This window comes from Clostridium sp., assembly GCF_021443865.1.
Lineage (GTDB): Bacteria > Bacillota > Clostridia > Clostridiales > Clostridiaceae > Clostridium.
Window position 1 is genome coordinate 1 of sequence record NZ_JABUTB010000014.1, and the last position, 51545, is coordinate 51545.

Genomic DNA, 51545 nt, shown 5'->3' on the forward strand with positions numbered 1-51545 from the left:
GATGCAGAAAATGGACAAGAGGCTTTAGAACTAGCAGAAAAAATTCATCCAGACGTATTAATGACAGATATAAAAATGCCCTTTATGGATGGATTAGAGCTTGGTAAAAGAGTAGTAGATATAATGCCTTCAACTAAAATCATTATTTTTTCAGGTTCAGATGATTTAGAATATGCACATCAAGCTATAAAAATAAATGTAGTTGAATATGTATTAAAACCTATTAACTCTTTAGAACTTATAGATGTATTAAAGAGATTAAAAGAAAAATTAGATAAAGAATATAATGATAAGAGAAATATGGAAGTCCTTGAAAAGCATTATTTAGAAAGTATACCAGTAATAAGAGAACAACTACTAGTAGGATCCTTAGAAGGAAGAGTTACTAAGGAGCAATGGAAGGAAAATGAAAAAAAGTTAGGACTAGATTTTATAAATAATTTTTTAAGCATAGCCTTAATAAATGTTGATGATTTAAATAAGAATGAAGATAATAGGTTAGCATTAATATCACTTAAAAATATAGTAGATGAAACTATGATAAATTATTGTGACTTTATAAGTTTTCCTTATTTAGATAAAATAGTTCTTTTACTAGCATTAAATGAAAAGGATAACATATTTAATATAATAAAGGGCTTAAATGAAGTATGTAAGATATTTGAATGTGTATTTGGAAAAAACATTTCTGTTGGAATAGGTAGAATATATGAAGATATTAATGAGATAAGATTTTCATATAGAACAGCACAAAGTGCCTTAGCTTACAGGCCAATACTTGGAAATGGTAAGTCAATTTATATTGATGATGTTGAACCAGATAATTCTATACAGCTTCAATTTGAAGACCAAGAAGAAGTGCGATTTTTAAATTCTATTAAGCTTTCAACTTTAGAAGAAATAGGAATGGAAGTAGATAATGTATTCAAAAAAATAGAAGAGTCACCTGTAGCTTTAGATAAATATAGGATTTACTTAATGGAAGTTTTGACTTCTATGGTTAAATTAATTCAAAGCCATAATATTGAAGCTAATAAGGTCTTTGGTGATGAATTTAATTTTTATAGCTACTTAGATGAATTTAATTCTATTAAAGAAATTAAAATATGGTTTTTAGAAAAAGCAATACTATTAAATAAAATAATTAAAAAAGAAAGAGTAAATTCTTCAAAAGTATTAGTGGAAAAAGCTAAAGAATATGTGAAGAATAATTATAATGATGAGGAATTATCGGTAGATAAGATTTGCTTAAATTTACATGTAAGTCCTACATATTTTTCGACTATATTTAAGAAAGAAACAGATATGAGCTTTGTAAGTTATCTTACTGATATAAGACTTGAAGAAGCTGTGAAATTATTAAATACTACAGATGATAAGACTTATATTATAGCCACAAAGGTTGGTTATCAAGAAGCAAATTACTTTAGCTACGTGTTTAAGAAAAAGTTTGGAATATCACCATCAAGGTATAGAAAGAATTGAGAAGAGTATTATGCTTAATTTTATTAAAGATAAACTAAATGAGTATTATAGAAGAGCTAGTATTAAATATATAATTTCAATTTCCTTTACTGTGGTTGCAGTAGCTGGAATGTTAGTAGTTGGAGGGGCATTATATGTAAGATTCTCTAATTCTACTGAAGAGGTTGTTTCTAAGAATAACCAAACAATTATTGATCAAGTTAATTTGAATTTAGATAGCTATTTAAGAAATATGATGAAAATTTCAGATACTATTTACTATAGAGCTATAAAAAAGATAGATATGTCAGTAGAAAATATAGAAAAAGAGATGGATTTAATATATGAGGCAAATAAAGATAACTTAATAAGCATAACATTATTTTCAGAATATGGTGAAGTTATAGATTCATATCCACTTCAGCAACTTAAAAGTAATATAGAGGCAAGAAATAATGATTGGTTTCAAAATGCAAAAAATAAAAAAGAAAATTTACATTTTTCAACCCCTCATGTTCAAAATTTATTTTATGATCCTAATTATAAATATAAATGGGTAGTATCATTAAGTAGAGCTGCTGAGATAACTAATAATGGTAAAACTAGTAGTGGAGTACTTTTAGTAGATATGAATTTCAGTGGAATAGAACAAATTTGCAAAAATGTAGAGGTCAGTAAAAATGGATATGTATATCTTATAGATAGAGATGGAGAAATAATATATCATCCAAGGCAACAATTAATTTATTCAAATTTAATAACTGAAAATAATAAAGAAGCAGCAAAATTTGAAGATGGAAATCACATAGAAAAATTTGAAGGAAGTAAAAGATTAGTTACTGTTAAAACAGTTGGATATACTGGGTGGAAATTAGTTGCTATATCCCCAATGTCTGATGTTACAGCAGGGTATTATGAGTTTAGAATCTTTGCAATCTTTATTATGATTTTTGCAATATTTATACTAATATCAATTAATATGTTTGTTTCATCAAGGATAGCAAATCCTATAAAAGATTTAGAGACAGCTGTTAAAGAGTTTGAAAATGGAGTGGCAAACTTAAATATCACAGAAAATGGTTCTTATGAAGTTCAACATTTAGCAAAAGCCATAAAATCAATGCTTAATCAAATGAATATACTTATGGAAAATATAATGATAGAACAAGAATCAAAAAGAAAAAGTGAATTAAATGCACTTCAAGCCCAAATAAACCCTCATTTTTTATATAACACTTTAGATTCTATAATTTGGATGATAGAAAATGAAAAATATGATGGCTCTATAGTGATGGTTAGTGCTTTAGCTAGATTTTTTAGAATTAGTTTAAGTAAGGGTAAGAATGTAATTACAGTAAAAGATGAATTAGAACATGCTAGAAATTATTTAACTATACAAAATATAAGATACAAAAATAAATTTAGTTATAGTATTGAATCTGATGAAAATACATTAAACTTAACTAGTATTAAATTAATAGTTCAGCCACTTATAGAAAATGCCATATATCATGGAATGGAATATATGAGTGGTGATGGTGATATATTAGTAAAATCCTATAAAAAAGAAAATGACTTGTATATAGATATTATTGATAATGGCTTAGGAATGCCTCAAGAAGTAGCGGACAAGCTGTTAATTGAAAAGGTAAATAACGGACAGAAAAAGGGATCAGGAATTGGACTTAGAAATGTACATGAAAGAATTAAGTTATACTTTGGAAATGAGTATGGATTAGAAGTTTATAGTGAACCAGATGAAGGAACTACAATTAGAATTCACATGCCAGCTATAGAATTTAATAGCGTTAAGGAGGAAAAGAAATGAAAATAAAGAAAAAAATGATTGTTTTGATTTTACTCATTGCAGTCTTAGCCTCCTCATTAGTGTTACTTAAAGAAGGTGGTAAAAAGGAAAATGTAGTGTATGATATCTCTGTAATAATAAGAGGAAAAAATAATGAGGAATGGAACATTATAAAAGCAGGAATGGAGCAAGCATCTTCAGAAATGAACGTTAATTTAAGATTTATATCTTTACTTGAAGAAAATAATGTTCAAGAACAAAGAGATTATATAGAGAATGCGATAGATTCAGGAGCAGATGCCATAATTATATCTCCTTCAGATTATACAGCATTATCAGATATTATAGAAAATAGTAATAAAAAGGTACCTATAGTATTGTTTGAATCCAAAATAGATACTAAACAAAATATACCTTATATTTCTTCTGATAATTATGAGCTAGGTAAAAAGTTAGCAGAAGAGGTAATAAGAAATGGAAATACTAGAAAAAATATTATAATTGCTAAAAGTAATTTAGAATTTAGCAGTTTAGTTGACAGGTATAATGGCTTTAAGGATGAAATTAATAAGAGTAAAAATACCTATGAAGTTATAGAGCTGCCTAAGGATGATTCAAAGTTATATAATGAAGTTAGAAATATAATGAATGAAGATAAAGGAAGGGTGCTAGTTGCTTTTGAGGCAAGTGAATTAGAAGCTATTGGACGGGCAAAAAAGTATATTATAAATAATACTGATGCAAAGTATGATACTGAAGTATATGGAATTGGAAGAACAAGCTTAATAATATCTTTAATAGAAGAAAAAATAATTAATTCTACTGTAATACAAAATGAATTTAATATTGGATATTTAAGTGTAAACACTGCTGTTAATAAGATTGAAAAGAAGAAGATAGATAATAAAATTAATATTGAGTCAACTGTGATAAATAGTGAAAATATGTACTCTAAACAAAATGAAAAAGTCTTATTTCCAATTGTTAGATAATACTTTCTTATAGCTTTAAGAAATTAGAAGTTTATTTAAAATCCATATCACAAGTTTATAATAAGTAATTATTAAGAGGAGGTTATTGTGATAAAAAGCAAGAAAATATTTCATATACTTAGTTTAATGCTTATTTCTACCTTAATAGTAGGATGTGGTGAAGGTGGAAAAGTTAAATCTACTGAAGAAATAAAGATTGGAGTAACAGTATATAGGCAAGATGACGTTTTTATATCTACAATCACAAATAACTTGGAGCAAATAATTAAGGAAAATGGAAATGAATATAACGCTAAAATCCTATTTGAATTTGTAGATGCAAAGGGGAATACATTAAACCAAGGGAATCAAGTCGATAGATTTATTAATCAAGACTATGATATAATATGTGTTAATTTAGTAGATAGAACAGCAGCAGCTACAATAATAGATAAAGCAAAGTCAGCAGATATTCCTTTGATATTCTTTAATAGAGAGCCTGTAGAAGAAGATATGGATAGGTGGAATAAAGTTTATTATGTAGGTGCACAGGCGGAACAATCAGCAAGACTACAAGCAGATATCGTTGCAGAAGAGTGGTTTGCAAATAAAGAAATTTATGATAAAAATAAAGATGGAATAATTCAATACGTTATGCTTGAAGGAGAGCCAGGACATCAGGATTCACTTATAAGAACGGAATATTGTATTAAGGCTCTAAATGAAAAAGGAATACAATCAGAAAAGTTAGCTGATGATAGTGCTAATTGGCAAAGTGATCAAGCAAATAGCAAAATGACTCAATGGATTAAGGAATTTGGAGATAGTATAGAAGTTATATTTAGTAATAATGATGTTATGGCACTTGGAGCTATTCATGCCATAAATTCTAATAGCGAATTACTTAGAAAACCTATAGTAGTTGGGATAGATGGAATTAAATCAGCTATGGAATCAATAAAAGGTGGAGATATGAGTGGTACTGTTATTAGCGATTCAATGGCACAAGCAGAAGCTATTTTAGAAATAGCAATTAATGTAGCACAAGGAAAATCCATAGAGAATGTAAAGGATATGGAAGATGGTAAGTATAAGAAATTACCACATACTAAGGTAACAATAAATAATGTTGATGAATACTTAAAGTAATACTTTAAAAGTTGTTTCTATATTTAATTATATTATTAGAAGATTTTCATCTTTCAATTAATAGTAAAATATCCATATTAAATATTTCATTTATATATTGACAAGAGAAAATATAATGCTATAATTAAATCATAGTATTCCGATATGAATAAAGACAATGAAGAGAAGAAGTAGTTAATACTAATTATTTTAGAGAGAGCTAGGTTGGTGGAATAGCTTATAATTATATTAATGAAGTGCATCTCAGAGTTTAATCCTTGAAATTAAGTAGGGGATTATGGGTTCTCCCATTATAGAGACTAGGTATTATATAGTACCTTAGATGAGATGGATATTTATATCTAATCAGAGTGGAACCGTGGAAGTTAGACTTCTGCCTCTGTATTACAGGGCAGGAGTTTTTTTTATTCTTTTGTGAATATTATCAATTTATATTGTAATTATAATAATCAATAAAAAATAGGAGGAAAATATGAATATAAATATTAGTTTTAATTTAATTTTAGCAGTAGTACTATCATTAGTAGCATTTTATGTTATTTATTTAGTAAAATCAAAGACTGGAAAGTTCTCTTATGCAACTTTAACAGCTTTAACAATAGGATTAATTTTAGGAGGAATTTTTAAAGAAAATCTTTCTTACCTTGAAGTGGTGGGTAAAGGATATATAGCAATAATTAAAATGATAGTTGTACCATTAGTTATGGTATCAATAATAACAAGTATAATTAGACTTAAAAATTTAGATACTTTAAAGTCAATAGGACTTAAGACAATAGGTATTTTATTAGGAACAACAGGAGTTGCTACAATAATAGGTTTAATTATAGGAAAAATATTTAATTTAGGAAATGGCTTAAGCTATGTTGGAATAGAAGGATTTACTCCAAGAGAAATACCGCCTTTCTCAAAGGTTATATTAGATTTCTTACCATCTAACCCTGTAGCATCAATTGTAAATAATCAAATAATACCAATAGTTATTTTTTCATTATTTATAGCAGTAGCATTAGTTATTGAAGATAATAAAAATCCAGAGAAAGTTAAAGCTTTTAAAGATTTTATATTATCAGCATATGAATTAGTATTAAGCATTACTAGAATAATATTAAAGTTTATACCATATGGAGTATTTGCATTAATAGCTACAGCAGCAGCAAAAAATGGAATGGACACTATTAAATCCTTATTCTTAGTTGTGCTAGCTGTTTATATAGCATGTATATTACAAATACTATTAGTTCATACACCTTTAGTAGCCTTTGTTGCAAGAAAGAATCCACTAAAGTTCTTTAAAGATATATCAGAAGCACAAGTAGTAGCATTTACAAGTCAAAGTAGTTATGGTACATTACCAGTTACTATTAAGACATTAGTAGAAAATGCTAAGGTTTCTGGAAATGTAGCAAGCTTTGTAGCTCCACTTGGATCAACAATGGGAATGAATGCTTGTGGTGGATTATATCCAGCTATAGTAGCTGTATTTGTAGCAAATGTATTCAAAGTAGATTTAACAATGTATCACTATATTTTAATAGTATTAACTACAATTATTTCTTCAATTGGTATAGCAGGAGTTCCAGGAGCGGCAACTATGTCAACAACTGTAGTATTATCAACTGCTGGATTACCTATAGAAGGTATGGCTATGGTAATGGCAGTAGATGCAATAATAGATATGATGAGAACATTAACTAATGTAACTGGAACAGCAGTTACAGCAGTAGTTGTAGATGAAACAGAAAAAAGAAAAAAAGCAAAATTAGAAGCTAAAACAATAGCATAATCACAAATTGAAATTTGCTTTATATAACTTACTCCTTCCATTTATGAGAAGGAGTTTTTTTATATAAGGAATTTTTATATATTCTAATAGTATTATTGGTGTACATCGAAATGATAATACATCTACTGTATGGATTAAAACAGAGGATTTAATTTATATTATTAAGGAATATGTGAATACAATTAGCATTATATAAAATTTATAGAAAAGAATGATAAGACTTTTACAACAAATATGATTTAATTTTAAATCTAGATAAGTTACATGAAATAAACTTAAGAAAAAGCATTTAATAGTTTATTATTTAGAATTAAAAAATAAGGAACCATATAAAAGCAAATGATGTTTTACTAAAATTAGATATTAGAAATAATAGAAGGTATATAAAGTTTCACAACAGTAAGGTTTAATACTTGTGATTAGCTTATATAGCTATTATTTATATACGTAGTTAATGAAATAAGATATAATTAAATAAATATTAAAGAAAATTAATTTAAAAGGAGGAAAATTTATGAGAAGAGATTCAATTAATGCATAGCAAAGGCTATTGTATTAAATTTGATAAAATAGGATAGCCTTTGCTTTAAACCTAGATTATAAATGAAAATTTAGGAGGAGCAGTATGTGCTATATAAAAGCTAAAGAGATATTACCAAAGGAAATAATTGAATTAGTTCAACAGTATATTGAGGGTGAGTATATATATATACCTATTAGAGAAGGAAATAGGGCAAATTGGGGACTAAAAAATAATACAAGAAAAGAATTAGAAATACGTAATATTAGTATTTATAATGAATTTATAACTGGTATTAGTAGAAAAGTTTTAGCAGAAAGATATTTTTTATCTAAAAAGAGTATAGATAGAATAATATTAAAAGAAAAATCAAAAATATGAAATTTTAGTGAGTCATAAAAAGTAATTATGGCTCATTTTTATTTAGTATAAAATTTTAAGGTTCAATTTGTAGATATAAATATTATAGTATATTACTAGAAAGGTTAATATTTTATGTATAGGAGGAGTTAGTGAGAATGTTAGAAAAGGTTACCGAACGAATTTATTATTTATTAAATGATGATATGAATGAGCGTCCTGCATTAGGGCTTGTTAAGGGAGACAAATCTTGTTTAGTTATTGATGCAGGTAATTCCATTAAACATGCTGAAGTATTTTTAAATGAGGTTAAGGATATGGATTTGCCACCAATAGATTATGTTGTTGCAACACATCATCATTGGGATCATATATTTGGATTATCAAGGTTTGATGCTATAAAGATAGCAAGTAATAAAACTTATGAATTAGCAAAAATGTATTGGGGAATAAAGACAGATAATGATTCATTAGAAGATGCTAGGAGGAAGAAGATATTTAATGAGTTAGGGGTAAAAATAGTAAAAGATGACTTACAAAATGCTGATACTTTAGAAGAAGTAAAATTTGATTTATTATTTGAGGGGGAATTAGAAATAAACCTTGGAGGAATAACATGTTTAGTAAAGGAAATTATTAATCCTCATAGAGATGATGGAACTATAGTATATGTACCACAAGAAAAAATACTGTTTTTAGGTGATTCAGTATATGGTTCTACAAAAGAAGGAAAAAGTTATTTTAATAGAAAAAAACTGGAATCAATGATGAAGGAAGTTAAAAGTTATGATGCTAATTATTATTTATGTTCACATGAGTTAATTTGTGATAAAGAAGAAATGGCATGGTATTTTGATAAACTAAACATGGGTTTAGAGATTACAAAAGGATTAAATGATAAGCAAGATATACTAGCGAGGTTTAAAGAAGTATATAATGTTGAACCATCACAAGATGATTTGTTTTTCTTAAGTAGTATTTATGAATAAGTTATTAATTTTTCATTTAAATAAAATATCTAAACTTGAAGTTTAGATGAATCAAACATTAATATTAAAGATAATAGTATTAGTACTACAAATGATATCAAGTGTTTTATCAGTAAGTTAAACAATAGCTTCTGATTCAACTAAATTTGGTATTCATGAAAGTATAATAAGAAAGTTTCTCTGGAATGATTAAAAGAATTAGTAGTACATCTTTGCTAGTTGGAATATTTCTTATTTTTTATACTTGGGTTAAATATACAAAAAATAAGAAATAAAAAAGTTATCCTAAAAAATAAGGAGCTGTCGCGACAGCCCCTTCTCATTTTCTAATTAAATTATTATTTTAATAAGTTTACTATTTCTTCAAGCTTCTTACCACCGAAGTATACTTTTTCGTCATTTACTATTAGTGCTGGTACACTCATTATTTTATGTTTACTCTTTAAGTCAGGGAAGTTTGATAAATCTAACATTTCAGTTTCTATGTTAGGGTTTTCTATTGCAATCCTTTGAGCAGCCATAACTACATCAGGGCATACATGGCAAGAAAGTGATACTCCAACTTTAATATTAATTTTCTTATCTATAGACTTAATATCATTTAAAAGATTAGCATTAATTTCTTGACCAGGCCCTGCTATATTATACATAGCTATAAGGAATGAATTTAATTCATGACCACCAGGAACACCATGGAATTTAACACCACTATATTCACCATCTTTATTTAAAATAGCTACTATAGGGAATTTATTTGCATGAACTTTATCTTCCATTTCAGGATTTTCGCCCTTCTTATAAATAAGTGCAGTAACTTTATCACCTAGATCAGCTATATCTAAAACTAAATCTCTTAATTCAATTGATTTACTATTAGTTTCATCTACTATTGAAACTAAAGATATGTTATTTTCAAATCTAGCTAAAACTCCTTGAATTTGTTTTCTTAGAGCATCGTTTAATAATGCACTCTTACCAGTATTTGAAATAGAAGAGGCTGGAGATTCTTTTGGCTTTTCAACTTTTTCTTCTTCTACATATTCATCAACAATTCCAAGTCTTTCTTTTTGTGCAGCTACATATTTTTCAGCATCTGTTGCAGCAATAGCACCATCAGCAACTGCAGTTACAACTTGTCTAAGCATTTTAGGTCTTAAGTCACCAGCTGCATAAACACCATCTACATTAGTTTTCATATTTTCATCAGTTAATATATATCCCCATCTATCCATATCTATTTTGTCTTTAAATATATCAGTTTGTGGTTGATAACCAACGAATACAAAGATACCAAATGTACCATCTTCTTTTGGAGGATAGTATTCAGAAGTTTCATTAGTAACATTATTAATTAATTTTACTGATCTTAAGACATCATCACCAACAGCTTCTACAACTTCAGTATTGAATCTAATTTCTATATTCTTATTAGCTTTAACCTTATCTCCAATAGATTTCGCACAAGTAAATTCAGGTTCTCTAGCTATTATTATTACTTTTTTAGCAAATCTAGTTAAGTATATAGCTTCTTCTGCAGCTGCGAAACCTGCACCAATTACTAGAACTTCTAAGTCTTTAAAGAATTCACCATCACAAGTTGAACAGTAGGCAACACCCCTGCCACCATATTCAATTTCTCCAGGGAATCCTAATTTTCTTGGTGAAGCACCTGTAGCTATAATAACGGATCTTCCTTGGATATCACCAACATTTGTTTTTATAGTTTTAATTTCACCATTAAAATCTACATCTATAACATCAGCAGTTTTAAATTTAACTCCAAAATTTTCTGCTTGTATTCTCATTTGAGATGTCATTTCTGCACCACTTGTTTTAACTATAGCAGGGTAGTTAACAACTTCTGCAGTAGTGGTAATTTGACCACCAATATTCTCTTTTTCAATGATTAGTGTTCTAAGCTTTGCTCTTCCTGCATATAAACCAGCAGATAAACCAGCAGGACCAGCGCCAATGATAATTAAATCATAAATATTATTGTTCATATAAGCCTCCTTATAAAATAAAATATATATATTAATGCTGTATTATTACCTAATAATTATTATTGATTAGTTTGTTAAAAAAATAGCGAGTTTCCTCGCTAATTTTTTATAGTGGAGGAGAAAGTCCCCTCTATGTTATATATTAAAGTTTTCCAACTAAATCTAAGCTTGGTACTAAAGTTTCAGCTCCTGGAGTCCAGTTAGCTGGGCAAACTTCATCTCCATGTTCTCTTACGAATTGAGCTGCTTGAACTTTTCTTAATAATTCTTCAGCATTTCTACCAATTCCGTTTTGGTGAACTTCATAAGCTTGGATTATGCCATCAGGGTCAACAATAAATGTTCCTCTTAAAGCCATACCTTCTTCTTCGATAAGTACTTCAAAGAATCTTGCTAACTTACCAGTTGGATCTGCTAACATTGGATAAGTAATCTTTCCAATTGTATCAGTTGTATCAGCCCATGCTTTATGAACGAAATGTGAATCTTCTGATACTGAATATATTTCAGTTCCTATTTCCTTAAAGCTATCATAATGATCAGCTAAATCTCCTAATTCAGTTGGACATACAAATGTGAAGTCTGCTGGATAGAAGAAGAATACTCCCCACTTTCCTAAAACATCTTCATTTGATACTTCTACAAACTTTCCATTGTGGTAAGCTTGAACCTTAAATTCTTCTAATTTTCTTCCTATTAATGACATAAATTTTTCCTCCCTGTTTCTTTCAATATTATCTATGTATTAATAATAATTATTAATTAATAATTTGTCAATAGTATTTTTAAAATCCTTGCAATTTTTATTAAAATTTTTTTAAAAACTAAGATAATTAAAGAAAAAAGTGGAAAATAGATACATTTAATAATTAAGTAAGAATTAAGAATATCAATACAGGTTGTATATTAGATATATTTGGTATAAAATATATTTAAAAAGTAGATTTTATAGGGAGGATTATATAGTGAATAAGGGTGGAATTAGATTATATTACAAAAATCAAGAAGAGCTAAGTTATGCATTGAGAAACTACATAGATGATTACTTTGAAGGGAACATAGAAGACGAAGCACTAGAAGAGAAAATCTATTTGGTTGTACAAGCTAACAAAAATAAGTTTTACAAAGACAATGAAATAGCTAAGAAGCCAAAACAAATACTTGGCAAAACAAGACTAAATGTATTAGAACAAATTTTAAATAAAAGACAAGAGTAGTAACTTAACATTAGTAATCTTAAGTACATATAAGTACTTTTTACAAAGGTTTTCAAAGTTTCTACTAAATAAAATAAGGAAGAGCTTTGCTCTTCCTTATTTTGGGCTAACACCTAAATTTCCTATAGAAAAACCGAAAAATTCTGGAATTAAGTTTTTAGAAGAATTATTAATTACGTTAAAATAGTATGAGTATTCATTAGGAGGATTACTTAAATATATTTTGAAGTAATCCTTAGAAATATCGAATTCTTCAAGTACTTTATAACATTCACTTAGAAAATAGTATAATTCTCGTATTAAGTTAAATTTAAGAGAAAAGCTTTCACCGATTAATATAGCTTTACTATATTTTTTCATAGAATAATAAGATTTAACTATTAAAAAGGTTATATAACTATTTATATAGATGTTGTCATTTGAATTAATAGCTTTTATATAGTAATTAGCAGCAGTATTATATTTTTTTAATAGATAATATTCATTACCAATGTAATAATAATAAAGAAAATCTATCTCTTCTTTATGGAAGGATAAATATATGTCTATATTTCTATTACATCTTTCAATTAAACTTTTTCTACTGTAATCAAATCCATAATTATATAAAAAGTATTCTAAATTAAGTATTTCATTATTATAGAAGTCTTCATAGATATAGTTCTTAAGTTTTTCATTGATTTTTCCAGAATAATAAAATCCAGAATTATTCTTTATAATTCTTAAAGTATGTTTTCCCTTGTATAGTTTATTATCAATAACATTTGTTAATCTTAAGCTAAATCCTAATTTTTTTGAATCCTTTAATTTTCTTTTAATTTCATAAATTTGAGAGCTATCTAATGCTTCATCGCAATCAATAAATAATATCCAATCTTTAGTTGCCATATCCAAAGCCTTATTTCTTGCAGTGCTAAAATTATTTTCAAAAGGAAACTCAATTACTTTAGCATTATATTTTTCAGCAATACTTATTGTTTTATCAACAGAACCTGTATCAACTAATATTACTTCATCTGCAATACCTTTTATGCTTTCTAGACATCTTAATAAGTTGTTTTCTTCATTTTTAGCTATAATACAAACACTTAAGGTATCCAAATTTAAAAATTCCTCCAATAATATTTTTACCTTATATGATATGATACTTAGAGCATCTATGCTAATAATAGAAAAATAGATATTATACTGAATTTCTACTTTAAGTTACTTATTACAAGAGGATTTTAAGAAAAATAATCACAATATGATAAGTGTAATAATTTTAGTTGAAATTTCTATGAAATATTTCTGTTTTTTTATGGTCTTCAAAATCTTTTAAAGAAGTTATATTTAATTTTTCTAAAACCTCATCCATTGTATTGCTATGAGTAGCAATTTTAATTGGGGAGCTATATGCTAAATTATCAACAAAGATTTTCCCTTCTTCTTTAGAAATAAGAGCCTTAGGACCACCAACACAACCACCAATACAGCCCATTCCTTCTATAAAGTTTGCTTTTATTTCTCCATTTAATGCTCTATTTAAGATATCTTTACACTCTTTAACACCTTCAGCTTTTTCAGATTTAAATAATTTTGATTTATCTGGATATAACTCTTCTACAGCCTCACCCACAGCTATAGACACTCCACCAGTACGAGCATATAATCTTCCCCCTCGTGATGCATAATCTTTAGTTGGAAGACCATTTAACTTTGAAGGATTAATATCTAAGGCTTTAAATATATTATCTAATTCTTGGAAGGTTAATACGAAATCTATGTCATTAGTTAAATCTTTTTCCTTTGCTTCAGCCTTTTTAGCTATACAAGGTCCTATAAATACTATTTTCGAATCAGGATCTAATTTTTTTATAATCCTTCCTGCAGCTATCATTGGAGAAATAGAAGGAGAAAGGTTAGGAACTAATTCTTTATAAACTTTCTTTAGCATTCCAACCCACATGGGGCAACAACAAGAGGTTATCATTAAATCCTCTGGTTCCTTTACAAGTTTATTAAACTCAACAGCTTCTTTAATGGTAAGCATATCAGCAGCAAAAGCAACTTCAATCATGTCACTAAATCCAATTTTAACTAAAGCTTCCCTTAATTGATCTAAAGAAACATCTTCACCGAACTGTCCAATAATTGCAGGGGCAACAGCAGCTACCACATTTTTATTATTTTTAATTAAATCAGCAATAGGTATAAAATCTATTTTGTCTAAAATTTTACCTTCCTTACAAGAATCTATACATAAGCCACAACCTACGCAAAGATCATAATTAATATAAGTGGAATTTTTATTCTTATCATAGATTATTGCATTAAAGGGACAACTTAACTGACAATTATATTTTTCATCATTTTCCTTTTTACAGCTTAAATTACAACTATCAAGTTTTTCAACAAATCTTCTATTTACTTCGTAGTTAGTAATGGCTTTTTTTAAGTTATAAACATAATTATTATTAAATTCTATGGAAACACCACAAAGAGAAGAAATGATTTTAAAGGTTTCTTGAGGTGAAATCTCATGACAAACCATAATATTTGTAAGAATTTCTTCAAAGCTTCCATCATAATAAGATTTTATCAAAGTATCAAATAGGTCATTATATTTATTATGCAATTTTTACACCACCTTTTTTATAGATATACTGTAGTCTATTAATTAATATGATACTATTCCGTGAATTTTAAACAATGAAATTATTTATAAACAAATATAAAAAAAGTCTATCAATGTATAGGCAAAAACGTATAATGTTATTAAAGGATATGCGGAGGTGTAAAATGGAAAATAATCTTTTTTGGAATGCAGATATTGAAGAAATAGAAAAGGGATTTATTGAAACAGAAGAAGTAGTTAAGTGTATAGTTTGTGAAGAAGAATTTATAAAGGGGAGAATATATGAAGTGGATGGAGACTTATATGATGCAAAAAAGACTGCAGAACTTCATATTAGAGAAAAGCACCAATCCATGCTAAGTTATTTATTAAACATGAATTCACTTTATACAGGAATATCATCAGCTCAAAAATCAATAATTGAATTAATAGCTTTAGGACTTACAGATAAGGAAATAGCAGCAAAATTAGGAGTTGCAAATTCTACTATTAGAAACCACAGATATAAATTAAGAGAAAGAGAAAAACAAGCTAAATTATTTCTAGCAACTATGAATTTACTTGCTAAAGATGCAAATAAAAAAATAAATATCTTGGATAATGATATTATTTGTGATGCTCATAATGGAGCTACTACCTTAGATGATAGATTTAATATAACCAAGGAAGAAAAAATAAAGGTAATAGAAACTTATGTTGATGAAAATGGTGGATTGAAAAGTTATCCAGCTAAAGAAAAGAAAAAAATTATATTGCTAGAAGAAATAACTAAGAATTTTAGTGCTGGAAAAAGATACTCAGAAAAAGAAGTAAATAGAATATTAAAGAGAATACATGAAGACTATGCAACAATAAGAAGGGCTTTAATTCAATACGGATTCTTAGATAGATCCAATGATTGTAGTGAATATTGGGTGAAGGAATAATGGTAAAGAGCTTTTGGGAGTTAAATAATAATGAAAAAGTGAATGATGTTTTAGATAAAATTAAGCTATCAAAAGGCAATATTGAGGAATATGTAGAGGTATATAATAAAGCTTTTATGGATATGCCTCATGGAACTTATATAGAAATAGAAGAGGCAAAAGAGTATTTAGAAAATAAAAATGATAATGAAGATTATTTTATAATACTAGATAAAAATGAGAGTATAGGATTTTTAACTACCATAATTAAAGATGAAAAAGCCTTTTTTGATATAGGATTAATGAAAGACTATAGGAGAATGGGTTATGGTAAAAGATTATTAGAAACAGAAATACAATTCCTAAATGAAAAGGAAGTAGAAGAAATTTGTTTAACAGTAATTGAAAAAAATAGTATTGCTTATGAAATGTATAAGAAGAGAGGATTCACAGTTTATAATAAACTAAGTGATTGGATAGAATTATTTTAAAATGAAAGAAAATTTTTAGATGTCAATTCATTAGGAAGGATAGGATATAGATGATAAAATCGATTGTAAAAGATATATTATTCCTAGGACAAAAATCAGAGCTAGCAACTAAAGCTGATATAACAGTTATTGATGATTTAGTTGATACTTTAAGATCAAATTTAGAAGTTTGTGTTGGCATGGCTGCAAATATGATAGGGGTAAAAAAACGTATATTAGTATTTAGTATAGGGAATATTATAGTTCCTATGGTTAATCCAGTGATAGTAAAGAAAGAAAAGGAATATGAAACAGAGGAAAGTTGTTTGTCCTTATCTGGATTTAGAAAAACAAAAAGATATGAAACCATAGAAGTGGAATATCTTGATAGAGATTTTAAGATGCATAAACAGGTATTTAATGGTTTTGTTGCACAGATTATTCAACATGAAATAGATCATTTTGAAGGTATAATAATTTAAATATAGAAAGATATAACTAATAAAATTGTAAGCTATTAGTTATATCATCACTAATACAGGTTCTTGTGTGTAAAACATATAGGAGCCTTTTTATTTTTGTATAAAAGTAAATTTAGCAAATTAGGAACAGTTTTATTATATTTACGATGATATACTATAATTACCACGTGGGGAAAGGGTAGGTGAGAATTTGAATTATAATGAAGCAATAGAATTGTCTATGAAATATATAGAAGAAAATATTAAAAATGAATTATCACCAGAAATAATATCTAGTGAGTGCGGATATTCAGTATTTCACTTTTCAAGGGTATTTAATATTAATCAAGGAATAACATTAATGGAATATGTAAAGAAAAGAAGGCTTTCATTGGCTGCAGAAGATTTGTTTAATGGTAAGAAAATAATAGATATAGCTTTAGATTATGGATTTCAAACTCATAATGGTTTTTCTAAAGCTTTTAAAAAAGAATTTGGATTTAGTCCTACTAATTATTTAAAGCATATTGATGAAGTTTTAGGTATAAAATCAATTTTAAGATATGGAGGAGAATTTATGAAACCAATTATTATAGATAAATCTGCATTTAAAGTTGCAGGTTATGGTATTAAAACTAATATAACTAATGGAAACTATACAAAAGATGTGGCTTCTTTTTGGGTTAATTATGAAGGGGAAAACTTAGAGAGTAAAATGTATAAAATATTAAATCCACCAAAACATGGTGAAGTTGGATTATGTATTCCGTCAAGTAATGATAAGGGAGAAGCCGTTTATATGCTTGGAGTTATAGTAGATGATTTTAAAGACGTTACAGAGGATATGATTACAATAGAAGTTCCAGAAGCAACTTATGCTGTATTTACAACTCCTCCAGTTAATACAAATACTGAGGAGGAAAATAATGCATTTGCAAATGTGATTAAAGAAACTTGGAAATATATATTTGAAGAATGGTTTAAAGATTGTGGATATATATTTGATGAAAGAAAATTGGACTTTGAATACTATGATGAAAGATGTCATCCAAGTATAGGGGTAGTAATGGATATTTATGTACCAGTAGTGAAAAAGGCTATATAAAATTATAGAAAAATTAAAAGCATAGATATTTTGAGGAATATCTATGCTTTTAATCAATTTTACATTAAGTGTTCAAATAATATTTTAGCTCCAATAAATATTAAAATAATTCCACCTATTAATTCAGCATAACTTTGCATAAACTCACCAAGCTTTTTACCAAGGAAAACAGCTATAAAGCTTAATACAAAAGTAGTTATTCCTATGATTGTTATAGAAGGAATAATGCTAACGCTTAAAAATGCAAAGCTAACTCCAACAGCTAAGGCATCTATACTAGTTGCAATTGCTAATATTGTTAGTTTCTTATAAGAGAATTCATCCCTTTCACATTCTGTAGCTATTTCTAAATCTTGTTTAGATCTTATTTCTCTAATAGCTTCTATTAGCATTTTTCCACCTATAAGTGCTAGTAATATAAAAGCTATCCAATGATCAAAAGATTTTATATAGCTTTCAAAATATCTACCAACCCACCAGCCTAATAAGGGCATTAAGGCTTGAAAGCCACCAAAAAATAAAGCAACTTTAAAAGAATTTTTAAATTCATCTTCTTTTAAACATATACCTTTAGCTAAAGAAACAGCAAAGGCATCCATAGATAATCCTATACCAGTCATAAAAATTGAAATGAAACCCATAATATGTACTCCTTTATTATAGAATTTATTATAAAACCTAAATATTAATTAGGATTTTATTACTACTTATAGATTATTATCATAAAAAATAAGACTTATGCGTAGCAAAGCTACGCATAAGTCTCGTTATTTAATACTAAGCCAGAACCAAGTTCAATATGTTGACTTAGTAACTCTTACAAAATTAGAGTTAACTACTCCCTTATACAAACAATTCAATAGTTATTATAATAACAAATAATAATGAGCTTATCAATATAATTATAAAATATTATAGAATTATTTATTTAATATATATGAGACTATAAGTAAATTAATGCTTTATACAAAAAGTTTACAATTATCACATAACTTATAGTAATAAATAGTATATAATATAAAGAAAAATACAATTTTTATAGGAGAAAAAATGGTTGTTTTAAATAAAATAATTTCTTTATTTTTAATATTATTAATTGGAGTTTATGGAACAAAGAAGAACATAATAAGTTAAGAAGTAAATAAAGGATTAAGAAGAATACTTTTAGAAATAACATTACCCCTTTTAGTTATAAATTCATTTAGTTTTGAATTTAGTGATGGAATGGGTAATAATGTTTTAAGGGCATTTTTCTATAGTGTAGCTTTTATGATTCTAGCAGCTATTATATCTTATATATTTTTACTTCCTATTAAAGATGAAAAGAAAAAAATTCTACATTTTGCAAATGTATTCTCAAATTGCGGATTTATAGGATTCCCCATAATTAATAGCTTGTATGGGCCGGAAGGAGTTGTTTATACCTCAATTTTTAATATGGTATTTACAATGTCTTTATGGACATATGGAGTTATGATTTTTTCAGATAAAATATCAAAGGAAAATATAAAAAAGGTTTTGTTAAATCCAGCTATAATAGCAGTATATATAGGAATTCCTATGATGTTATTTAAGGTACAACTACCATCTTTTATATTAGACACAACAAAAATAGTTGGAGATATGACGGCACCAATTTCAATGATAATAGTAGGTAGTATATTGGCTAAGGTAAGGATAAAAGATGTTTTTAAGGAAATATCAGTATATTATGGATCATTAATTAAGCTAATAATAATCCCTTTAGTGCTTATTTTAATAAAACTAGCATTAAAGGATAATTCAACTATAATAAATACCATGATAGTTATACAAGCTATGCCAGCAGCTGCTATGACATCAATATTTGCAGCTGACTTTAATAAGGAAAAGGAATATTCATCAATAGTTGTATTTATAACTACCTTATTATCTATTATTACTATACCTATAATCTCAAAAATAATAAATTAGAAATAATTATTTTCTAATAATAGCTTTTATAGATTATAAAAATATATTATAATCTAAAAATAGATTAAGTTTTTTATAACTAATGAAAAGATTTTAGAAAATGAGGTGTAAATATGGATTTAGTTTGCTTATGTAAAGGTGTAGAAAAAGATGTAATAGTAAAAGCTATAAAAGATGGTGCTGATACTTTTGAAAAGGTTCAAGAAACTACTTGTGCTGGAACAGGATTCTGTGGAGCTAGTAGATGTGGAGCTAAAATTGAAGCATTAATTGAAGAAAATAAATAGTTTTTGTATAGAGCTTTAGAGTTATTCTAAGGCTCTTTTATTTTTTATAGGTATTTATGGCAGGTATTACTTGGTTTTATGCTTTGGAAAGCAAAATAACTTATATAATATTTTTTATAATACAAAAAATCACTAAAAAAATAATTAATATATCATTTATTTAAATAAATTCTTAAGAATCTATTTGAACAAATTGTAATTATCATAAATTATGGTAAATATTTGTATATATTACACTTTTTATTGCGATAAAAATAGAATATAAAGTATACTGATAATAAGAATGTTTAATAGGGCGTGTTAATGTGAGTAGAATTAAGATATTTACTGGACACTTTGGTAGTGGTAAGACAGAAGTTGCAATTAATTATGCAATAAAGAGTTCTAAAGAAGGTAAAAAGGTAGCATTAGTAGATATGGATACAATTAATCCGTATTTTGCTATAAGGGATATTAAAGCCAAAATAGAAAAGGATTACAAAATAAGAGTTATAAGCACCACAAAGGATTTAATTAATGCAGAACTAATGGTACTATCTGCAGAAATTTTATCTGTATTTAATGATAGATCATATGAAGTTATAGTGGATGTTGGTGGAGATGAGGTAGGAGCTAGGGTTCTAGGAGTATATAATAAATACTTTCAAGAAGAAGATTATTCAATGTATTATATTTTAAATAATTCAAGACTAGAAACCTTAAATTGTATAACAGCAAGTGAATATCTAAAGTCTATTGAATTAGCAAGTAGGCTAAAAGTAACTGGTATAATATCAAATTCTCATATGATGAGGGAAACAGAAGCTAAGCATATACTCAAAGGAGACATGAAAGCTTTTGAGTTATCTAAGTTTTTAAACATTCCTTACAAATACACCATATGTACCAAAAAATTTGAAGAGGTAATTAAGGACAAAGTTAATGGAGAGATATTACCTATAAATCTATATATGGATATGTCTTGGTAATAATAAGGGGGATTTTAATGGCTAAGGTTATATTTAAAGAGGAAAGATGTAAAGGTTGTGGGCATTGTATAAATATATGTCCGAAAAAAATTATTAACTTTAAGGAGAATTTTAATAGTAAGGGGTACCATCCAGCTGGAATAGATGAAAATCTTATGAGTGAATGTATAGGATGTGCATCCTGTGGAAAAATTTGTCCAGATTGTGTCATAACAATTGAAAGGTAGGAGGAAAACTATGGGGGAAAAGTTTTTAATGAAGGGTAATGAAGCAATAGCAGAAGCGGCTATTAGAGCAGGCTGTAAATGCTTTTTTGGATATCCAATAACACCTCAAACTGAATTAATAGCATATATGGCAAAAAATATGAAAAAGTCAAATGGAGTATTTTTACAAGCTGAAAGTGAAATAGCAGCTATTAATATGGTATATGGATGTGGAGGAACAGGAGTTAGATGTATGACATCATCATCTAGTCCAGGAATAAGCTTAATGACAGAGGGAATTTCATATTTAGCAGCAGCTGAAGTACCTTGTATTATAGTTGATGTAGTTAGATGTGGGCCAGGGCTTGGAGGAATACAACCAGCTCAATCAGATTATTTGTTTTTAAACAAGGGACTTGGACATGGAGATTTTAATTTACCAGTATATGCTCCAGCTTCTATTCAAGAAATGATAGATTTAATATCAGAAGCTTTTGATGTAAGTGATTTATATAGGACGCCAGTAATGATAATGGCAGACGGAATGCTAGGGCAAATGATGGAAGGTATTGAATTTAAAGAAAATAAGAAAAGAGAGCTGCCAGAAAAAACTTGGGCTGCTAATGGGTTGGGAAATAGGGACAAACATAACATAATAAACTCATTAGAGTTAAATCCAGAGAAGCTAGAAGAACTTAATATAAAGCTTCAAGAGAAATATAAAGTAATAAAAGAAAATGAAGTTAAATATGAATTATATAATTGTGAAAATTCTTGCGATCTAATATTAGTTTCCTTTGGAATAACAGCTAGAATATGCAAGAGTGTTATAAGCCTTGCTAAAGAAGAGGGAATAAACTTAGGACTAGTAAGACCTATAACAACTTGGCCATTCCCTAATGAAGCCTTTATAAAGACTTTAGGGAAGAGTAAAAATGGATATTTATCTGTAGAAATGAATTGCGGGCAAATGGTGGAAGATATAAAGCTTGCTGTAAATGGAAAAGAAGAAGTTAGATTTTATGGTAGGACAGGTGGTATAGTACCTACAGTAGATGAGATATACCAATACGTAAAATCTATTATTGGAGGTATGTAATATGGGGATTGTATATCAGCCAACAAAGGCTCTTTTAGATGTACCTACACATTATTGTCCAGGATGTACTCATGGAATAATTCATAAATTAGTAGGGGAAGTAATAGAAGAATTAGGAATATTAGAGAAAACCATAGGTGTTGCGTCAGTAGGATGTTCAGTACTTGCATATAATTATTTTGCCTGTGATATGTTCCAAGCAGCTCATGGAAGAGCCCCTGCAGTTGCAACAGGTATAAAAAGAGGGAATTCAGATAAGGTAGTATTTACTTATCAAGGTGATGGTGATTTAATAGCTATAGGAACAGGAGAAGTTGTTCATGCAGCTGCTAGAGGAGAAAATATTGTAACTATATTTGTAAATAATTGCATATATGGTATGACAGGAGGGCAAATGGCTCCTACTACTTTAGAAGGTCAAATTACAGAAACCTCTCCTTATGGAAGAGATTTAAAAACACAAGGTCATCCAATAAGAGTATCAGAAATGATATCTACTTTAGATGGAGCAACTTATGTTGAAAGAGTAAGTGTAGATAATATAGCCAATTTAACCAAAGCTAAAAAAGCAATTAAAAAAGCTTTTAACAATTCAATAAAAGGTTTAGGATATTCATTTATTGAAGTTTTATCTACATGTCCAACTAATTGGGGATTATCTCCACAGGATTCTTTAAAGTGGCTTAGAGAAAATATGATTCCTTATTATCCTTTAGGTGTTAAAAAAGATACAAATAAGGAGGATAATTAGAATGATTAAAAAGGAAATTATATTTGCAGGTTTTGGAGGACAAGGAATATTAACTGTGGGTAAGCTTTTATCCTATGCGGCTATGGATAAGGGATTTAATGTTTCATGGCTACCATCTTATGGACCAGAAATGAGAGGGGGTACAGCAAATTGTTCAGTTATAATTTCTGACGAAGAAGTTGGATCACCTGTTATTACAGAAGCAGATATAGTAGTAGTTATGAATAAACCCTCTTTAGAGAAATTTAGTGGAGCAATAAAGAAAAATGGAACTTTAATAATAGATTCAGATATGATAAAAGATAATATAAATTTTGAAAGCTTAAAATTATATAAAATTAACGCTGAAACAATGGCAGAAAACCTAGGAGACAAAAGAAATGCCAATATGATATTACTAGGTTTTTTAATTAAGAAATTAAATATTATTACTATAGAAGATCTTTTAAATTCTGTAAAGATACATGGGAAGAAAGAATATTATGAGTTAAATAAATTAGCCATAGAGTTAGGGGCTAGTATAGACTTAGAATAATTATTTTTATGTATTTTTAGAAGAAGCTTTAGATATTTTCTAAGGCTTCTTTATTAGATTAATGAACTATAGTAAATATAAAGAATATATTGTTTTATAATTACTATAGTTTTTTTAATTTAATCCGAAAATTTTAGTATTAAAATCTTAAAATTTAATTAAAAATAGAATTTCACTATAAAATTGTAACAAAATTTAATAAAAAGAGTATATAATGTAGATAGAGAATTAAGTGAAGGGGGGAATTTTAATATGCTAAGGGTAGATATAAATAAACATTGCAGTTTTAATGAATCTGTAAGAAAATTATTTTATATGAAACAAAATATAAATAATTCACAAACTTATACAGAGGAAGAAAAAAAATATCTTACAATCAAGATTGAAAAGGATATCAATAGTGCGTGGGAACAACAAAAATATGAATTAAATAAAAATAAAGGATAATTTACTATTATTTTTCTACTTGTTAAAATAATTGCAGAGGAGTATATCTTAATGACAGTTAAATTAGAAGTTGATTTTAAGCTTATTAATAACTTAGTAAGCAAAGGGATAAATAGTAGTAATTACTTAAAGAAGAATAGAAAATTATGATAAGAAGTTAGAATTTATAATTAATCTAACTTCTTATTTTTTTATGATAAAATAAGAATATATTATAAAATTAAGTAAAATATTAATTAAAAAATACATAAATGACCTGTTATTGATATAAAAAATCTCTTGATAATTATTATTAAATGAAAATAATTATAAATTACATTGAAAAGGTGTATTTCATATGCTATAATTAAGAAAAAAAGGGAGGGAACTTTATGTATAATAGAATAGAATTACCATATGATTATAACGCATTAGAACCTTATGTAGATGAGGAAACTATGAGAACACATTATGATAAGCATCATAAAACTTATGAAACAAATTTAAATAAGGCATTAGAAAATCATGAAGAATATGCAAAGGAAAAAACATTAGCACAATTATTAAAATCTGTTAATGAATTACCTGAAGATGTAAAGACACCAGTTATTAATAACGGTGGTGGAGTTGTAAATCACAACTTATTCTTCTCAATTCTTTCTCCTAATGCAAAGAAGGCCCCAGAAGGTAAGCTATTAGAAGAAATTAATAAAACTTTTGGTAGTGTTGATAAATTAAAGGAAGATTTAACTAATGCTGCTGTAACTTTATTTGGAGCAGGATTTGCATTCTTAGTTAAAGATAAGGATGGAAAATTATCAATAGTTAAAAAATCAAATCAAGATTCACCATATATGGATGGATTAGTACCAATTCTAGGTATTGATGTATGGGAACATGCATATTACTTAAAATATAAGAATTTAAGACCAGATTATGTTAAGAATTTATGGAATGTAATATGTTGGGGAAAAGTTGAAGAACTTTACAACGAAGAATATAACCTATAATAACATAATTGAAATTATAATATAAAAGTGCATTTTAAAATGCACTTTTTTTCTTTTCTCTATTATATAAGGAGATAAATATTATTTCTGCAAACTGGTAAGATAGCAAAGAGTATAATATTTATCTCCTTTTTACTGTATAAGAATCACAATATAAGGATAAATTAAAATAAACTACTAATTTAAGAATAATAAGTTTAGTAGAAAAATTAAAATTAAGGAGAAGAATTTATGTATAATAAAATAGAATTACCTTATGATTTTAATGCATTAGAACCTTATATAGATGAGGAGACTGTAAAAACACATTATAGTAAACACCTTCAAACTTATGAAACAAATTTAAATAATGCTCTAGAGGGATATGAAGAATATACAAAAGGTAAAAACTTAGACCAATTAATTAAAGGTGTTGCTGATTTACCAGAAGAAATAAGACCAGCAGTTGTTAATAATGGTGGAGGAGTATCAAATCATAATTTATATTTTTCAATACTTTCTCCAAATCCAAAGAAAGTTCCAGAAGGAAAATTATTAGAAGAAATAAATAGTGCCTTTGGGAGTGTAGATAAATTAAAAGAAGAATTATCTAATGCAGCGATATCACAATTTGGATCAGGATATGGATTCTTAGTTAAAGACAAGGATGGAAAGCTATCCATAGTTAAAAGAGTAAATCAAAATTCACCAGTTATGGATGACTTAATTCCAATTTTAACTATAGATGTATGGGAGCATGCTTATTACTTAAAATACAAGAATTTAAGGGCTGATTATGTAAAGAATATATGGAATGTAATAGATTGGGCGAAGGTTGAAGGCCTTTACGAAAATTGTCACAATATTTAGTGTAAAAATTAAAGGGGCTGTCGCGACAGCTCCTTTTTTTATATATACAAAAATATGGTGTTTTGTAAAATGCTAGAGGATTTATAATATAATTATGCTAGTATATTTATATGAAATATTATATATATAAATAGGGGATTATATAAAATGATAAATTCAAAGATTAAATTTAATATTAAAAAAAGCAATTTTACTAGAAGTAGATTAATTTATTTAGTGCTAGTTTTATTTACTATGCTTTTAGGATTATCATCAAGAAAATTTATAAGTTACTTGCCTAGTTTTTTAGGAAAATATGCAGGGGATACCTTGTGGGCAACTATGGTTTATTTCGGATTTGCCTTTTTATTTAATAAGCTTACCATTAAAAAAGTTGCAATAATATCTTTAATATTTTCCTATGGAATAGAAATATCACAGTTATATCAAGGGGAGTGGATAAACAGTATTAGAAATACTTTAATAGGATCATTAGTATTAGGACATGGATTTTTATTTTCAGATTTAATTTGTTATACCATTGGAGTTTTTATAGCAATTATAATAGATAAACTTATATTTATAAAAAAGTCCAATTTATAATAAATATCAATAGTTTAAGGATATAGAAATTTAACATCTATATAAGGGGGAAAAGATAAATATGATAAATTTTGCACATAGGGGTGCAAGTTCTGATTATCCAGAAAATACGATGCTTTCATTAAGAGAAGGAATAAAATCAGGCGCCAGAGGATTAGAAATTGATGTTCATAAAACAAAGGATAATAAGATTGTTGTAATACATGATGAAGATATAGAACGTACATTTATTGGAAAAGGTCTTATTAAGGATTTTACCTTAGAAGAATTAAAATCCTTTAAAAATAGGAAAAAGTTATTTAGAGATAATGAAGAATGTCATATTCCAACACTAGAAGAGGTGTTAGAGTTAATTAAGGATATAGATATACTATTAAATATTGAATTAAAAACAGATATTATTAATTATAAAGGAATAGAAGAGGATGTAATTAATTTAATTAGAACTTATAATTTAGAAGACAAGATTATAATATCTAGCTTTAATCATGAATCTATAAAAAAAGTGAAAGCTATTAGTAATATAAAAACAGGAATTCTATATGAAAGTCCTATAGAAAATGTTGTTGAATATGCTAAAGCTTTAGGAGTAGATGCAATTCATCCAAGTTTATTACTTGTATCAGAAGAATTAATAAAGGAAGCTCATGAAAAGAACTTAAAGGTTAATATATTTACAGTTAATAATCCAATTCATATGAGATTACTAATTAAAAATAAAGTAGATGGTGCATTTACTGACTATCCAGAATTATTAAGTGAGATTTTAAAAGAAGAAATATAAAGAATATGATGCTACTGTGAATTGAATCTTATGATATCACAGTAGCATCGTATTTATTTAAACATAATTTTTTACATAGTTACATTATTTTCAATAAAGTTTAATAAACTTTTGTTAACTTTATCTTTTTCTTCAATAAAGGAGCCATGTCCAGCTTCTGATAATGGAATTAATTTTGAGTTCTCTATATTTTCATGAAGATATTTACCAAACTCATATGGACAAATAACATCGTGGACTCCATGAAGGATTAAAGTAGGAATTTTAATTTTATTTATATCATTAAATAATCTTTCATCCTTTAAACTAATTAAACACTTAAAGGTTCCCCAAGGAGAAGCAGACAAAGAAATATTATTAAACCAGTTTAGCATCTCTATAGAAGTATTTTTATAAAAGAACAAATTAGTAACTTTTGATCTTATAAAGCTTGGTCTATCATTTAAGGACTCCTTTATAAATTCATTTACTTCTTCTTCTGTAAAACCATAGGGATAATCCTTAGTTTTTACCCAGCTAGGAGCAGCAGCCCCTATTAAACAAAGCTTTGAAACTTTATGGGAATCATATTTAGATATATATTTAATAGATAAGGCGCCACCCATTGAGTGTCCAACTAAAGTGATATTCTTTAAATCTAGCACATCAATTATCTTTCTTATATCTGAAGCCATAGTATCATAATCATAGCAATTAAAAGGTCTATCAGATTCTCCAAATCCCCTTAAATCTATACCTATGCATCTATATCCTCTTTCACCAAAGAAGTTAAATTGATATTCAAAGGCATTATGATTTAAGGGCCATCCATGTATAAATAATATTGTTTTATCTGAATCAGAATTCAAATCTTCAACCAGTATTCGAGCATTATCAGCAGTCTTAATAAAATATCTCATAAAATCTCCTAATTAATATTGTTTTTATAAATATAATATATTCAAAGATTTATACTAATGATATTGAAGATACAAAATAACTGTAAAATAGAATAGGGTGAAGAATTTCTATATATTTACAAATAGTAACAGTTAATATAAAATAGAAAATATTGTATATTGAGTTATCCAGTAAACTTTAAAATAACTGATAAAAGTAGTGAATACTACAAGAAAGTTAATTATGATTTGCTTTATAATCAATATAATAAATTTATAAATTCTTTAAGTAAGAATAATATACAGTTATATTTTATAGATATAAATAAAAATGCTACTAATCAAGTTTTTACTCAAAATATTGGTTTTGTAGTTGATGATATTTTAGGAACTAACTATGTATATTTAGGTAATAGAAAGTTATTAAGTAGTAATGAATCTGTTGGGAAAATGCTTCAAGAAAATGGCTATGAAGTTCAGCTTGTAGATTATAGTGAAATAATGAAAAATCAAGTATGTAAAAGATTTATATTAATTTAATTTTTTTTAAGGGAGTTAAATAAAATGAAGGATAATAAGTTAAACCTATCAATTTTTATTTATAGTGGTCAGTTAACCAAAGTAGCCTATTATATAGCAGTATTAACAATACTTATTCCAATAAGTATTGTTCTTATTAGGGATATTCCTTTTAATGAATCCTTTAGTAAGATAGTTATAGGAATATCAGGGAGTTTTATTGTAATAGGAAAACTATTTGTAATAATTAATAAGAAGAAAGAAAATAAATCTATTTCCATAGATGGTGGGATTCTTACAGGAATTATAATATCACTTATGTCATATCTTTTTAAATAATATAAAATTTCAAGTGTATTATATTGAATTTGCTAAAGATTATTAATCAAATGGTAAAAATAATTATAAGTCTAAAATAAATAGGATTTTTGAGAATAAATAATGGGGGGGATAGTAATTTATGAAAAATACAAAAATATGTCCTAAGTGCAATAGTAATAAGACTATTAGGATACCAGGTGAGACAGGAATTTATGGAACAGGAAATAATATAATAATTGGATTTCTAAAAGGAACAGTTAATGTTTCAAGATACATGTGTTGTGATTGTGGGTATACAGAAGAATGGATAGATAGTAAAGAAGATATAAGGAAATTAGAAGAAAAATATAATAGAATATAAAGAATGTAACAGAAAATAGATTTTCAATTAAGAAAAATTTATTTTCTGTTTTTATTTATACTTTAAAAATTATAAGAGTTATAAATTTTTTACAATATATAGAAAAATAAAGGCTATGGTAGTAAAATTAAAATAATCAAATCAGAGTAACATAATTTAATTACCAATTATTAATATGATAGGAGTAAGGATATGAGAAAAGATTTAAATAAAATTACAGCTGGAGTAATAGTTGCATCAAGAAAAAGAGGAAATGGACCATTAGTGAAAATAGGATCTATTTCTATAATAAAGAGGATAGTATTGACTTTTCAGCAAGTAGGAATTTCACCTATTGTTGTAGTTACAGGCTACGAAGCAGAAGATGTTGAACACGACTTAGCTGATTATGGAGTTATATTTTTAAAAAATGAGAAGTATGAAGAGGCACAAATGTTTGATTCGGCTAAACTAGGGTTAGATTTTTTAAAAGATAAATGCCATCAAGTAATTTTTAATCCTGTTAATATTCCAATGTTTACTCCTAAAACTATTGAAAAAATGATGGATTTAGATAAAAAAGTTGTCTCTCCATCCTATAATGGAAAATCTGGACATCCTTTATTAATATCAGCAGAGTTAATACCTGAAATTTTAAACTATAAAGGGAATATGGGATTAAGAGGTGCAATTAAAAGTATAGGTGTTGAAAGATTTTTGATGAGTGTAGATGATGAGGGTATTTTTAGCAGTACAGATGATATTGAAAGATTAGATCAACTTTTAGAAAAGCATAATCAAAATATAGTACATCCTTTTGTTAGAATAAGCATTGAGAATGAAACATTATTTTTTAATTCTAGAACTAAGCTTCTTTTACTTTTTATTCAAGAAACACATTCTGTTAGAAATGCTTGTAAGCATATTGCGTTATCATATAGTAAAGCATGGAATATGATAAATAAATTAGAAAAAGAACTTGGATATCCTGTTGTAAAAAGGCAGCATGGAGGTAAAAATGGAGGAAAGACTTCATTAACAGATGAAGGCATTGATTTTTTAAGAAAGTATGAAAAGTTTGAAGAAGATGTAAGGCAATACGCTAAAAGTGAATTTAATAAATGGTTTAAAAGTTAAATTTTATAAAGCGAGTTCTTTTTAGAAAGAATTTGATAACATAAAATCTCTATTTTATAATAGTGGTAGTAAATAATTACCAATTATTATATAAATGGAGGTTTTTTATTTATGCTTAATATTAATGGAATTATTCTTGCAGCGGGTTTGTCTAGTAGAATGCATAGTTTTAAGCCTCTTTTAAATATAAAAGGAAAAGCTATAATAGAGCATTGTATTGATAATATGATAAATGCAAATATAAATCAAATTGTTGTAGTTCTTGGATATCGGTCAGAGGATATTAAAGATTTAATTATAGGTAAATATAATTATCACAACATTGTATTCGTATACAATGACCAGTATAGAATTACAGATATGCTAACTTCTATAAAGATTGGAATTTCAGTTCTTGAAAAATGTGATGCTTTTTATATTCTTCCTGGTGATATGCCAGCTATTAATATAGATACCTTTACTAAAATAAGAGATGCTATGGATAGCTGCCATGCTTATGTAACATTTCCAACTATTAAAGGGAGAAGAAAGCATCCACCACTAATTGCATGGGAGTGTACAAATTATATTTTAAGCTTTCAGGGAGATGATGGTTTAAGAGGGGTATGGAGAGAGTATGAGAAGCAGAACAAAATAAAAACAATTCCAGTTGATGATTGGGGATGTATGATAGATGCTGATACTGAAGAGGATTTTAATGTTTTAGTAGATTATATGAATATGAAAAGCTAATAAATAAGTGAATTTTTATTATTAAAATAAGTAATGTAAATTTATGGGAGGGTACTATGGGAAATATAAGTGATTCTATAAAGAAAAAAGATCATGATGATAAAATGAGTGGTCGTGCACTTTATGTGGATGATCAAGTAATGGAAGATATGCTTTATGGTAGGTTATTACGTTCTAAAAAAGCAAAAGCACGCATTAAAGAAATTATTGAACCTAAATTACAAGAAGGATATTTTATTGTTGATAAAAAAGATGTAACAGGCATAAATCAAGTTCATATTGTACTTGATGATACTCCAGTATTCGTAGAAGATACAGTAGAATTTGTAGGTGATCCAATTTTAATGGTTGTAGGACCTGATTTAAAGGAAGTAGAAAGGATATTAAATGAAATAGTTATAGTCTATGAAGAGTTAACTCCAATTATAGATATGAGTAAATCTGATACTGTATTTTTTAATTATAACTATGAAAAAGGTGATATTGAAAAGGCTTTAGATGAAGCAGATAGGATTTTCACAGAAACTTTTCAAACTGGATATCAAGAACAAGCATATCTTGAAACCAACGGAGTTATAGCATACCCACATGATGGACGTATGACAGTTAGAGGATCATTACAATGCCCATATTATGTTTTTGGAGCAGTAGCAAAAGCCTTAGGGTATGAAGAAAAAGATATTCAAATTATTCAAGATGTTACAGGCGGTGGATTTGGAGGAAAAGAAGATTATCCTTCAATACTTGCATGTCAAGCTGCAGTTGCTGCTAAAAAAGCAAATAAGCCAGTAAAAGTAATACTTGATAGAAGAGAAGATATGGAATTTACTTCAAAGAGACATCCATCAATATCCACATACAAGGTTGCTATTAAAGATGGAGAAATTACAGGTATGGATATTGAAGTTTTATTTAATAGTGGAGCATATACCACTCTATCACCAGTAGTTTTACAACGTGGTCTTATATGTGCAAACGGAGTATATAGAGTAGATAATCTTAGAGTAGTTGGAAAAGCTTTAAAAACTAATACTGTACCATGTGGGGCTTTTCGTGGATTTGGTGCTCCACAAACCTTCTTTGCAGTAGAAATGATTATGGACCATATTGCAAAAGAACTAAATATGGATTCCCTTGAACTTAAAGAAAAATATATTGTAAAACAAGGTGATGACACATCAACTAGTGGAAAGTATCATTTTCATGTTCCATTGCCAGAAATGATTGAACAAATGGATAACCTTACTAATTATAGAGAAAAGAAAAAATTATATAAAAATCAATTAGGTAGATATAGAAAAGGAATAGGTATGTCATTATTCTTCCATGGCTGTGGCTTTACAGGAAGTGGGGAACGTGATCTTATAAAAGCAGTTGCAAGAATTAAGAAGAATGCAGATGATACTGTAGAAATTTTAGCTAGTAATGCAGATATAGGGCAAGGACTTAAAACTACATTCTGTAAGATTGTAGCAGATGTTCTAGAGATTCCTTATGATAGAGTAATTATAGATAATCCTGATACTGATCGTGTGCCAGATTCAGGGCCAACAGTAGCAAGTCGTTCTTTAATGACTGTTGGTGAATTACTTAGACGTGCAGCGAAAAGACTAAAGAAAGAATGGAAACCAGGAGAAGAACAAGTAATAGAAGAAAAATTTGTTGAGCCTGATTTTGTAATACCATTTAGCTTAGAAAAGTTTAAGGGAGATGCTTACCCAACTTATTCCTGGGCAGTAAATGTTATAGAAGTTGAAGTTGATACACTTACAGCTGTAACAAAAATTTTAGGGGCATGGGGAACTTATGACGTTGGAGTTCCAATAGATATGAATATTATATTAGGACAAATGCAAGGTGGTTTCTTACAAGGAATTGGACATGCATCTATGGAAAAAATGGAATATAACGATAAGGGTGTAATCCGTAATAATAGCTTTAGTGATTATATAATTCCAACAGCAGTAGATGTACCAAATCTTGTAACTGAAATTATTAATAATCCTTATACACATGGACCTTATGGAGGAAAGGGGGCAGGAGAACTTCCACTTGTTGGGGCAGCACCAGCTTATATTGAAGCAGTTGAAAATGCCATTGGAGCAAATTTGAATAAAATACCATTTACAACAGAAGATACTATGAAAGTTTTACAGGAGGTGCTTAAATAATGATAAAATTTATTCTTAACGGTAAAGAAGTAATATCAAATGCAAAAGGAAACGAAAGATTACTTGATGTACTTAGAAATGATTTAAGTATTACAGGGGTAAAATGTGGGTGTAAAGAAGGGGAATGTGGAGCTTGTTCAGTTATTCTTGATGGGAAATTAGCTAATAGCTGTATGGTAGCAATAGGAAGTGTGGAAGGGAGTACAGTAACAACTATTGAAGGATATCGTGAAACAGAAAGATATAAAGTTCTTGATAAGGCATATGCATCAGTTAGTGCTGTACAATGTGGATTTTGTATTCCAGGAATGGTACTTGCATCAGAATGTATACTTGCTAAAAATCCAAATCCTACAGAAGAAGAAATTCGTGATGGAATATCAGGAAATCTTTGTAGATGTACTGGCTACAATGCTATAGTTACTGCTATCAGTACTGCATCTAAGGAGGGAAAAGGATTATGGTAAATGGATATAATGTAACCTCATTAAAAGATGCTTTAGATATAATTTCAAAGGAAAAAGTTACTCCCTATAGTGGTGGAACTGATTTGATGATTGAACCAAAAGAAGATGACAAATATTTATTTCTTAATAAAATACCAGAACTTAAAGCTATTAAAGAAGATGATGAATATATTTATATTGGAGCTACAAGCACCTTTACAGATATAATTGAAAGTGATATAACTCCTAGGATTTTAAAAGATGCAGTAGCACAAATAGCTGCACCAGCAATAAGGAATTTTGGAACTGTTGGAGGAAACATATGCAATGGTTCACCAAAAGGGGATAGTTCATTAATTTTTGTTGCTGCAGATTCAAAACTAAGAATTGCAAGTAATAGAGGAGAAAGAATAATACCTATTAGTGAATTTTTCTTAGGAAGAAATAAGACAGCACTTCAATCTGATGAAATATTAGTTGAAATTATAATGAGAAAAACAGGCCTTGATAATTATTACTTTACAAAGGTAGGACCAAGGAATGCATTAGCAATTTCTAGAGTATCTTTTGCTGGAATTATTGATATTTCTAATAATAAAATAAATAATTTTAGTACAGCTTTTGGAGCCGTTACTGATGTTATTTTGAGAAGAGAAGATATTGATAATATGCTTATAGGAAAAACTATTGAAGAAGCAAAAGATATAAAAGAAGAATATTTATCAGCTTATAATAAGGCTATTGTTCCTATTAGAGGGAGAGTTTCAGCTGAGTATAGAAAAATAGTTTGCTTAAATTTACTTAAAGACTTCCTTGAAAGCAATGGGATTTAGTAAAGAAGATATAAGAAGATTAGAAGAAAGATACAATAGAGTATAAAAATGGATAACAGAAAATAGATTTTTAATTAAGAAAAATTTATTTTCTGTTTTTATTTTTAATAGAAGTCAATTTCATTAAATTAGAGAACTTATTTATAAATAATAAGATTAGATATCTAATTAATTTAAGGATTAATATGAATATAGAGCAAAATTTTTAAATATAATATAATAATAAATTTTGGAGGAATGCTATGTTAAGTCGTAAAAGGTATGTATTTTTATCTTTGGAATTACACCTGTTTTTTGCACGTATAATGAAGGAGCACTCTCTTTTTTTAGAAGCAGGATTCACCCCTAAAAACACTAAACTCTCTAAGGAAGCAAATGATTACAAAGTACAATTTGAAAAAGTATTATTAGATATTGTTAAGTTAAGTGATGGAAATGTTAGAGAAGTTGTATTAGATTCAGGGGAAATTTATACTGATTATACTTTAAGTACTGAGAGAAAGACAGAATACTACACAGGAATAGAAATAAATTCAAAAATAACTTTACTTGAATCAAAGTTAAGTAGTGGAACTGATACTGAATCTGATTCAAAAATAATAAGTTCAATTAAAAAAATCAATTGCAGAGTTATTAAATTATTAGATGGACTTATAGATTTAAAGACTAGAATTTTAGATGAGATGTTATTTTGTAAATTATTTACATCAAATTATCCATTACTTATTGAACACATATTGCGTGAAGCTAAATTATATCGTTCCTATGTATATGATTTAGAAAATAATGAGGATATTGAAGAAAAAAATATCAAAGAAACTGAATTATTTTGGGATCAAATTATGATGGAGCATTCTTTATTTATTAGAGGACTATTAGATCCAAGTGAAGATGAATTAATAAATACTTCAAATGAATTTGCAAAAGAGTTTTGTGAGTTAATTCAAAAGGCGAAAAATATGACTAGTGAAACAATTTCAAGTGTTAGAGATGAGACACTAATGGAGACAATTAAACTAAGAGACTTTAAAAAAGCAGGAACAGAAGGAATAGAAGAATGTAAAATAAGATCTATAATATTACCACTTTTAGCAGACCATGTATTAAGAGAAGCTAACCATTATATTAGGTTATTAAATAATTACAACGTAAGAAAATAACTTATTAAAAGATTATTATATGCTAAGTTCATATAATGATCTTTTATTTTTATGTTTATAAAAAGGTTAACATAACATTATAACATTAAATTAATGTAAAAATAATCTTATACAATTTAAATATTACAGAATTATAAAAAATTTACATTATATAGAAAAATAGGGAGAATAGTAGTAATATTAATTTAATACTATTTATTTAGTTTATTTAAACAAAATAAGAAAATTTTAAGGATTTGTTAAGAAAAATTTCTATTATTTGGTATAAAATTAAAATATATAATAAATACAATTCAAGGGGGGTTAAATAATGAAAGCATTTTTTAAAAATAGCATAATAATGGCTATATTAGCTTTAATAATCTTTACTTTACCTATTGGAAGTTTTGTGGCTAAAGCAGATGAGAAGAAAGCAGAAGCCTACGAAATGAAGATTTCTTCAGGAATAGAAGGGAAATATAGAGCATTAAAATATATTCCTGTTACTGTTGAATTTACTAGTTCTGAAAAGGATTTTAGTGGTGAAGTTGAGATAAGAACATCTGGTAGCTATACGTCTACTTACGATGCTTATAGTAAGGAAATTTCTGTAGCTAAGGGAGAAATAGGAAAGGTAACTATACCAATTAAGCTATTAGAAGGTTCTAGTAAGATTACAGTTAATCTTGTGGAAAATGGAAAGGTTTTATTTGAAAAGAAAAGTTTGATTTCAAATGGAAGAGTTTCAGAAGCTAATCTTTTTATGGGGATATTAACAGATGATCCTACAGCTTTAAGCTATACAGGAAGTATTTTATTTGATATTAATATGCCATATAAAGGCATTCAAGAAACACAGGGAACAATTGAAAAAGTACAGTTAGATGAAAAATTAATTGGAGAAAATAGTTTAAACATAGATGGGTTAAATGTAATCTTTATAAATAATTATAATATGGCAAATTTAAAGAAGGAACAATATATAGCTTTAAATTCTTGGTTAAATAAAGGTGGTACTTTAATAATAGGGGCAGGGGCTAATGAGTCAAAAACTATTAATAATATAGATAGTGATTTTTTGGATATAAAATCAAAAGGCAATAAAGAAAAAAGTGTAAAAATAGTAGATGAAAACTTAAATCTAATTTTTTCCGATTTAGAAGTTAAGGGCGGAAAAATTAAAATTGGAGACAATGAAAATCCTTTAGCGTATTCTTTTGAAAAAGGTAAAGGAGAAATATTAGTTACAACCTTTGATTTAGGTTTAGAACCCTTTATATCATCAAAGGATTCAAAAAATTTTATTAATTCCTTACTATCAGAGACTATAAATAATATGAATAATATAAATTATAATGGTGGATATGGTCAAGGATATTATAGAACAAGCGAATTAACAAGATATATTCCTATTAATGAAATAGTAGGAACTAAGTCATTAATTAGTGTACTTTTAATATATGTAGCTGTAATTGGAATAGTTATTTATATAGTTTTAAAGAAGATAAATAAAAGAGACTTTACATGGGTGGTAATACCTTTAGCATCAATAGTATTCACATTAGTAATTTACTTTATGGGCTCTAAAACAAGAGTTAATGATATAGTATTAAATCAAAATAATATTATATCTGTAGATAAGGATGGTAAATCAAGTGTTAAGGGTTATTTAGGAGTAGGTACAAAATATAAATCAGATGTAATTATTGAAAAGCCAGAAGATTTAACTATGAATTATTCTACTATTGATAACTATTATTATGGTGGTCAAGAAGAAGAAATTAGCAACGTGTTAAGAGTTAAGACTACTTATAGTGGAAATAATTCGTATTTTACCTTCCATAATAGTGATGCTTTAGATATGAGATCCTTTGAGGTAACTGGAAAGGAAGAAGTGCTTTCTAGAATAGAATCAGAATTTAGACTATCTGAAGGAAACTTAAATGGAAAAGTTAAAAATACTTCAGGATATGATATTAACAGATTACTATTAGTTGCTGGAAGAAATATTTGGGACATGGGAGCCATGAAGAAGGATGAAGAAAAAGAAATTTCTGAATTAAAAACAGTAGGAGTAGCAAGTTTACAAGCTTACGCTGATAAATTAAATCAAAAGTATTATGATATAAGGAATCAAAAGGAAAATTTGGAATCAGATGAATTTAAGAATATAGTAAGGGTTTCAGCCTTAATTGGAGCTGTATCTGATGAAATTTATAATAGTAAAGGTACAAAATTAATTGCAATAACAGATTTACCTATAGAATATGGTATTAACTTTGGGAAAAAATCTATTTCTAAATTCGATACAACAGCTGTAATTCAAGATTCAGAATTAGAATTTAAAGATAAAAATGGAGACTATAATTTCCCTGATGGATATTTTGAAGGAACTGTAGAGTCGGCTTCTAGCAATGTTCATATAGATGAATATAATGGATATATCTATGGACAAGGAGATGTGGTGCTTAATTATGAAGTAGATAATAATATAGAAATTATAGATTTAATTATTAAGCAGGGTGTTGATAGATACGGCTATTCAGGTCAAGATTCTGCAGATAGATATATTTACAATTATAAAACAGATTCTTATGATAAGCTTAATATGTATAACGGATATGAAAAAATTGCTGATTTAGAAAATTATATAAATAATAATAATATTAAAATTAAATATACTGTAGATGATATGAAGGGCCAATCCATGATTCCAATGATTACTGTTAAAGGGAGGGAAAGATAATGCTAGTTATAAAAAATCTTGAAAAATCCTATGGTAGTTTTAAAGCATTAAAGGGCCTAAACTTACAAATCCAAAAGGGAGAAATTTTTGGGTTTATAGGACCAAATGGTGCAGGAAAAAGTACTACTATGAAGATAGTATCAGGTCTTCTTTCCCCAGATAGTGGAGAAGTTTATGTAGATGGTATAGATGCTATAAAAAACAATAAAGAATTAAAAGATAAAATAGGTTATATGCCTGATTTCTTTGGAGTTTACGATAATTTAAAAGCAATAGAATATTTAGAGTTTTATGCATCCATATATGGAATAGTTGGAGAAGAAGCAAGAAAGTTATCTATGGACTTACTAGAGCTTGTAAATTTACAAGATAAATATGATGCCAATGTAGATGGATTATCTAGAGGAATGAAGCAAAGGCTATGTTTAGCTAGATGTTTAGTTCATAATCCAGAGCTTCTAATATTAGATGAGCCAGCTTCAGGTATGGATCCAAGAGCAAGATTTGAAATGAAGGGAATATTAAAAAATCTTAAGGAAATGGGAAAGACTATAATAGTTTCATCTCATATATTATCTGAACTTGGTGAAATATGTACTAGAATAGGAATAATAAAAAATGGAGCCATAGTTTGTGAAGGAACAGTAGAAGAAGTTATGCTAATGGCTTCAGGTACTGCCCCTATAAATATAACTGTTATGGATAAAGTTCAAGAAGCTATTGGAATTCTAAAAGAACAGCCAGAGATAAAGGAAATATCTGTTGATAGTAATAAAATAACCATTAGTGTAGCTGGTGGAGATAAGGAAGCTATGGATATATTAAAAAGGCTAGTATTAAAAGAAATACCAGTTATAAATTATAGTAAGGCTTCAGGTAATTTAGAAGAAGTATTTATCCAAATAACAGAGGAAAATAATTAAAGGGGGGAAAAGATTATGAGAGTAAATCCAGTATTAAGAAATGAAAGTAAATTATCTGTAAGAACCTTTAGATTTTCATTGATGATATTACTTTATATATTAGTTTTAGCAGTGGGAGTCTTAATATTTTATAATGAGTATAGTAGAGATGTTTATTATTCAGGAATAAATCTACAGGGAGCAGTTACTCTATATATAACAATGGCAGTAATTCAAGCTGTACTATTAATGTTTATAGTACCATCTTTAACTGCAACATCTATTTGCTCTGAAAGAGAAAAGCAAACTTTAGATATTTTATTATCAACTAGATTAACTCCACTTCAAATAATATTCGGTAAGCTTTTAGCATCATCCTTAAAGGTAATTATGTTAATAATATGCACAATACCTTTATATGCCATTTGTGGGTTAGTTGGTGGTGTAAAGTTAAGTAATATATTAATTTTAACAGGTTCATTTATAATTAATACAATATTTGTTGGGTCTATAGGAGTATTTATTTCCTCCTATTCTAAAACCTCTAAAGCTGCAACGGCATTAACCTATGCTTTAGTTTTATTGATATTTGTTGGAACAATAGTTATTGCATTTATTATGGTAACCCTTAATGCATATAAGGGAATATATAATGGTAGTAATGGCCCACAGATACCTATTATTGCATACTTAAGCCCTGCTACAGGATTCTTTATTATGTTATCTAACCAAGTTGGATTTGGTGGGAATTCTTTTTTCTATATGGGGCAAATCGGAATTAATAAATATGCAGATTACATTAGTATAGCTGGTCAATTAATATTAAGTTTTATATTTATATATTTTGCAGCAAGAAGGTTGAATCCATTAAAAGGAAAAGTAACATTTAATAAAGTAAGAAAAGGAAAGTCTAAGAAAAAAGTAAAGGAGTAAAGCTATGAATTCTTTAAATAATGAAATATTAACCTTTATAAAAAAGGCATCAAAAAGAATTAAAGCTAACTTTATAATTAATTTAAGCATAGTAGGTTTAAAATACCTATTATGCTTAATACTATCTTTACTTTTAATATCTTTATTTATAACTATTCCATATATAGAAGAGATTTCTTTAATAATTTTATTAATAGGATTAGCATCTATAGTAATTTTAGGATTTATTAAAGGGCCTGATAATAAGAAGGTGGCATTAATAGTAGATTCAAAGGGCTTAAAGGAAAGAGTTACAACTTCTTTAGAATTTATTAATGATGAAGATAGTATTTCTATAGCCCAAAAAAATGATACTTTAAAATTTATAAGAAGTTTTAATATAAAGGAAAATCTTAAAATTTCTATTGATAGAAAGCAAATCCTTTTAGTAATAGCCTTAATTGGCTTATGTATCTTAACTTCTTTTATAGATACATCAGCAAAAAAGGAAGCTAATAATATTAGGGAATTCAATAAATATCAGCAAGAATATATAAAGAAAGTTGAAGAAGAAAAGAAAAAAATAGATAAGCTAGAAGATTTATCAGAGGAAGAAAAGGAAGCAATAAAAAAGATATTAGAAGATGCAAAGAAGGAATTAAAAGAAAGCGAAAAGAAGCTTGATGTTAATAAAACCTTAGAAAGAATGGAAAAGAAATTAGAAGATGCAAAGGATAAATCTAAAAATGATAAAAGTAAAGCTGCCATAGATAATATGCAGAAAAATTTATTAGATAAGTTTAACAAAGAAAAGCAAGAGGAAGCTAAGAAGGATTTAAATAAACTTGTAAATGATCTTATGAAAAAGAAGGAAGGTAAAGATTTAGCAGAAGCAATTTTATCAAAGGATAAGGAAGCTTTAGAGAAGGCCTTAGGAGATTTAAACAAATCCTTAGGTAAGATGAGCTCTAGTGAACTAAATAATTTATCAAAGGCACTTGCAAGTGCATCTGAAGGCGTAAGTGATGAAAATTTAAAAGAAGCCTTAGAAAATGCTTCAAATTCTGTTTTAGATGGAAAAATTGATGCAGAAAGCTTAAAAGAAGCTATTGAAAATGCTCAAAAAAATAGCGAAGGAAAGAAAACAGATGGCAATGGAGAAGGAGCAGGAGAAGGTGAAGGTTCTGGTGAAGGCGAAGGCTCTGGAGATGGCGAAGGGTCTGGAGAAGGAGCTGGGCAAGGTGAAGGACAAGGTAATGGGCAAGGTCAAGGTGGAACAGGCCAAGGTGGAACGGGCTGGGATACTGGTAGTAATGAAGGAAATGAAAATGATATAGATAATAAAAAGGGAGAGCAAGTTTATATTCCAGGAAGAGACCTTGGAGATGATAAGAACTTAACTGGAAATAAAAATGAAGATGGAGATTCTCAAAGCATAGACTCTGAAAATGGATTTAATTTAGATGGAAGTAAAATTGATTATGATAAAGTAATTGGTGATTATACAAATAGTGCATTAGAAGGTGCCAATAATAGTAATTTACCAGAAAGTCTAAAGGATCTTATAAAGGATTATTTCGAAGGATTAAACTAAGGGGTGAATAATATGGAAATAAATGAGAAGGAAATGATAGAAGTATCAGAAAAAATAAGAAAATGTGAGGAAGAAATTTCAAAGGGAATAATAGGGCAAAAATCTATAATCAGAGATGTATTAATTGCCATATTTGCTGATGGAAATGTTCTATTAGAAGGTATGCCTGGAATGGGAAAAACACAATTAGTTAAGACCATTGGTAAGGTATTGAATTTAAAGTTTTCAAGAATTCAATTTACTCCAGATTTAATGCCAGCAGATGTTGTTGGAACTAATATAGTCGTTAAGGAAGGGGAGAATACCTTATTCAAATTTGAGAAGGGGCCAATATTTACAAATCTTTTATTGGCAGATGAAATAAATAGAGCCACACCAAAAACCCAATCAGCTTTGCTTGAAGCAATGGGTGAAAAAACAGTTACTGTTGGTAAAAAGACTTACGATATGTCAAAACCTTTTATGGTGCTTGCAACTCAAAACCCTATTGAGCAAGAGGGAACTTATCCACTTCCAGAAGCACAATTAGATAGATTCTTATTTAAATTAAATGTGGATTTTCCTAATTTACAGGAATTAAAATCAATAATGGATTTAACATTAACTAATGATAAAACTGAAATTAATGCAGTTCTTGAAGGGGATGAAATACTAAGAATAAGAGAATTAATAAGAGAAGTGAAAATTGCAGATTCTGTTATGGAGTATGCTTTAAAACTAATATTAGCAACACACCCAGAAATTAATGAAGGTGCAGATATAGTTAAGAAATATGTGGAAGCAGGAGCGAGTCCAAGAGCAGCTCAAGGTATTATTAGTGGAGCGAAAGTAAGAGCTGTAATGGAAGGAAGATTAAATGTTTCCTTTGAAGATATTAAGGAGCTAGCTTACCCTGTTTTAAGACATAGAATAATATTAAATTTTGATGCTATAACTGAAGGATTAACTGTAGAAAGTATTATAGAAAGCTTATTAGAAGATTTAAAGGTTGTGTAGATAATGAGTGAAAGATTATTTAATGAAGACTTTTTTAAAAAGCTAAATAAGATTAATATGCATATTAATTTTAAGCTTTCATCTGGCACTCAAGGAGGAAGAAAATCTAAGGCGAAGGGTGTTTCTGTAGAGTTTTCTGATTATAGAGATTATGCACCAGGGGATGATTTTAGAAGGATAGATTGGAATGCCTATGGAAGATTTGATAAGTTTTTTATTAAAGTCTTTATGGAAGAAAGAGAAGGTGTATTTAACTTTTTTATAGATAAATCTAAATCTATGGATTATGGATTAATAAATAAGAAGGATACTGCATTAAAGGTAGTTGCTGCCTTAAGTTATATTGCATTAAATAATTTAGATAGAGTAAATATTTCTACTATGGAAAGTGGAAATATAGAAAATATTAAATCAGCAGCTGGAAATAAGGCATTTCAAAGAATACTTAGAGAACTTGATAATTTAGACTTTAAAGGAAGTACAGATTTAACTAAAAGTATAAAAAAGAGACCTTTATCAAATAGAGGGGTTTCAGTAATAGTTTCAGATTTCTTAAATAACTATGGCTTAAAGGATTTAGAAGAGTCATTGAAATATTTAGCCTTTAAAAAGCAAGAAATAATTTTAGTACAAATTCTTTCCGAGGAAGAAATAAATCCAGATTTTAATAATGAAATAACCTTTATAGATTCTGAAACTAATGAAGCCGTTAAAATGAGTTTAACTCCAAATGTAATAAAGGAATATAAGAGGGCTTTGAAGTTATATAAAAACTCCTTAGAAGATTTAGTTAAAAAATATGGTGGGAAATTTATAAGTGTTAGCTCATCTATGGAAATAGAAGAAATTATATTAGGTGAGTTTAGTAAGAAAAGAGTACTTTATTAAGGAGGAAATGTTATGGGATTTACTAACTTATGGCCATTGTTTTTACTGATAACTATTCCTCTTTTAATATTATTATATATATTAAAAAGAAAATATAGAGAAGAAGTTATTTCTTCTACTCTTTTGTGGAATGAAGTTTATAAGAATACAAGGGCTAATACACCCTGGGAAAAACTAAGAAAAAATATAATGTTACTTTTACAAATAATAATATTACTATTATTAATATTTAGTTTAATGAGACCATTTTTAAATTTTGGAGGAAAAACATATAAAAATATAATTTTAGTAATAGATAATACTGCAAGTATGACTGCAGAGTACGGAAATGGGACTAGATTAGAGGAAGCTAAGAAATTAGCAAAGGAATTTTTATCTTCTACTAAGGACGATACTAATACTTATATTATATCCTTTGATGGTAATAGTAATTTACTTCAAAATGGAGATTTTAATAAGGAAATATCTAATGAAATAATTTCATCAATATCTCAAAGTTATAATACTGGAGAAATAAATGAAGTTTTATCCTTTGCTAAAGCCATAGGTGAAGGTATAGAGGAAGAATATGAAGTGATTGCAATTACAGATAAAGATTTTTCATTAGGAGATGTTAATGGAAAAGTAGTATCTTTGGCAAATACAGGTGTAAATGCTTCTATAGATAATATATCTCATAAATTCTTACAAGATAAGGTAAGAGTAATTGCAACTATTACTAACAGAGGGGCTGGAGAATATTCAGGAGATTTTTCTCTTTATGATGGAGAGGATCTTATATCAGTAGAATCTTTAGAGCTTAAAGAAGGCGATAATAAAACATTAACCTTTGATTTACCTTCAATTAAGTCTGAAGTATTAAGAGGTGAACTTTCTAGAAAAGATATGATTTTAGAAGATAATACTTATAATCATGTTGTTGGAAAGAAGAAAGTAAATAAGGTTCTTATAGTAACAGAAGAAAACTTATTTTTAGAAAAAGCCTTTAGTAGTATTCAAAATACAGAAGTTTATAAGACAAATAGTGCAGCTAATTTAACTAGTGCTGATAGCTATGACTTATATGTATTTGATGATATTACTCCAAATATTATTCCATCTAAAGGAAGTGTATTATTTATTAATCCTTCTTCAAATGAATTCTTTAATGTAATTAGTGGAGGGGAAGGTGGAGAGGCTAAGGCTGTAATTGGGGAAGTATCAAAGTATTTAGAAAGTACCACTTTTACAGTAGCTAAATATAATTCCATTGAAATACCTTACTATGGAAAAGGATTTTTAAATATTGATGAAGACTTTATAGGATTTAAGGGAGAAGTTGATGGAAGAAAAATAGCTGCATTATCCTTTGATCTTCACAATAGTGATTTTCCACTTAAAAAGGAATTTCCAATTTTAATGTATGAACTTGGAGAAAATTTAATTTCAAGTGGAATGGTTTATAAAAATAACTTTAAAGCTGGTGAAAGAATTATTGCTAAGGGGATATCTTTAGATGCAGGTATTACAGTAGCTTATCCAAATGGAGATACCTTAGATATATCTTCAGGAGATGAAATAAGAGAAGATAATTATCTTGGAGTATATAAATTAACTTCATTAGAAGAAAAAGAAATGTTTTCAGTGAACTTCCCTTCAGAAAAGGAAGGAAATACAAATATTAATAGTATAGGTGAAAGTGAAAATGTAGCTAATGTAAAATCAGATTTGAAGCGAGGTTTAAATATTTCTCCTTTACTTATAATTTTAGCGATTTCAGTAGTAGCTTTTGAGTGGATAATGTATAAACGAGGAAATTAGGAGGCAAAGAATATGAAGTTAGAAATAGGAAATTTATACTTTTTAATATTTATTCCAATAGTTCTTGCCTTTATGTACTATAGTTTTAAAAAATATAAACCTTGGAATAAAAATGAAATAGTTATATTTATAAGTAGAACTATAATATTTACTTTATTAATATTAGCTTTAGGGAATATTACTTTAAATTTAAAGGGAAGAAATATTTCAACAGTATTTTTACTAGATGTTTCTGAAAGTCTTTATGACTTTGAGGATTCAGGAAAGGATTTTATATCTACAGCTTTAGAGAAAATTCCAAGAGGAAATAAAGCAGGAGTAGTATTATTTGGGGATAACTCTGTTATTGATAAGGTGTTAAATAGAAAAAAGGAATATAAAGCTATTAATGAAAAACCAATATCAACGGCTACCAATATTCAAGAAGCTGTTGAAAGTGCTCTAAGTTTATTTGAAAGAGGCGGATCAAAGAGAATAGTATTAATTACTGATGGTGAAGAAAATCAAGGAGATATATTAAAAACTATTCCTTTAATAAATGAGCAAAAGATAGATTTAAAAGTATATAAGGTAAGTGGTGAAAAAGGTAATGAAGTTTATGTAGATGCTGTAAAAGTACCTGACAATATAGCTGTTGGTGAAGAATTTTCAGTTTCTATAGATATTAAATCTAATTATGCCACAAAGGCTAAGTTATCATTATTTTCTGGAAGAACTAAAGTAGGTGAACAGGAAGTTCAAATACAAAAGGGCAAAAACACCTTTGTATTTAAAGATAAGCAAGATTCTGGTGGATTTAAGGGCTATAGAGTATTAATTGAAGCTAATGAAGATACCAATAAATCTAATAATGAATATAGCACCTATACTAATGTAATAGATAGACCAACAATACTTCTTATTAATGGAATAAATGGAGATTCTAAGGCACTAGAAGATATACTTACAAAATCTGGTGCAAATGTAAAAAATGTGTCCCCTGGGGCATCTCCAAATACATTAAATGAAATGCTTGAATATAAGACCATAGTTTTTAATGATGTTCATAGAGATGATTTAACTAATGGTTTTATGGAGAACATTGAAAGCTATGTTAAAGATTATGGTGGAGGTCTTATAACCTTTGGAGGAGAAGATTCCTATGCACTGGGTGGTTATAAAGATACATCCTTAGAAAAGGTNNNNCCAGTTTATATGGATAAAAGGGGAAAGAATGAAGTACCTGCTATAAGTATTAATTTAATTATAGATAAGTCTGGAAGTATGAGTGCAGAAGGTGGAGGAGTAAGTAAACTAACCTTAGCTAAAGAAGCAGCTATGAAGGCTTTGGAAAATTTAAGAGAAGTAGATGAAATATCAGTTATAGCCTTTGACGATACTTATGATGTAGTTGTACCACTTCAAAAGGTTGGTGATAAGGAAGCCATAAAAGAAATGATTTCTGGAATTCAAATAAGAGGTGGGACATCAATTTATCCAGCTCTTGAACAAGGATATAATATTCAGCTTGAAAGTAATGCAAAGATAAAGCACACTATACTATTAACAGATGGTCAAGATGGCTATAGTTTTAATAACTATGCAAACTTATTACAAGGTCTTAATGATAATAATGTAACTCTTTCAACAGTTGCAGTTGGTGAAGGGGCTAATGCAGACTTATTAAATCAATTAGCATCTATAGGAAGAGGAAGAAGTTATTATACTGATATTTATACTGATATACCTAGAATATTTGCAAAGGAAGTTTTATTATCAGCAGGAACTTATATAATCAATGAAGAATTTACTCCTAAAATTTTAAGTAATCATGAAATATTAGCAGGAGTTAAAACTTCAAATGGAATTCCAAGCCTTCTTGGATATATTGGAACATCAATAAAGGAAAATGCAGTTGAAATATTTAGTTCTAGTCATGACGAACCAATACTAGCTGCTATGCAATATGGAATAGGTAGAACAGTAAGCTTTACTTCTGATATTAATGGACAGTGGAGTAAAAATTATTTAGCTTGGGAATATGGACCACAACTTATAAAAAATATGGTTTATTTCACTATTCCAAAGTATGGAGAAGAAGGATATTTAAATATTTCTCAGGAAGGTAATGAAGCAAAAATTGAATTTTATAATGATAATATTTCTAAAGATTCAAAGGTAAAGGGAATATTTAATGGAGAAAATGGAGAAGAAGGAGAATTTGAATTATCTCAAATTGAACCAGGAAAATTCTCTGCAAACGTACCACTTAATTCATTAGGTTTTTATAATTTCAATATTAGAGAAGAAGAAAATGGTGAAATTACAAATAACTATAAGGGAGCCTTTGCACTTCAATATTCAGATGAATATAAATTTAATACTAATGCTGAAAAACTAGATGTAGTAGTAAAGGAAACTAAGGGAACCTTTATTAATAAACCAGAAGAGGTATTTGAAGGGAAACTTCAAAGAGAATATAAAAAAATAAATTTAACTAATCCACTATTAATAATAAGTATTTTACTCTTTATGCTTGATATAGCTTATAGAAGATTAAACTTAGACTTTATTAAGAGCTTTAATAAAAATAAAGATAAGCTAAAGAAGGAAAAGAAAGAAAAAGAAAATCTTATTAAGAAAGAAAAAATTAATAAAGACAAAGTGATTTTAGAAGAAAAGGCAAATATAAAAGAAAAGCTAGAAGAAGAAATTAAAGTAGAAAAAGAAAAAACTAAGGTAGATAATAAGCCTAAGAAGAAAGAAGTTCAGAAGGAGGAGAAAAAAGATTCTCTTGACACTAGTGCACTTCTTAAGAAAAAGAGTGATAGAAATAAAATATAGGGGAGATGTTAATTCATCTCCCTTATATTTTTTATTTAATTTGTAGCAAAAATATATAAAGATAAATACATATATAGTAATAGTAATATAAATAGGAGAACAACCATATGCAAATGATGGATATGCTTTTTAGAGGTCTAATGGGCGGTATGGGAGGCGGAATGCCTAACATGGGTGGTGGAATGCCAAACATGGGAGGAAACCCTCTTGGAGGAATGGGTGGTGGAAATCCACTTATGAATATGCTCATGGGCTCAATGATGGGAGGAATGGGTGGTCAAAGGCCAGGCCAACAAGGACAAATGAATAATCCGCTATCTATGCTTATGAATGGAATGAATGGTATGGGCAATATGGGAAATGGAATGCCTCAAGGAAATAATATGAATCAAGGGAATGGTATAAATCAGTTGTTAAGCATGTTAATGGGTGGAAATGGCATGAATATGCCTAATCAAAATAGAAATATGAACAACATGAATAATATGAATAATCCTTTGGGAAATTTTATGAATAGCTTAAATATTCCACAGCCAAATCAGCCACCAAACCAACAACCAAATCAACAAAGTAATCAAGGTGGAAATAGAAATAATGGCATAGATATGAATCAATTAATGAGTATGCTAATGAGTGGAAACCAAGGACAGCAACCTCCACAAAATAATATGAATAATGGTATGAATCCAAATAATCAAGGAAATTCTCAAATGGATCCATTATCAATGTTGTTTGGTACTATGAATGGTGGAAATAACAATGGAAACAATATGAATCTTAATGGAAATAGAAGTAGAGATTCATCTAGAGGACACAGAAGGCATAGATAATGCGTAATGAATAATGCATAATTCAGCTTGTCTGAATTATTTCAACAATCCTACATTTTTCATTTTAAATTTTACATTATTAATTTATGAGCTGCTTATGCAGCTCATAAAGTTGCTTAACATAATGTAATAAATTTCATTAAAAATTTTCATATTAGGTGTTTATTATTTTAAAGAAAAATGTTATCCTATATTATCGAAAAAGTAATTATAGGAGAAATGAAGCTTATGACAAAGACTATGAAAAATGAATTAACAAAAGATATGACAACTGGGAACCCGATTAAGTTAATATTATTATTTTCAATTCCTTTACTTATAGGAAACATATTTCAACAATTTTATAGTATGGTAGATACTATAATAGTAGGAAGATTTGTTGGTGTGGATGCTTTAGCAGCGGTTGGATCAACTGGTTCTATGGGATTTTTAATTAATGGTTTTGTAATAGGACTAACTAGTGGATTTGCTGTTTTAATATCTCAAAAATTTGGAGCAAAAAATGAAGAAGGATTAAAAAAAGCTACAGCAAGTGCTTTAGTTTTATCTTTGGTATCAACTATTATAATTACAATTATTAGCGTAATGTTTGCTAAGCCATTACTTCATTTAATGAATACTCCAGATAATATAATAAATGATGCAAATAAATACATTACTATTATTTATGGAGGTACTATTGCAACAGTAGCTTATAATATTTTAGCTAGTATCTTAAGAGCTTTAGGGGATAGTAAGACTCCTTTATATTTCTTAATAATAGCTTCAATTTTAAATATTATTTTAGATATAGTTTTTATAGTTAATTTTAATATGGGAGTGTCAGGTGCTGCTTATGCAACAATAATATCTCAAGGAGTATCTAGTATTCTATGTTTAATTTATACCTATAAAAAATATAAAATTTTAAGACTTAAAATGGAAGACTTTAAAGTTAAAAAAAGAGTTTATATAAAGCACTTAAAAATAGGAATACCAATGGCATTACAATTTTCTATAACAGCTATTGGAATAATGACAGTACAAGGAGCATTAAATATTTTTGGCTCTACAGTAATTGCTGCATATACAGCAGCTTCGAAGGTATTACAAATAGTAATGCAACCTGCAATTACATTTGGGGTTACTATGGCAACTTATTGTGGACAAAACCTAGGTGCTAAAAATTATGGAAGAATAAAAGAGGGAGTAAAGAAATGCACAGAAATATCTATAATTACTAGCATTATTGCTGGTCTTATATTAGTATTTGGTGGAAAATTCTTTGTTGGATTATTTATATCTAATCCTGATGCAAGTATTTTAGCTTATGCACAAGAATGTTTAAATTATTCAGCAATATTCTTTATTCCACTTGGATTAATATTTATATATAGAAATGCATTGCAAGGTATGGGGGAATCCTTTGTTCCAATGATGGCAGGAGCTTATGAGCTTATAGCTAGAGCAATTGTTGCTTTTACATTACCTAGATTTATTGATTACACAGGAATATGTTTAGCTGATCCAATAGCATGGCTTGCAGCAGCTATTCCATTAGGACTTTATTACTTTAAGAAAATGAGAACTATTGAAAAAAAGAAGTTAGTTTAAAGCTAACTTCTTTTTTTTATAGACTAGTTTTACAATAATTATTTAATATATGTGATAAAGTCACGGATAAATTAAAAATATATATGATATGTTATATATAACAAATGGTAAAAATTACACACTAAAGAGGGGATTAAAAATGATAGAACCATCAGTTTATCACAGCCAAGGATATACTTGTGCAGAGATAATGGATTTTTCATATAAATCATTGAATGACTTAATAAATAAATAGAGGAGGAATAAATATGGGACTTTTCTCAAGTTTATTTGGAAAGAAAAATTATACAAAAATTAATAATGCAGAATTAGAAAACATAATTAATAATAATAAAAATGCTTTAATACTAGATGTTAGAACCCCAGGGGAATTTAAAGGTGGTCATATTCCTAAAGCAAAAAATATACCAGTTCAACAAATAGGCTCACAACTAAATACTTTAGCAACTCAAAAAGAGAATGATATTATAGTATATTGTGCATCTGGAGCTAGAAGTGCTAGTGCTGCAAATATCTTATCTAAGAATGGATTTAATAAAGTATATAACTTGGGCGGTATTGGCAACTATAAAGGAAAATTAAAATAAATTCATAGATAATAAAAACTCATCGTAAGGTGAGTTTTTTTATTTTCTATGAATTTATAAAAATATATAATTATATAGAATGCA

49 protein-coding genes, 1 pseudogene and 1 other annotated feature are annotated in these 51545 nt (G+C 27.8%); of the genes and pseudogenes, 44 read left to right on the top strand and 6 right to left on the bottom strand.

Features of this window, described 5'->3' with window-relative positions:
* From HUJ77_RS03550 to HUJ77_RS03580, 7 genes are all read left to right on the top strand, one after another.
* Positions 1-1485 (top strand): helix-turn-helix domain-containing protein (locus HUJ77_RS03550; RefSeq protein ID WP_291707198.1); only part of this gene is annotated, 1485 nt, incomplete at its 5' end.
* A gap of 10 nt (positions 1486-1495) precedes the next feature.
* Positions 1496-3292, top strand: a complete 1797-nt coding sequence (locus tag HUJ77_RS03555) for a sensor histidine kinase (RefSeq protein ID WP_291707199.1) — start codon at positions 1496-1498, stop codon at positions 3290-3292.
* The gene (locus HUJ77_RS03560; RefSeq protein ID WP_291707200.1) at positions 3289-4263 is read left to right on the top strand and encodes a substrate-binding domain-containing protein; all 975 of its coding nucleotides are present in this window, start codon (positions 3289-3291) and stop codon (positions 4261-4263) included. The genes HUJ77_RS03555 and HUJ77_RS03560 overlap by 4 nt, the downstream gene beginning before the upstream one ends.
* A gap of 87 nt (positions 4264-4350) precedes the next feature.
* Entirely contained in the window at positions 4351-5391 is a 1041-nt protein-coding gene (locus HUJ77_RS03565; protein WP_291707201.1) for a galactose ABC transporter substrate-binding protein, read from the top strand.
* A 148-nt stretch (positions 5392-5539) separates the two neighbouring features.
* Positions 5540-5775 (top strand) — a binding site (T-box leader).
* Between the two features lie 88 nt (positions 5776-5863).
* Positions 5864-7177 carry a dicarboxylate/amino acid:cation symporter gene (locus HUJ77_RS03570; protein ID WP_291707202.1) on the top strand — a complete coding sequence of 438 codons (1314 nt, stop codon included), beginning with the start codon at positions 5864-5866 and terminating at the stop codon, positions 7175-7177.
* A gap of 625 nt (positions 7178-7802) precedes the next feature.
* Positions 7803-8078: a CD3324 family protein gene (locus tag HUJ77_RS03575; RefSeq protein ID WP_291707203.1), complete on the top strand. Its 276-nt coding sequence runs from the start codon at positions 7803-7805 to the stop codon at positions 8076-8078.
* 137 nt (positions 8079-8215) lie between these two features.
* The gene (locus HUJ77_RS03580) at positions 8216-9046 is read left to right on the top strand and encodes an MBL fold metallo-hydrolase (protein WP_291707244.1); all 831 of its coding nucleotides are present in this window, start codon (positions 8216-8218) and stop codon (positions 9044-9046) included.
* Between the two features lie 338 nt (positions 9047-9384).
* On the opposite strand, the gene HUJ77_RS03585 is transcribed toward HUJ77_RS03580, so the two are convergent.
* Both HUJ77_RS03585 and ahpC read right to left on the bottom strand, forming a co-directional pair.
* The gene (locus HUJ77_RS03585) at positions 9385-11049 is read right to left on the bottom strand and encodes an FAD-dependent oxidoreductase (protein ID WP_291707204.1); all 1665 of its coding nucleotides are present in this window, start codon (positions 11047-11049) and stop codon (positions 9385-9387) included.
* 142 nt (positions 11050-11191) lie between these two features.
* Positions 11192-11755, bottom strand: coding sequence for an alkyl hydroperoxide reductase subunit C (gene ahpC / locus HUJ77_RS03590; protein WP_291707205.1), 564 nt, complete (start codon positions 11753-11755; stop codon positions 11192-11194).
* A 259-nt stretch (positions 11756-12014) separates the two neighbouring features.
* On the opposite strand from ahpC, the gene HUJ77_RS03595 reads away from it, so the two are divergent.
* Positions 12015-12266, top strand: coding sequence for a TIGR04540 family protein (locus HUJ77_RS03595; RefSeq protein WP_291707206.1), 252 nt, complete (start codon positions 12015-12017; stop codon positions 12264-12266).
* A 96-nt stretch (positions 12267-12362) separates the two neighbouring features.
* Here the strand turns inward: HUJ77_RS03595 and HUJ77_RS03600 are convergent, their stop codons facing one another.
* Both HUJ77_RS03600 and HUJ77_RS03605 read right to left on the bottom strand, forming a co-directional pair.
* Positions 12363-13367: a glycosyltransferase family 2 protein gene (locus tag HUJ77_RS03600; RefSeq protein WP_291707207.1), complete on the bottom strand. Its 1005-nt coding sequence runs from the start codon at positions 13365-13367 to the stop codon at positions 12363-12365.
* A gap of 163 nt (positions 13368-13530) precedes the next feature.
* Entirely contained in the window at positions 13531-14883 is a 1353-nt protein-coding gene (locus HUJ77_RS03605; RefSeq protein WP_291707208.1) for a [Fe-Fe] hydrogenase large subunit C-terminal domain-containing protein, read from the bottom strand.
* Positions 14884-15047: 164 nt separating this feature from the next.
* Here HUJ77_RS03605 and HUJ77_RS03610 point away from each other — a divergent pair, with 164 nt between their 5' ends.
* The 4 genes from HUJ77_RS03610 to HUJ77_RS03625 all read left to right on the top strand — a co-directional run bounded on the left by HUJ77_RS03610 (position 15048) and on the right by HUJ77_RS03625 (position 17824).
* Positions 15048-15809, top strand: a complete 762-nt coding sequence (locus HUJ77_RS03610; protein WP_291707209.1) for a DUF2087 domain-containing protein — start codon at positions 15048-15050, stop codon at positions 15807-15809.
* On the top strand, positions 15809-16279 hold the full coding sequence (locus HUJ77_RS03615; protein ID WP_291707210.1) for a GNAT family N-acetyltransferase: 471 nt from the start codon (positions 15809-15811) through the stop codon (positions 16277-16279). Before HUJ77_RS03610 ends, HUJ77_RS03615 begins: the two co-directional genes overlap by 1 nt.
* A gap of 50 nt (positions 16280-16329) precedes the next feature.
* Positions 16330-16740, top strand: a complete 411-nt coding sequence (locus tag HUJ77_RS03620) for a peptide deformylase (RefSeq protein WP_291707211.1) — start codon at positions 16330-16332, stop codon at positions 16738-16740.
* 190 nt (positions 16741-16930) lie between these two features.
* On the top strand, positions 16931-17824 hold the full coding sequence (locus HUJ77_RS03625) for an AraC family transcriptional regulator (RefSeq protein ID WP_291707212.1): 894 nt from the start codon (positions 16931-16933) through the stop codon (positions 17822-17824).
* A gap of 59 nt (positions 17825-17883) precedes the next feature.
* Here the strand turns inward: HUJ77_RS03625 and HUJ77_RS03630 are convergent, their stop codons facing one another.
* Complete coding sequence (locus tag HUJ77_RS03630; RefSeq protein WP_291707213.1) at positions 17884-18465, bottom strand: manganese efflux pump MntP family protein; 582 nt, start codon at positions 18463-18465, stop codon at positions 17884-17886.
* 514 nt (positions 18466-18979) lie between these two features.
* On the opposite strand from HUJ77_RS03630, the pseudogene HUJ77_RS15430 reads away from it, so the two are divergent.
* From HUJ77_RS15430 to HUJ77_RS03695, 12 genes and pseudogenes are all read left to right on the top strand, one after another.
* Positions 18980-19777, top strand: a pseudogene (locus HUJ77_RS15430) (AEC family transporter); the annotation flags it as partial.
* 113 nt (positions 19778-19890) lie between these two features.
* Complete coding sequence (locus HUJ77_RS03645; protein ID WP_291707214.1) at positions 19891-20064, top strand: (2Fe-2S)-binding protein; 174 nt, start codon at positions 19891-19893, stop codon at positions 20062-20064.
* 305 nt (positions 20065-20369) lie between these two features.
* Positions 20370-21032 carry an ATP-binding protein gene (locus tag HUJ77_RS03650; protein WP_291707215.1) on the top strand — a complete coding sequence of 221 codons (663 nt, stop codon included), beginning with the start codon at positions 20370-20372 and terminating at the stop codon, positions 21030-21032.
* A 17-nt stretch (positions 21033-21049) separates the two neighbouring features.
* Entirely contained in the window at positions 21050-21259 is a 210-nt protein-coding gene (locus HUJ77_RS03655; protein WP_291707216.1) for a 4Fe-4S dicluster domain-containing protein, read from the top strand.
* Positions 21260-21269: 10 nt separating this feature from the next.
* Positions 21270-22337 (top strand): 3-methyl-2-oxobutanoate dehydrogenase subunit VorB, encoded by a 1068-nt coding sequence (gene vorB, locus HUJ77_RS03660; RefSeq protein WP_291707217.1) that lies wholly within the window; start codon positions 21270-21272, stop codon positions 22335-22337.
* A gap of 1 nt (position 22338) precedes the next feature.
* Positions 22339-23088 carry a thiamine pyrophosphate-dependent enzyme gene (locus HUJ77_RS03665; RefSeq protein WP_291707218.1) on the top strand — a complete coding sequence of 250 codons (750 nt, stop codon included), beginning with the start codon at positions 22339-22341 and terminating at the stop codon, positions 23086-23088.
* A 1-nt stretch (position 23089) separates the two neighbouring features.
* Positions 23090-23623 (top strand): 2-oxoacid:acceptor oxidoreductase family protein, encoded by a 534-nt coding sequence (locus tag HUJ77_RS03670; RefSeq protein WP_291707219.1) that lies wholly within the window; start codon positions 23090-23092, stop codon positions 23621-23623.
* A gap of 252 nt (positions 23624-23875) precedes the next feature.
* A complete protein-coding gene (locus HUJ77_RS03675; RefSeq protein ID WP_291707220.1) occupies positions 23876-24070 on the top strand; it encodes a hypothetical protein in 195 nt (64 codons plus the stop codon).
* 371 nt (positions 24071-24441) lie between these two features.
* Complete coding sequence (locus HUJ77_RS03680; protein ID WP_291707221.1) at positions 24442-25059, top strand: superoxide dismutase; 618 nt, start codon at positions 24442-24444, stop codon at positions 25057-25059.
* 231 nt (positions 25060-25290) lie between these two features.
* Positions 25291-25908: a superoxide dismutase gene (locus HUJ77_RS03685; RefSeq protein WP_291707222.1), complete on the top strand. Its 618-nt coding sequence runs from the start codon at positions 25291-25293 to the stop codon at positions 25906-25908.
* A gap of 234 nt (positions 25909-26142) precedes the next feature.
* Complete coding sequence (locus tag HUJ77_RS03690; RefSeq protein ID WP_291707246.1) at positions 26143-26490, top strand: DUF2809 domain-containing protein; 348 nt, start codon at positions 26143-26145, stop codon at positions 26488-26490.
* Positions 26491-26551: 61 nt separating this feature from the next.
* Positions 26552-27274 carry a glycerophosphodiester phosphodiesterase gene (locus HUJ77_RS03695; protein ID WP_291707223.1) on the top strand — a complete coding sequence of 241 codons (723 nt, stop codon included), beginning with the start codon at positions 26552-26554 and terminating at the stop codon, positions 27272-27274.
* 71 nt (positions 27275-27345) lie between these two features.
* On the opposite strand, the gene HUJ77_RS03700 is transcribed toward HUJ77_RS03695, so the two are convergent.
* A complete protein-coding gene (locus tag HUJ77_RS03700; RefSeq protein ID WP_291707224.1) occupies positions 27346-28173 on the bottom strand; it encodes an alpha/beta hydrolase in 828 nt (275 codons plus the stop codon).
* Between the two features lie 159 nt (positions 28174-28332).
* Between HUJ77_RS03700 and HUJ77_RS03705 the strand changes: the two genes are divergently transcribed.
* The 20 genes from HUJ77_RS03705 to HUJ77_RS03800 all read left to right on the top strand — a co-directional run bounded on the left by HUJ77_RS03705 (position 28333) and on the right by HUJ77_RS03800 (position 51461).
* Positions 28333-28692: a hypothetical protein gene (locus HUJ77_RS03705; RefSeq protein WP_291707225.1), complete on the top strand. Its 360-nt coding sequence runs from the start codon at positions 28333-28335 to the stop codon at positions 28690-28692.
* Between the two features lie 24 nt (positions 28693-28716).
* On the top strand, positions 28717-29010 hold the full coding sequence (locus HUJ77_RS03710) for a hypothetical protein (RefSeq protein WP_291707226.1): 294 nt from the start codon (positions 28717-28719) through the stop codon (positions 29008-29010).
* A 121-nt stretch (positions 29011-29131) separates the two neighbouring features.
* A complete protein-coding gene (locus tag HUJ77_RS03715; RefSeq protein WP_291707227.1) occupies positions 29132-29353 on the top strand; it encodes a hypothetical protein in 222 nt (73 codons plus the stop codon).
* 192 nt (positions 29354-29545) lie between these two features.
* Positions 29546-30469 carry an NTP transferase domain-containing protein gene (locus HUJ77_RS03720; RefSeq protein ID WP_291707228.1) on the top strand — a complete coding sequence of 308 codons (924 nt, stop codon included), beginning with the start codon at positions 29546-29548 and terminating at the stop codon, positions 30467-30469.
* A gap of 111 nt (positions 30470-30580) precedes the next feature.
* Positions 30581-31201 (top strand): nucleotidyltransferase family protein, encoded by a 621-nt coding sequence (locus tag HUJ77_RS03725; protein ID WP_291707229.1) that lies wholly within the window; start codon positions 30581-30583, stop codon positions 31199-31201.
* A 56-nt stretch (positions 31202-31257) separates the two neighbouring features.
* On the top strand, positions 31258-33372 hold the full coding sequence (locus HUJ77_RS03730) for a xanthine dehydrogenase family protein molybdopterin-binding subunit (RefSeq protein ID WP_291707230.1): 2115 nt from the start codon (positions 31258-31260) through the stop codon (positions 33370-33372).
* Positions 33372-33839, top strand: a complete 468-nt coding sequence (locus HUJ77_RS03735; RefSeq protein WP_291707231.1) for a (2Fe-2S)-binding protein — start codon at positions 33372-33374, stop codon at positions 33837-33839. The genes HUJ77_RS03730 and HUJ77_RS03735 overlap by 1 nt, the downstream gene beginning before the upstream one ends.
* Complete coding sequence (locus HUJ77_RS03740; protein ID WP_291707232.1) at positions 33833-34651, top strand: FAD binding domain-containing protein; 819 nt, start codon at positions 33833-33835, stop codon at positions 34649-34651. The genes HUJ77_RS03735 and HUJ77_RS03740 overlap by 7 nt, the downstream gene beginning before the upstream one ends.
* A gap of 242 nt (positions 34652-34893) precedes the next feature.
* Entirely contained in the window at positions 34894-35811 is a 918-nt protein-coding gene (locus HUJ77_RS03745) for a DUF2935 domain-containing protein (RefSeq protein ID WP_291707233.1), read from the top strand.
* 310 nt (positions 35812-36121) lie between these two features.
* Positions 36122-38536: a hypothetical protein gene (locus HUJ77_RS03750; protein ID WP_291707234.1), complete on the top strand. Its 2415-nt coding sequence runs from the start codon at positions 36122-36124 to the stop codon at positions 38534-38536.
* Complete coding sequence (locus HUJ77_RS03755; protein ID WP_291707235.1) at positions 38536-39459, top strand: ABC transporter ATP-binding protein; 924 nt, start codon at positions 38536-38538, stop codon at positions 39457-39459. The genes HUJ77_RS03750 and HUJ77_RS03755 overlap by 1 nt, the downstream gene beginning before the upstream one ends.
* 15 nt (positions 39460-39474) lie before the next feature.
* A complete protein-coding gene (locus HUJ77_RS03760) occupies positions 39475-40371 on the top strand; it encodes an ABC transporter permease subunit (protein ID WP_291707236.1) in 897 nt (298 codons plus the stop codon).
* Positions 40372-40375: 4 nt separating this feature from the next.
* Positions 40376-41944 carry a pectinesterase gene (locus HUJ77_RS03765; protein ID WP_291707237.1) on the top strand — a complete coding sequence of 523 codons (1569 nt, stop codon included), beginning with the start codon at positions 40376-40378 and terminating at the stop codon, positions 41942-41944.
* Positions 41945-41956: 12 nt separating this feature from the next.
* A complete protein-coding gene (locus HUJ77_RS03770; RefSeq protein ID WP_291707238.1) occupies positions 41957-42940 on the top strand; it encodes a MoxR family ATPase in 984 nt (327 codons plus the stop codon).
* Between the two features lie 3 nt (positions 42941-42943).
* Positions 42944-43828, top strand: coding sequence for a DUF58 domain-containing protein (locus HUJ77_RS03775; protein WP_291707239.1), 885 nt, complete (start codon positions 42944-42946; stop codon positions 43826-43828).
* Positions 43829-43840: 12 nt separating this feature from the next.
* A complete protein-coding gene (locus HUJ77_RS03780; protein ID WP_291707240.1) occupies positions 43841-45628 on the top strand; it encodes a VWA domain-containing protein in 1788 nt (595 codons plus the stop codon).
* A 12-nt stretch (positions 45629-45640) separates the two neighbouring features.
* The gene (locus HUJ77_RS03785) at positions 45641-48451 is read left to right on the top strand and encodes a VWA domain-containing protein (protein ID WP_291707241.1); all 2811 of its coding nucleotides are present in this window, start codon (positions 45641-45643) and stop codon (positions 48449-48451) included.
* Between the two features lie 107 nt (positions 48452-48558).
* On the top strand, positions 48559-49281 hold the full coding sequence (locus HUJ77_RS03790; protein ID WP_291707242.1) for a hypothetical protein: 723 nt from the start codon (positions 48559-48561) through the stop codon (positions 49279-49281).
* A gap of 240 nt (positions 49282-49521) precedes the next feature.
* On the top strand, positions 49522-50874 hold the full coding sequence (locus tag HUJ77_RS03795) for an MATE family efflux transporter (protein WP_291707247.1): 1353 nt from the start codon (positions 49522-49524) through the stop codon (positions 50872-50874).
* Between the two features lie 248 nt (positions 50875-51122).
* Complete coding sequence (locus HUJ77_RS03800; RefSeq protein WP_291707243.1) at positions 51123-51461, top strand: rhodanese-like domain-containing protein; 339 nt, start codon at positions 51123-51125, stop codon at positions 51459-51461.
* Positions 51462-51545 lie beyond the last annotated feature (84 nt).

Excerpts from the sequence above, each read along its gene's own strand:
- HUJ77_RS03740 (WP_291707232.1), top strand. The coding sequence starts at position 33,833 with ATGGTAAATGGATATAATGTAACCTCATTAAAAGATGCTTTAGATATA.
- HUJ77_RS03575 (WP_291707203.1), top strand. The coding sequence starts at position 7,803 with ATGTGCTATATAAAAGCTAAAGAGATATTACCAAAGGAAATAATTGAA.
- HUJ77_RS03695 (WP_291707223.1), top strand. The coding sequence starts at position 26,552 with ATGATAAATTTTGCACATAGGGGTGCAAGTTCTGATTATCCAGAAAAT.
- HUJ77_RS03670 (WP_291707219.1), top strand. The coding sequence starts at position 23,090 with ATGATTAAAAAGGAAATTATATTTGCAGGTTTTGGAGGACAAGGAATA.
- HUJ77_RS03680 (WP_291707221.1), top strand. The coding sequence starts at position 24,442 with ATGTATAATAGAATAGAATTACCATATGATTATAACGCATTAGAACCT.
- HUJ77_RS03555 (WP_291707199.1), top strand. The coding sequence starts at position 1,496 with ATGCTTAATTTTATTAAAGATAAACTAAATGAGTATTATAGAAGAGCT.
- HUJ77_RS03745 (WP_291707233.1), top strand. The coding sequence starts at position 34,894 with ATGTTAAGTCGTAAAAGGTATGTATTTTTATCTTTGGAATTACACCTG.
- HUJ77_RS03780 (WP_291707240.1), top strand. The coding sequence starts at position 43,841 with ATGGGATTTACTAACTTATGGCCATTGTTTTTACTGATAACTATTCCT.
- HUJ77_RS03730 (WP_291707230.1), top strand. The coding sequence starts at position 31,258 with ATGGGAAATATAAGTGATTCTATAAAGAAAAAAGATCATGATGATAAA.
- HUJ77_RS03735 (WP_291707231.1), top strand. The coding sequence starts at position 33,372 with ATGATAAAATTTATTCTTAACGGTAAAGAAGTAATATCAAATGCAAAA.
- HUJ77_RS03750 (WP_291707234.1), top strand. The coding sequence starts at position 36,122 with ATGAAAGCATTTTTTAAAAATAGCATAATAATGGCTATATTAGCTTTA.
- HUJ77_RS03655 (WP_291707216.1), top strand. The coding sequence starts at position 21,050 with ATGGCTAAGGTTATATTTAAAGAGGAAAGATGTAAAGGTTGTGGGCAT.
- HUJ77_RS03760 (WP_291707236.1), top strand. The coding sequence starts at position 39,475 with ATGAGAGTAAATCCAGTATTAAGAAATGAAAGTAAATTATCTGTAAGA.
- HUJ77_RS03685 (WP_291707222.1), top strand. The coding sequence starts at position 25,291 with ATGTATAATAAAATAGAATTACCTTATGATTTTAATGCATTAGAACCT.
- HUJ77_RS03700 (WP_291707224.1), bottom strand. The coding sequence starts at position 28,173 with ATGAGATATTTTATTAAGACTGCTGATAATGCTCGAATACTGGTTGAA.
- HUJ77_RS03710 (WP_291707226.1), top strand. The coding sequence starts at position 28,717 with ATGAAGGATAATAAGTTAAACCTATCAATTTTTATTTATAGTGGTCAG.
- HUJ77_RS03675 (WP_291707220.1), top strand. The coding sequence starts at position 23,876 with ATGCTAAGGGTAGATATAAATAAACATTGCAGTTTTAATGAATCTGTA.
- HUJ77_RS03665 (WP_291707218.1), top strand. The coding sequence starts at position 22,339 with ATGGGGATTGTATATCAGCCAACAAAGGCTCTTTTAGATGTACCTACA.
- HUJ77_RS03765 (WP_291707237.1), top strand. The coding sequence starts at position 40,376 with ATGAATTCTTTAAATAATGAAATATTAACCTTTATAAAAAAGGCATCA.
- HUJ77_RS03645 (WP_291707214.1), top strand. The coding sequence starts at position 19,891 with ATGGATTTAGTTTGCTTATGTAAAGGTGTAGAAAAAGATGTAATAGTA.
- HUJ77_RS03585 (WP_291707204.1), bottom strand. The coding sequence starts at position 11,049 with ATGAACAATAATATTTATGATTTAATTATCATTGGCGCTGGTCCTGCT.
- HUJ77_RS03800 (WP_291707243.1), top strand. The coding sequence starts at position 51,123 with ATGGGACTTTTCTCAAGTTTATTTGGAAAGAAAAATTATACAAAAATT.
- HUJ77_RS03570 (WP_291707202.1), top strand. The coding sequence starts at position 5,864 with ATGAATATAAATATTAGTTTTAATTTAATTTTAGCAGTAGTACTATCA.
- HUJ77_RS03690 (WP_291707246.1), top strand. The coding sequence starts at position 26,143 with ATGCTTTTAGGATTATCATCAAGAAAATTTATAAGTTACTTGCCTAGT.
- HUJ77_RS03725 (WP_291707229.1), top strand. The coding sequence starts at position 30,581 with ATGCTTAATATTAATGGAATTATTCTTGCAGCGGGTTTGTCTAGTAGA.
- HUJ77_RS03795 (WP_291707247.1), top strand. The coding sequence starts at position 49,522 with ATGAAAAATGAATTAACAAAAGATATGACAACTGGGAACCCGATTAAG.
- ahpC (WP_291707205.1), bottom strand. The coding sequence starts at position 11,755 with ATGTCATTAATAGGAAGAAAATTAGAAGAATTTAAGGTTCAAGCTTAC.
- HUJ77_RS03615 (WP_291707210.1), top strand. The coding sequence starts at position 15,809 with ATGGTAAAGAGCTTTTGGGAGTTAAATAATAATGAAAAAGTGAATGAT.
- HUJ77_RS03580 (WP_291707244.1), top strand. The coding sequence starts at position 8,216 with ATGTTAGAAAAGGTTACCGAACGAATTTATTATTTATTAAATGATGAT.
- HUJ77_RS03720 (WP_291707228.1), top strand. The coding sequence starts at position 29,546 with ATGAGAAAAGATTTAAATAAAATTACAGCTGGAGTAATAGTTGCATCA.
- HUJ77_RS03610 (WP_291707209.1), top strand. The coding sequence starts at position 15,048 with ATGGAAAATAATCTTTTTTGGAATGCAGATATTGAAGAAATAGAAAAG.
- HUJ77_RS03630 (WP_291707213.1), bottom strand. The coding sequence starts at position 18,465 with ATGGGTTTCATTTCAATTTTTATGACTGGTATAGGATTATCTATGGAT.
- HUJ77_RS03715 (WP_291707227.1), top strand. The coding sequence starts at position 29,132 with ATGAAAAATACAAAAATATGTCCTAAGTGCAATAGTAATAAGACTATT.
- HUJ77_RS03755 (WP_291707235.1), top strand. The coding sequence starts at position 38,536 with ATGCTAGTTATAAAAAATCTTGAAAAATCCTATGGTAGTTTTAAAGCA.
- HUJ77_RS03560 (WP_291707200.1), top strand. The coding sequence starts at position 3,289 with ATGAAAATAAAGAAAAAAATGATTGTTTTGATTTTACTCATTGCAGTC.
- HUJ77_RS03770 (WP_291707238.1), top strand. The coding sequence starts at position 41,957 with ATGGAAATAAATGAGAAGGAAATGATAGAAGTATCAGAAAAAATAAGA.
- HUJ77_RS03620 (WP_291707211.1), top strand. The coding sequence starts at position 16,330 with ATGATAAAATCGATTGTAAAAGATATATTATTCCTAGGACAAAAATCA.
- HUJ77_RS03790 (WP_291707242.1), top strand. The coding sequence starts at position 48,559 with ATGCAAATGATGGATATGCTTTTTAGAGGTCTAATGGGCGGTATGGGA.
- HUJ77_RS03775 (WP_291707239.1), top strand. The coding sequence starts at position 42,944 with ATGAGTGAAAGATTATTTAATGAAGACTTTTTTAAAAAGCTAAATAAG.
- vorB (WP_291707217.1), top strand. The coding sequence starts at position 21,270 with ATGGGGGAAAAGTTTTTAATGAAGGGTAATGAAGCAATAGCAGAAGCG.